Below are 57,255 nucleotides of genomic sequence, written 5' to 3'. Positions count from 1 at the left end.
ATTAAATGCGCCAAATCCCCGCAAATCAAGTATTTGTGGGGATTTTTTTTAGTAAGCCTCTCAAAAAGAGCTTCCTTTGCGGGGAATGTTTTTTTGGTGAGTTCTGTCAAAAATACCCCCTTTTTTACAATTTTGGTGCCCTATTCGGTGGGTCGTTGAATTGAAAGCCATTAAGTTTCGCCCGCAGTGGCCGTGCCAACATCGAAGCTATTTCGCCTTTCTTTGCAGGCGTTTCAGGACAACGCGGCAGCCTGATACGTCGCGCGTCAGCCGGGAAGCCACCTGGTGTGCTGGCTTTTGCCAAGCTCCGTGGGCGGATATCCGAATTTCTTTTTGAAAGCAAATGAAAAATGCGAAATATTTTCGAAGCCAACTTCAAGATAGATATCCGCAGATTTGGCCTGTTTCTGGGAAAGCAGGTAGTGCGCCCGTTCCAGCCTTTTGTTTGTCAGCCATCTTTGAGGCGTTATAGCGAAGGCATTGAAGAAATCCCGCTTGAACGTTGTCAGGGCGCGGCCCGTCAAGTAGCTGAATTTTTCCAAAGGCATGCTAAACATGTAGTTTTTCTCCATGAAACTCACCAGGTCTATTTTACCCGGTTCCTCAAAATTTGCCAAAACACTGTCGATATCCGGATCGATATGTCTGAGGATACTAATAGCCTCTGTAATCTTCAGGGAAGCGATATGTTCCGGGAACTGTTCACCGGCAATGAACCACACCAGCATATGATGTTTAAATGCTATCTCGGATTTACGCATTTTCCCCTCATATGTGGAGAGCTTAATATCTGTGGTTATATATTTTGTTTCAAAATTCATTGGCGGGATTTCAACTGATAAAGTTAGCATTAGCCTTCGAAATATCCGGTAGTGCGAGCCAAATTGACGATTGTCAAAACAGGCTAAAACCTAAATTGAAACCTCCCGATGCTTCAATTGTCTCGCCGGTGACCCAAAGCCATTTATCTGACAAAAGAGATACAATTACATTGGCCAGATCCGTTGCTTGGCCAACTCGACCAAGCGCCGTCCTTTCTGCAATCGGGGTTACAATCTGGGGGGAATCTTTCAAAGCCGTCATTGGCGAAGCGTGTTTTGTAGGTCCGGGGGCGACAGCATTTACCCGGATGCTGCGATTGCGAAACTCGAAGGCCATGTAACGGGTAAGAGTCATAAGACCCGCCTTCGCCGAGGCATAGGCTGCGCTGCCTCCTGAAACCGGAGAAGGTAAGGCTGCTGTGCTGATGGTGTTTACTATGGCCCCGCCATTTTTTAAATCGGAAGTAATTTCTGGGTAATGAAGAACGGCGCCTTCAGGTTTACAGCGATCAGCCTGTCGAAGAGTTCTTCTGAGGTTTCTTCCACAGTAGCCATCTCTGCAAACCCGGCGTTGTTTACCAGGTAATCGAAATTACTGCGTCCCCACTTGCGTTCCAGCTCTTGTTCCACTGAATCCGCAAATGACGCGAAGGATTCACTTTGACCGGCGTCTAACTTCAAGGCGATCGCCTTGCCGCCAATACTTTCAATGGTACCAATTGTTTCATCGGCACTTTCCCGATGCGAGTTATAGGTCAGGATCACGCCGATACCGTTTTTAGCAAGTTCAATGGCTGTGCTTTGGCCGATGCCTGTGCTTCCCCCGATGAGCACTGCAACTTTACCGGGGTCATTTTTAATCGAATCTCTGTCTGTCATCTTTTTAACTGATTTGTTGCAGCAAAGATAGGCCGGCCGCGCTGTACGGGTTTTGTTCAAACGTCCGTTTTTGTTTTGTTTAAACGTCAGGATAGCGTTCAGGCCATCGGGTTTGTAAAAGCAGCACTGGTACTACAAAATTATGAACATAAAATGCCTTCTATTTGGGAATATTTTATGTTCGTAGTGAGGCTCGTAAACTTAGAAGAGATACTTACAAATCTGTTTTTCAAGTCTGCAAGCGAACTAGTCATTTCCTAATAAGTAGTTGGTTGTGATTGCCCGGGAGTATTATTTATTGTCACAAGTGTTGCCCCGCACATTTTCTTTTTTTATCAAACTAAACATATATTTGAAATTAGGCGTTAAAACCACTTAGGGGTACGATATCCGATGAAATAACCGTTTTTAAATTCGTGTTTGCGCGTACTATTATAAGCCCAATCACCTGCTAACCGTAAGGCCATGACAATCAGAGATTTGTTTTACAATCACGAGGGAAACCTTATCCACAAATGGGACCATTATTTCGATATTTATGAAAAGCATTTTGCCAGATACCGTGATAAGGAGGTCAACATGCTGGAAATCGGGATTTCCCACGGTGGTTCGCTGCAACTCTGGAAGAAATTTTTTGGCCCTCAGGTACATATATACGCTATCGACATCAACCCGGAATGTAAAAAACTGGAAGAAGAAAACACGACCATATTCATAGGTTCGCAAAGCGACAAAGTTTTTCTGGAAAAAGTCATGAGCCAACTTCCTGAGTTGGACATTATTCTCGACGACGGCGGGCATACTATGATCCAGCAGTTGGTCTCGTTCGAAACGCTCTTTCTAAAAGTAAGAGAAGGCGGGCTATATGTGGTCGAAGATACACATACCTCTTACTGGACGGAATTTCATGGTGGGCTGAGAAAGCCCGGCACATTTATAGAACACGCCAAGGGGCTGATCGACAAACTATACGAACATCATATTCATGACAAAACCGGCATCACATTTGACGATATCAGCAGGCATATTAATAGCATTGCTTTTTACGATAGTGTGGTTGTTTTTGAAAAAGCAAAACGATCAAATCCGTTTCATAAACAGGTCGGGAACAAAACGATCACGCCTTACGTACCTACTGAATTGAAGAAAGAATCATTCCTGGAAACACTCAAAGCTATGTTTAAAGGAAAAGAAAAACATAGCTTTGAGATCAACGATGGCGGATTTGTTAACAAGGGAAACACACCTGATTAATGCTGATGATCACGTCCGTGTTTCGGTGTCTGTATGCCGTATACCACGAGACGGCGTTTTCCTGTTCGGCCACGTTACGTTTTCTTACCCCCAGGTTTGCCGGTGTATGGCTCTTCACTGCCCGAAGAGGGAAACCGCGATTACAATGCGGTTGAGGCGTGTGCAAAGTATTTACAAAGAAAGCCGCTTGAAAAAGAAGGAGAAGTACGGTTAGTGTTTAAGATGCCGTGCGGCTGATCGAACGGGCATGCTTTTTTAACGTATTGGCAAGCTATTGTTTTAAACAATTTTGAGCACTAGCATATTAATGCCACTTAAACAAACCTGCAGAACAATGAAAGCAGCAACCACATTACTGACTTTTGCAACCGCCGCCATGCTGTGGGGTTGCGGAACTTCAAATTCGACGGATTCCACGGAAGCAGCCGACAGTGCCAATGAAGCTGTGGCCGACAGCGGGCAAGCAACAGGCACCACGGCCGTAGCCGAGGAAGATTCAAAATTTGCTGTTGACGCGGCAAACGGCGGTATGGCCGAAGTGCAGCTCGGAGAGCTTGCCCAAAACAAGGGCACCGATCCGAAGGTGAAAGAATTTGCCAAAATGATGGTGACCGACCATACCAAGGCCAACGATGAACTGAAAGCGCTCGCGGCAAGCAAAAACATTACCTTACCCGCAACACCGGATGAAGACAAGCAAAAGATTTCGACTGATTTGTCGGCGAAAAACGGGAAGGATTTCGATAAAGCCTATATCGATCAAATGGTCGAGGATCATGAAAAGACGGTAAAACTCTTCGAGGACGGGCAGAAAAATGTGAAGGATGCTGAAATAAAGGCATTTATCGATAAAACGTTGCCGGTGCTTAAATCCCACCTTGACCACGTCAAGAACCTGGATAAGACCAAATAACCCAAATGATATTCAGGCTGGCGGCTGCTTAACGGCGGCCGCTTTTTTGCCTATCTGCAAAGCATAGCGACTGGAACACTACCTTCACATCGCTCCGCTGAGGGCCAGCGCCTTTTGAGCGGCATTTCGGATAGCCTGATTTTCGTTCCTAAGGCATTCGTTTAAATAGTCTTGTGAAGCAATGTCCCTGCGTCCTGCAAGCGCGGGGATCAGCCTGCTTATGAAATCGGGGTTCTTCATGTCTTTCAGTCCGGCAAGAAGATCGGGCAAGAATGAATCGGTTCGCAGGAGGGAATTGGGAGCAATAGTGAAGAAATAAGTATCCGGTACCGCACTGCTGCCGAGTAATTTCAGCCAAAGTCTGATCATGCCGGCGTTTTCCGAGGCTTTCAATGCATCCATTGCCTCGCGGTCTGCCGGGTTCGAGATTGCCAGGCCGGCCACGAAATCCCTGTCTTCCGGAGTGGGGCTGGCGGCCAGTGCTTCCAGGGCCGTTTGTCGCACCACCGCGCTATCGAGGAACGGCTTGACCTCCCGCAGCAATTCGCCGCAACCAATGCTTTTGGCCGGTACAAGCGCGTAACCTTTCAAATGCAGGGGCCAATCGCGGATCGCCTTTTTGAGGATACTGTCGCTTTGGGCCGAATAACCGGTATATCCCAGGCTTTGTATTGCATAAATGCGTTCTTTCCAATTGGCGCTGGCTGCGAACCGGTAGGCAGTTTGTCGCAGTGAATCTTTGGGCAACGCGCAAAACAACGGAAAAAGGTAGTTTCCGGCAAGGCTATTATTTTCAACAACCCACGGGAAGATCGCCGATGTATGATCGTAACCCAGGTGCATAAGCCCCATTCCCAGCCAGATCGTACATTCCGATGCCTTTTCTGTTTTTAGCCGCTGTGCAAGCAAGTCCCTGCGACTTACGTCGCCCGTGGCGGCGATCAGCAGATAACCCAGCAGGCGGTTATTCGGGACCGGTGAAGCGAGCAGCGGCGGGACGGACGACTCGTAGACCGGCTTTTCCCGCAACGCAGCCAATGGGAAAGCGGCCATCTTGCGTCCCTGTAAGCTCATGGAAAATTGCATGACCTGGCTGAATGGCAACAGCAATTCACGGTTATTTTTCAAAATCGCATTCACCTGCGCCGTGTCGAACCAGGTCAGGGCGGCCCTGGCAAGCTTATCTTCAAAATTGTTCTGAGCGGAACAAGGCACGGTAACCTGCCATAAAAGCAGGGATAACAGCAGGATCGGGCAAGTTTTCATAGCTTTTGGTTTTAGGCCCAAAGCTGATGACACGGCTCGAAAATTCATTTGACAAAAGTCAAAAACAGTAAGTCGACCGATTTTTATTTTTTGCTCCTGATGCGGCTCAATGTTTCCAGCGTAACGTTCAGGTAGGACGCAAGGTGACTAAGGGGAATCTTCTGCAATGCGAGCGGCTCGTCGCGCAGCAGGTTATTATAGCGTTCCTCTGCAGAGTGAAACACCATCATTTTCATGCGTTGGTCGAGCAGCAGGTAGTTTTCGGTGACCATCAGCCTTCCGAGTCGTTCCAACATCGGGTAATCGGCGAACGACCGTTCGATGATATCATAATGCACGGTATGAATCTTTGCGTCTTCCACGACGTCGATGTAGTACGATGTTTCGGTCCCGGTAAAAAGGCTGTCGATGCAGCTGGCCGGCAGATTCCACGAGTGCCCTGGTCCGCTCGTCCAGCGGGGCCAGGGTGTTAAGGTATTCCAGAAAAAGGCTCAAAACCGAAAACGACTTAGGTTAAAAGGCGAAAGCTCTATTTTGTCCGAAAGATACCGCGTTGATGCCGATAACAGTGTTAACTATTTATAAATACCTCAATCTTTTACGGCGTTTTGGCGAGCCGATGAAGTATTTAGCCTTAAATTTGTCCGGAATCCGGGCGGCGCTCTCCGACGGAAGCCTGAAATTTCCATTTCTGAAAGCGTTCGGCCAGATGTTGCCCGAAGGTTTCAGGACGGGAGCGGGTCTCGAAATACTAAATCACAACTATGCTCAATATCTTAATTCCGACGTTCAACAGATCAGAGTTCCTTCTCAGAAATCTCGAGATACTTTCTGAAATCGTTACAAAAGGGAATTTTACGGACAAAATTAGTCTGGTTATATCCGACAATTGTTCTACGGACAATACCTACGAAGAAGTGGTGAAATTCAAGGCCCGCAGTGTGATCGACATCGACCTTTACCGCCAACAGACTAATATTGGCTTGAAAGACAATGTTCTGTTCGTTCTGGCAAAGAGCACGGCCGACTATGTGATGTTTCTTGGAGACGACGACTACATTAATTTCGACTTCTTGAAGGAATGCATGGATATACTCACCAATAATCCCGACACGACGGCGATCGTCCCCAACTGCATTCCGGTTTCGATTCACGGCGAATTTGTGACCGGTTCCCGGGATGTGATCGGGCCGTCCGTCAAATTTTCCAAAGGATTTGATTCCGTGTTGCAGTATTCCTGGAAGGGCCATCAGATGAGCGGGGTAGTGGCGAAGCGCCGGATCGCCTATGAGCAATACATTAAAAACGGTGTCGACAATATATATCCGTATATCTATTTTGTGTCGATTTGCGGCTTGCAGGGATCTGTGTTCGTTATCAAAAATAACCCGGTTTATGTGACACAACCGGTCCAGAAAAAAGATTGGGGATATGGCCCCGACGGCCTCATCAATGAAATTTTCGACAACTACCGGAAGTTGCCCGTGAGCGCTGTCCAGCGTTTCAAACTGGAATTCAGGATGCTGTATATCCAGAACTGGCGCCTTTTGATGTACAAAAGAGAGGGGTTTAACGCTTTCCTGAAAGCGGCTTTCAGCATTGCTTTTGCAAAAAATGCAAGCCCTTTGTTCACATTAAGTTTCCCGTTTATCCTGCTCCTCATTAAGCTGAGAATCAAAATGGATTTGTAGGGAAAAGCATGGTTGAAAACCCTTACTGCTTTCCGGAGGTCTTCTTCATGTTTTTCAGCTCGTCCATGGAATGGAACAGCCTTATTTAACCGGTATAGGAAAAAGCCGGGGAAGTTGTCGGTTTGTCATTCAAATAATGGTGAACTGCCGCTGAGGGGTTTCAGGTTCTTTCCGTAACGTTGGTGGTACGACCTTTTTAGCAGATTGGCGATCATTTACATTGTCAAACTTCATTCAACAACGGCAACTATGAAAACGAGCACATTCACGACCATACTACTCATTTCGCTGCTGCACTTGGCCTGTACAAAGAACGATAACGCGGGCGAGGAGGCCAGCCAGGGGGCACCTATCGATTCTTCCGTGGTTGGAAAAGACAGTAGTCCGGTAAGCACCAGAAAGGATATCGAAAACAGCGACGAACAAAAACTGACCCTGCCGGGCCGGGATACAACGCGTTCGGACGAGCCGCAGAAATAGCGCAGGTAGTGAAAGACCTGCACAACCGGAAGCTCAAAGCCACACACCCGCTGCCGCGCGCAAGCTGCATTTCTCAGCAGAATTCGACATTGTTTGTCGAATTCTGCTAAATTTTTCTTATTTAGAGATAGATTCGGATAAATTGTCTCGCCTGGTGGTTTTCAATCATTTTCTTGGAATATTTTTATTTAGTATAACATCGCTGACTGCATGGTCGCAATCCACCAGGCTCGATGAGCTCCCGGGGTACGACATCCGCCATTTCACAGATGAAAACGGACTGCCCCAAAACAGCATAAAATCCATCGTCCGGGATTCGAACGGAAATATCTGGATGGCAACCGAAAGGGGCCTCTGCCGGTACGACGGAAACAGGTTCCGCATATTTGACGAATTTGGAAGTTCATTTGCGGCAAAAAATATCAAAGGTTTTTACCTGCATCCCGACGACAAAACCAGTGATCTGCTGGCGTTGACGCATGATGAAAAATGGATCCGGATTTCGTCCGGAAAGGCTATTCCCGACAACTGTTTAAAGACTATTCCTACGGTGGAAGTGCCCGCAGAGCCTGGCAAGCCGGTTTCGGTAGTTGTGGAAAGCCTCCCGTTACTGATCGAGACGTCGGTCAAGAAAGTGCTCGATAGGATGGTCGCCCGGTACCCTGTTCCAGGCAATGCATATTTCTCCTGCAACGGGAAGTCCGTTGAATATTACGCGAACAGCAAACGACAAAGGCGGTTTGTATTCGAGGGCAGAAATCTCCTCCGTTTTTTTCGCATCGGAACTGACCTGTATTACCTGGACGAATCGCTGGAAGCATTCCGCTTTCCGGCCGGCGGCACCGATTCAAAAGCCGGACGCATTCAGGTGAGAGGACCTTGGCCCGAACATCGGACGTGGAAGTTCGAGATATACTGGAACAATTCCTCGGACCAGGTTTTTTTGTCTTGTGAAGACAAACTGTACGCCCTTTCCGCTACCCGGAACGGCGATTTGCTGGCGGATATCATCCTGGAAGGATTTTCCCTGCAGAGAGCCACCATAAAGTCGGTATTCTACGATCAACAGGCTGGCCGCGTTTTTCTCGGTAGCCAGCTCGACGGGCTGTATGTTATTCGAAAGCAGCCCTTCCGGTCGGTGACGACAACCCTGCCTGCCCATCATAACGTATATTATGGGCAGGCACTTGCCGATAGCAACACGGTGATAACCTCCAGGGGAGTCAGGTTTTTCCGCGATCGTAAGACAGGCCGGATTATTTCCCGCTCGCTGGATTTGATGACCAGGTATATCGATTGGGACCAGTACAGTGTGCTGACCGACCGCCAGGGAAGAATCTGGGGAAAAAAGGGAAACGAAATTTTTTGCTTCGACAACTCCGGGTCGCGGCTCATAAGGCGTTTGAAGGTTTCGGGGAATGTTACAGTGCTTTACCAATGGGAAGGCGACACGATATGGTTCGGGACCACCACTGCGGGGCTATTCTATCTCGATCCGACGGTGCCGGATCAGCGTCCCGTGCCCTTTATCACTGGCCGATTCCCCGACATTTCCTGGATAGAGCACCAGGGGGCCGAAAATCTCTGGATTGGCAGCGGGCGAGGGTTATTCAAAGTCCATTTGCCGACGAGAACGGTTTCGCAGGTAAAAAGCCTGGGAAGTATTTATATCCGCAGCCTTTACATACCTCCTGCCGGCGACGAAATATGGATAACCACCTATGCGGACGGGTTCTTTCTTCTGAAACAAGACAGGCTTACCAGGTTTCCGCTCGACAAAAACAAGTACCTGGCCAATGCGCATTGCATGCTGGAAGACCACCGGGGATTTTTTTGGGTTACAACAAATAAGGGATTGTTCCAGATCAGCAGGAAGGACTTGCTCTCCTATGCGAAAAAGCCATTCCCTTTGTATTATCATTACTATTCAAAAGTCTCCGGTTTTAAAACCAATGAGTTCAACGGAGGTTGTCAGCCCTGCGCACTGAGAATGTCCAGCGGCGTGGTTTCGCTGCCATCGATTAAGGGGCTGGTGTGGTTCATCCCCGAGCAGATCAAACCCGAGCAACCGGGGCCGGCTATTTTCATCGACGATATTCTTATTAACAACAAGCCGGTTGGGGTATCGCAGGGTGTCATCTCAATTCCGGCAGGGCAGCCGGAACTGGACGTTCAGGTAAATGCACCTTACTACGGCGATCCATACAACCTGAACCTGTCGTATCGCTTGTTTAAAAACGGAAAACCCGTAACCAACTGGAGGGATTTGGATGCAGGTATGAGGCTGGCAGTTCCTCTGTACGGCGGTGGCAATTACAGGCTCAGTATCCGGAAACTGAGTGGTTTCGATGCAAGGAACTACGGCTACGAGAATATTGACATCCAGGTCAGGGACCACTGGTATCAAACCACTTTTTTTTATGCATTCTCCGCACTGGCGGTAAGCTTATTACTTGTTTTCGGGGTTCGAAAGCGCATACGCCGGATCCAGGTACGGAATGAGATGCTCGAAAAGCAAATAGGGGAGCGGACGAAGGAACTGAAGGCGACGCTGCACAAATTGGAAACATCGCAAAGCGAGTTGCTGCAACAAATCCATTTGCAATCGCGCCTGATGGCGTCGATCGCCCACGATGTACGCACTCCCCTGAATGCCGCGATTGTTGTGACCAACCAGATGAAAGACCTGATCCGCAAGCAGCAGAACGATCGGGCACTGATGTTCAGCGAAAATATCCAGGATGCTATGATCAGGGTCAAGGACACCCTGGAGAGCTTGCTGGCGTATGTCAAAATACAGGTGTATAAGCGCGACGTCAAGAAAGACTACGTGGACCTTCGTCAGTTGGTTGAGAAAAATTTCAATTTGTACGCCGACAGGGGTAAAGTATACCCGAATACTTTTATCAATGAAATCCCGGAGAACACGAAGGTGATCAGCAGCGCGCAGTTGCTGGATGTGATCCTTCAAAACGTGGTGGACAATTCGAACAAATATACTGACGCCGGTACCATCACAGCTTTCGTAAGCCGGGATAACGACAGGCTAAAGCTTGTCATCGCAGACTCGGGCTATGGGGTTCCGGAAAAAATCCTGAACTGGCTGAACGACCCGGAAAGTAAGGCCTCACCGACCGGCAACGCGGGAATAGGACTGCTGATCATCAAGGAACTCGCCCCCTTTGCCGTTGAGAAACTGGAAGTAAGATTACTCGCGCCGGGAACTGCATTCATCCTGCATTTTCCTGACCGTATTAATTAAATGGGTCCCGGCAGATTAATGATATTGCTTTTGCTCTTTTACCTTTTTTGCCAGTTCGAACAGATTGGTAACGCCTAGCTTTGTAAAAATCCTTGTTTTGAACGAGCTGACGGTATTGGCCTGTAAATTGAGTGTAGCGGCGATTTCCTTGATCCACTTTCCTTCCAGCAGCAGGTCCAGGACCTGCTTTTCCCGGTTCGACAGACGCCTGGTTTTTTGTCCCCCCCGGCTGGTTGCTTTTTCCCGCAAGCACCTCCAACAACCGTTCCTGAATGGCAGGACTTACATATCGCTTGCCTTTCAACACCATTGACACCGCTTTCACTGCTTCTCCTTCGTCGGCCGACTTCGCCACGTATCCATCGGCCCCTGCCATAATATAATCCAGTGCAAGAAGCTCTTCATCCGCCGCCGAGCAGATAAGAATACCGACATCATGGCGCTGAGCCCTTATTTCAGTGACCATACCGGTGCCGATACCACCGGGGATATCGATATCGAGAATGATCAATCTGATCGCAGGATCGGCAAAATGTGGCTGGGCATTGTAGTAGTTGTCCGCTTCAATGCAAATAACGTCATTGTATGTATTTTCCAGCATAAATTTCAGGCTGTTGCGCACGAGAAAGTGATCGTCGATAATCAGGATTTTCATGTTGTTGTAGATGTGTCGGATATTGGATGTAAGTATAGAAATAATTCTAGGCGTCATCATTCCAGGCTGACTAAAAATAGCCGCCATGTACAACTCCCGTGCTTACCTGTTTCAGCTGCAATAGCCGGCGGGTTGTAGTTTCGGGATTAGCTCGGGGAGACTTTGAATGCCAAGTTTTTCAAAAATAATCCTTTTATATACGCTCACAGTGTTGGGGCTGATTCCGGCTATCCGCGCGATTTCGGCTCTCGGCTTTCCGGATATCAAAAGGTTGGCTATGATCCTTTCCCTTTGGGTGAGCAGGCCTGTCAGCGAATTACTGGTCAGCTGGAAAAGGAGCAATTGCTCGATATCCTGGCTGACAAATTTTTTTTGTCTTCCCGTTACCAGGACTTCTACGGCCTGGAGAATCTCGGCAGGAGTCGCCGAATTGGAAACAACCGCGCTAGCGCCCAGCCGTATATAAAAATGGGAGTCGGCCAGCTGGTCTCCCAGATCGACCAGGATAGGAAGGTCGGCGCACCGGTCAAGGATATTTTTTACATGCTTTACGATTTTACTGTCTTTGGCCGAAACCGCGTCAAGGATCATCAGATTGAACGGGTGATTTTCGATGGCAATACCCGCGGCCTGCAGGGAAGCAACTTCCATAAAGCTGGCCTGGAAAAATCGGGTGGCGATAGTTGACCGAAGCCCCAACGTAAAAATCGGGTTATCGGAAACGATCAAGATATGCATAGGTAAAAATGGGTGGCAGATGAGGGGAACGTTGAAGTGGGTGAAAAATCCGGGCAGTAATTACTGCCCGGATTCGGATCTGGTATTACCTGATCACGGCCACTTTGTGTGTGCTGATAGTGCCGTCAAACAGGGTCAGGGTAATGGTGTAAGTACCTTGCTGGAGCTTTGACACATCGATTCCCTCGGATGTGATTTTCAGGCTCTGGAAGATTTTTACACCGGCAGCGTTATGTAAAACGACTTGTTTGATCTGCTGATGGTTGCGGATCATGAGCCTGTCGCTTACCGGGTTGGGATAAGCTGTCAGCTGCGAGTGGACATCCATACGTACGCTGCGGATGGCGCTGTACGCGAAGGTTTCATCCGCATCGATCATTTTCAGACGGTAGAGGTTTTCGCCAATCACCGGGCTGGCATGCTCGAATGTATACTCAACCCTTGATTTGCTTTCGCCTTTGGCCGCTACCGTTCCCACCAGGGCCCAGGTTTTGCCGTTGGTGCTGTGCTCGACCTCGAAGCGGTCGGCATTGGTCTCCTCGGTCGTTGCCCAGGCCAGCATCGTTTTGCCTTCCTGAACACGTGCCTGGAAGCTGACCAGTGTCACCGGCAAAGGGTCTGCCCATTCCAGGCTGTAAATGGCAGGCGTTCCCAATACACCGGCTGTATCTACCCATGCATATTCAAACGAAGTGCTGATATCGCCGATGGTCGCCTCGGTAAACTGGACCTGCAATTTAAGCGGGTCGAAGTTTTTGATCTCTACCCCCAACATTACCGGCTGCCCGTCGTACAAGAGCGTGGTATTGGTCGGAAGGACGGTGATTACCACTGTTTTGCCGCTCAGTGATGCGGATGTGGGCTGGTCCTCGGGATCGCTACCGGTCAGCTCGGGCAAATTACCGCTCAAATTAACGATGTCCCCCACTTTTGGCTGGTCGATGATGCGGTGGTAGGGATCGGCCGAAGGTGCGACTTCGATGCCGAAGTTGGCATTGGTCACATCCACATTCAGGACTTGTACGTTGGTGAGAATACCGCTCACAGCGTCATCGCTGCCCGCGCCTGCGCCCAGGTTTTCACCCATGTTCAGCCAGCCTCCCGGAAGCGAAGGCGTGGTTGAGCCAGCCGCTGTCTGGTGCAGCACGATGCTGTAAGTTCCCGGAGCAGTTATGCCAAAATCATAGGAACCGTTCGCATTTACAGCCACAGTTTTAACCGGCGCACCAGTGGAATCCACCAGTGTTACATACAGGCCCGTAGGTATCGGGTCCGGTGAGGTAGTGTTGACGGTGACATCTTTCAATCCATTGGCATCATGGAAGACATTACCCGACAAAGAAACCGGGGCAAAGCAGGCCTCAGGCGCATTGATCGTCACATCGACGGATCTGACCAGCTGGCATTGGCTCGCATTGTCGGTTACAGTCACCGTATAAGTGCGGGGGGAATTGGTGGTCACTGTCGGATTGGCAACAAAGGCGTTAGACAGGCCAGTCGACGGGCTCCATGCGTATGAATAGCTGCCCGAAGAGGTTACATTCAACGGCAAAGTGGCCGAAGCGCCTTCGCAAAGGGCTACATCACCGGCGGTCGCTGCAATGGTGTTGGGGTTTACCACGACCACCACTTCCTTGTAATTGCTACAACCGGTTGTCAGGTTAGTTTGCGTCAGGCGGTAGGTCTGTGTTGAAGTAGCTGCCACAGTAGTGGATGTGCTGTTAGGGCTTGCCACGCCGGTCAGCGGGCTCCATTGCCAGGTCGTATTCGCCGCAGGGGCCCCCACCAGCGACAGTGTCGCCAGGCCCCCTTCGCAAATCGCCGTGTTACCGGTGATGGAGAAGTTGGCAGGGTTGTTGACTACCACAACTACCTGGTCGGTGGTGGTACAGCCGTTCAAGGTTACGCTGACGGTATAAGTCGTTGTTGCGGTGGGGCGCACGGTTGGCTGTGCTACATTGGCCGGGCCTACTATGCCGGCTCCCGACCATGAATAGGTCGCGCCAGCTATCGCCGGGGTACCGATCACGGTCGACTCTCCGGGGCAAAGGGTCGCGTCAGAGCCTGCATCCGCGGTCCGGCGAACTGTCACTTCGTCGGTAAACACGCACCCACTTGGAAGGGTAACAGTGACCGTGTAGGTGGTTTCACTGGTGACGGTGGCTGTGGGGTTAGCGGCAGTGGTGCTACTCAAACCGGTAGCCGGTGCCCAAAGATAGGTCGCCCCTGCCGGCGCGGCCGGGTTGCCTGCGGCTCCGTAGCCGATCGCGATCGGTCCGGCAGGGCAGACGTTCTTGTCGGCCAGTTCAAGGCCGGTCACCTGGTTAACCGTCACGGTCACCTGGTCGCTGGCCGGCGTCGTACATCCCGGATAGCTGACTTTGACGGTATAGGTTGTTGTGGCTATCGGATCAAGTACGGTCGGGTTGGCGACTGTATTGCTGCTCAAACCGGTGGCCGGCGTTACGCCATCGGCCATAAACCATTCGTACTGGGCGAAAGGCTCCGCTTCACGTCCCAGCTGGACCGGCTCTCCCTGACAGGTGGTTACCGCTGGGCCAGCATACTCACCCGCATTAATTGTATTACGAAGCACGACGGTGTCTTTGGCCACGCAGTTCGATAACGGATCGGTGACCGTCAGGATAAAGCTCTGAGGGCTCGCAGCGGCAAACTGGACCTGTGGTTGGGCATCGGTCGGGCCGGTACCATTGGTCCAGGCCGCGTTGGAAGGCTCCCATGAATAGGTCCAGCTTGTACCTTCGGGCGCGGGGCTCCCCAACGTAACGGTGGCCCCGTTACATACGGCACGGTCGTTACCCGCGTCAGCCACAGGGGCCGAAACGTTAACTGTTACCGAAGCCTGATTGGTACAACCGGTGGCAGTTTCCGTAACGGCTACATTAAATTGGGTTGTGCCGGCAACCGTTGCCGTCGGATTGGAGACGGTTGCGCTGCTTAGACCTGCTGCTGGTTGCCACAAATAAGTAAAGCCGGCAACAGGCGCATTGCCAATTTGAATGGCTGTGTTTGGACATGTGTTCTTATCCTGCGTTGGAAAAGCAGGCAATGACCAGCTTGGCGGGTTAATAACGATCGACTCGCTGCAAGTAATGGAGGCATCGTACTTGTTGGTAACCGTTACGGTGATGGTCGCCTGTGAAGTAGAAGTGATATTAACCGAAGCAGCCCGGTAATTGTCCACCAGATTGGCAGGGCTCCACGAGAAATTGTAATTAGCCGCATCTGCAAGGGTAGTCCCAAGTTGCAAGCCAGCAGCGCCGAATACCTTCGGGCACGCCTGTGGAGAGAGTGTCACAATTTCAAAATCACAAGCCTGGCCGGCGCAAGCCTGGACCAGCACATCTGCCGTACATGAAACGCCGTTTAAGGTTACCGTACGGCGGAACCTTGTCACGCCGCTGTTGCTTTTCAGGTAGGCATCCTTACCGGAATTGGCCGTTTGCAATACCGTGCCGCTGCCCGAGACAACGCTCCATGTGTAGGTAGCTCCCGCTGCATTCTCTTCGCCGGAATGCCTGCTCCATGCAGGCCCGCAAATAGTTTCATTTTGATCAGTGATCGCAGAATTAAGGACCGACACTTTTACCTCGTCCGTAAAAGTACAGCCGCTTTTCACAGCCGACACGGTGTAGTTGATTGACCCTCCGTCAACGGTTGCCGTACCCGCATTGAATACGGGGTTTGCCCCCTGTGAAGCGGACAGATACTGGCCCGGCGTCCAGGTGTATGCAAATGTATTGTCGGCAGTGCCGCCCAAAGTGACCGACGTATTTTTGCATACGGTTTTGTCGGTGCCTGCGAATGCCAATGTGCTATTGGGGGCGTTAACCGGCGTAATGGTTACGTCATCTGTGGTCGTACAGGTTGCGCCGCTCTTTTGCCGGACGGTAACGGTCAATCGGTAGACAGTTGCCACGGTCGGATTGGCGATGGGTTGCGCACAAGTGGTACAGCTCAGGGTAGAAATAGCTGCGCCGGAAACCCGTGTCCAGCTGTAAGTAACGGAAGGGCTCGAAACAGGAGGCGCGCCGATCTGCACCCCACCGGCGCCCTGGCACATGGAGCGGTCCGGCCCGGCATTGGCGATGGCCGGTACGATAGTTACCTGGTCGATATCCTTACAGCCGGCTGCGTCGGTGACCTGCAAGGTATAAGTAGTTGCCTGCGTTACTGCCGGGGTTGTAAAGTTGGCCGCGCTGCCTACCACGGCGCCGGATGTACTGCCGGCATACCATTGATAGGTGTAAGAACCTGCTCCCCCTGTGGCCGAGCCGTTCAGGGCAACGGTATTGCTACCGGTGCCGCACACAAACCATTGCGGACCATCCGCGTTGGCGATCGGGGCGGTATTCGCACCGATGTTTACTGACGCCACTTGCGAGGCGCCGACCGAATCCAGTTCACAGAAAAAGTTCTTGGCAAACACCAGACGCCGGTAGTACAGGGTTTCGCTGGAAGAGAGCGGTTGCAAATCCTTGAATACCTCACCGGGCATATCTTCCCAGGGGCCGGTGGAGCTGGTTGCCTTTTGCCACTGGTAGCTGATGGTGGCCGTAAAGCCGGAAGGCGCCGTCACACCGACTGCATTACCTTCGATCACTTGGGGGATACCCAGGCTGCAAGCGTCCTGGGTCATAGGCGTAAGGGTGCTTTCTGAAACCGCAAAGCCGTCCGGAAAGGGCTTCTCGCTGAGCTTGATGACAAAGCCGCTGGTAGCTGTGGTGGTCAGGTTATAGACGCATGCATTCGGGTCAAAATCGCTGGTTTGCTGGAAACTGCCGCTGACAATGATCTCCCCACTATGATCGGCCGTCATCCGGTAATTGCTTTCACTTCCCGCACCGCCCACGGACTTCGCCCAGACAAAGTCGCCCGCGGGCGTCATTCTGGCGATGTATACATCATAGCTACCCCTCGACGCCAGCGTGGTACCGCCCAATGTCATGCTTCCCTGATACATCCCGGACATGTAGACATCATTGTTGGCTGCCAGCGCCATTTCACTTACGCCAGTGCCAACCTTCTTGATCCAGGCACGCGTCCCGTTAGCATTTAGTTTCAAAAGGTTCATCGCAGTGCCGCTTGAATAATCTCCGGCATAGACATCGCCGGCCGCATCGACCAGGACGGCTCGAAACTCGCTAGCATCAGTGGAAACGTTCGACCATGTCAGAACACCGGTGCTGTTTAATTTAGCCACAAAGGCGCCAGCTGCAAAATTGCCAATCCCGGTAGTGCTGCCTGCCGTAATACCCGCAATATAGATGTTCCCTGCCGCGTCTGTGTCTACGCCATATATCCCCTCGGTAGCCGTTCCGGCCGCCCCTAGCCTTCGCACCCATTGAAACGTGCCGGCCGTATTGACTTTTGTCACAAAGCCGTCTTGGGTGCCGGCGACAGCAACAGAAAAAGAGCCAAATGTACCGGTTCCTAAGCGCATATGTCCAGACACTAATAGATCTCCTGCCGGGTCAAACGTAAGACCCCACCCGTTATCGTTGCCCCCTGCACCCATTCTTCGTGCCCAAACGAAATTTCCGCTTGTATTGAGCTTTAATAGGAAAGCGTCTTGATCGGTGGTCTCCCCACCGTTTTCAACCAGATTGCTTACCCCGGCATTGGGATCGAAATCTACCGTGCCGGTGAAGTAGCCGGTTACATACACATTTCCGGCCGCGTCTGCTACCGTTTTGTGACCGCGGTCTGCACCTGCGCCACCGATGCGCTTAGCCCATAGGTAACGACCAAACTGGTCATATTTGGCAACAAAGATATCAGTACTTCCAGCCGAGGTAAGGTTCGCTGTCGCTGCCGCGGGATTGAAATCCACGGTTCCATCAAAAAAGCCCGTTACATAGACGTTTTTAGCCGCGTCTGTGGCAATCCCATAAGTAAAACAAGTCTGCCCGGTCAGCAAACCGTCGGCCCATTGAAGGCCGACCTGCTGGGCCTGCACCCTGAAAGCAGTAATACAAAATAAGGACAGAATTAGCCATATTGCCCGGAGTCGTTTGATGGGCTTGTAGAACTTGCCGGCCGGGTTGCTTGCCGGCGGCATTTCATAGTCCAATTGTAAGTGTTTGTGCATAAGTTAATGTGGTTGGTAAAAAATGTTAGTACTTGAACCGATCAGAGTTGTTCCTCATAGGCAGATGAAGTTTAAATTATTTGACTTTTGGTTACATTTTTTTTGAAACACAAAACCTTCCTCGGGGCAAGCCCCAATGCTTGCCTACGTGATTGAATTCCAGAAGTTTTTGCGTGTAGGGTTCGGCATGGTCGTGCCACCCTGAAACTGAATGTCAGGTCATCCGGACGTCCGGAAACCTGATCACATTACCGGTAATACTCTCGCAGCTATGCAACTATTTCGACCGGAGCAAATCTAAGCATAGGCGAGGAAAAATGTTGACGAATACCGGTTGGCATGGACAGGAGATGTCCATACAAAATTTTAGAAGTTATTCTACACTTAAAGTCATGTAAAAAACAACGGGCAGCAACGGAACGAAGAGTGTTGCCGATTTTATCCGAAAGAGGTGGTAAACGCGAAAGGGTGTATGGAGGCCGCTTTTCCAGGGGGAATGGTGTTGATCAGTAATGTTTCCAGGCCCGCATGTAGCGGCTGATGTCTTTCAGGTCGCTCCTGGAAAGCTCCGATTTACTGAATGCCGGCATCACGCCCAGACCGTGCCTGATCTGGAATCGCTTAACGAACCCTGGCGCGGGATTGGAATTGATCGCCATGCCGAGCCCGCCTTCGCCGCCGGGGTGACATTTTTGGCAATGGGTCATGAAAAGTGCCTCGCCGTTAGCAATTTCGGCACGTGCTGCATTAAAACTGCGCTCTTTCAGCGGCTCCGACCGCCTCGGAGCACACGAACAAATGCTGAGCCATACCATAAGGCAGGCCAGCGTTATTGATTGCTGTTTCATCTTTTTGCTATTTTCCAGACGACTCCCGTTCCCGCTGTTGGTTTGGGGCCGTTTTTGTCAGTTGTAACGATGCCGAAATCGACGATGTAAAGTTGTTCCCCCGAACGGCTGAATTTCACGGATACCGGCCGCTCGAGTCCTCCGCTTCCCAGGTAACTGGCGGGAGCGTTTCGTTTTCCTTTATTCACTACAAAATCGCGAATGACGCCGGTTTGCGGGTTGACTCTTACGACCTTGAAACCCACCGGCGCGACTACTTTCCCAACCCCTGGAGCCATATCGCCGAATTGTGCAACGAACGCTTCCCCTTTTGCGAAGAAGCCCCCTGTGTCGAAATCAAAGCCGTTGGACGACGAATGCACTCCCAAAACGGCTGCCGGTTGGGGCGGCTGATTGGGATGTTTTTTTAGAAGACTCTGCGCAGCAGGCTTGCCCGGGCCCTTGAATTCGATGTCCCCTTCCAGTATCTGATGTCCGGAAAAATCGGGAAAACCATACCACGTGCCCGGTGTGATCTCCCATAGCAAATCCCCGGCTCCCCAAATGGGCCTGCTGCTGCGTTCGTCATAGCCATTGTCGGTTACAAACAGTTTGCCGTCGGCATTGAAGCGCAGGCCATACGGATTGCGCAAGCCCCAGGCAACGAGCTCGGGTGCGCCCCCCTGCAGAGGTATGCGCATGATCGCGCCCGTGCAAGGTACTTTGCCTTTGATAACCTGGCCCGGTCGGGTAGTTGTCCCGAATGCCGAGTACGCGCCGGTGACAACTTTGCGATTTGTCGCGGCGGTGTCTGCCGACTCGAAATTGTGACCCGCCAGTTCGATGTCCTGGCAGGGAATATCGTGAAAATCCGGCTTTCTTTTGAGCCAGCCGAATTTGGCATTATCCGGCCCCACGACGCCGGAATTGGTGGCCGCGCCCTGACCAAAGTAAATGTAGTCGCCTTTAATCGCCGGGCCGTTGGTGTGGTGGTCGCCGAAAGCAGGCAGGTCACTGACAAGCGCCGTGATCTTGCCGTCCATGCCGATACGAAGGATTTTGCCGCCGTTTAACTGGCCGCCTTCCGCAACATAGAAATTGCCGTCATGGTAAACAAGCCCGGTCCAGGGGCCATTTTTATCGCCGGTCGCGATAACGGTCTTGCTGTTATCGCCATCGATACGTATCAGCCTGGGCGCTGTCCAGACCTCCCCGTAACTATAACCGGCTTCGATCACGTACAGCCGTCCCTGGTCGTCGAAGTCACAGGCGGTAGGGAATGTCAGATCTGTAATTACGGGGGTAATGGTGTATCCGCGTGCGATTGCGATGGCGGCGGTGTCGAGCTTCCTTTGGCTGACGGCCGCTATTTGTCCGCCGCCTTTGGAGCGGCGCATTCCGTAACACCCGGCCAGCAGCAGCGCCACCAGGGCGCAAATTGCAACGGAATGCAATCGGGCGGTCGGTTTTGTTCGTTTGTCGAGGTAACTTGTTTTCATCTTCAAGGTGTGAATTCAAGCGTGAATTTGGCGTATGGGTGCGTTAAAAAGCGTGCCAGCGCTTGATGGTCCCCGGATTATCCAAGTCCCCCGGGGTCTGAATCAGACCGACCAGATCAGGTCGTCGAAATGGACTTCGGGATGTAATGCCCGTATCAAGGTAGAGCCTATTCCCATAATGCCCTGGCAAAAGGCCAGGTTGATTTGCAGGTTCCAGGGATGTTCGGCCGCCATGTATCCCGCATAGCCATCGGGATGACCGCCGAACCGCAGGATTTGTGCATACCAAAAATCAGCCGCACGTTCGATAGTGGGGTCATTGCCTATTTGTGTAATGCGGTCGAAGAGCAGCGCAAGACCTGCCGCGCCGTGCACGATGCCGGCGTCTTTGATGAGGTCCGCATTCTCCTGACGGCTTATGGCATAACGCCGCAGATCTTCACGGCCGCTACGCGCCCACGCCGCATTGTTGAAGGCTATTCCCGCGCGTAACAACGTATAGCCTGTTTCGATATCGCCCGTGTTCCTGCGGCAGGTTTCGATGTAACTGACGGCTTTCTGAGCAATTCCCTCCATACGTTCGGCAGGGCACAGACCCATTTCGACGATCCTGGCCAGAAAAAGGAGGACGGCAGCGGTTTCGTCGGGAGAGAAGAGGCCCGCTTTCGGGGACGTGTGGTTCAATCCTGACTTCCAATAGCATCCGTCGGGGGTGTGTATTGCGTAGCGCGCGATGCCCTGTACGAGCTCTTCAACAATGGATTGCGCGAATGACCGGTTATAATAGCCGCGCTGCAGAAAATACAGGCCGTAGCCCAAAGCCCCGTTGGCCAGTCCCCCCCAATTGGCCATTGTACAACTCCGAGCGCATTTTTTTTAGCAATACGGCATCGATGTCGCTGAGAAATACGTTTGGGTCGATGTCCAGCACGCCCGTCCGGCAAAGGTATTGCGAAACGGCGCCCAGGCCGGCGAAGTCGTTCGGATAGGTTTTTTGAAAGTCGCTGTCGATCATGTCGCAAGCGTGGTCGAATGCCCGTCGCGCCTCGTCGAAGTATTTTTTTTGACCCGAGTGCACCGCATACAGGTAAGTGAAAACAGACACGCCCAGATATCCCCGGGCAAAACCGAAACTATTCAGCTGCTGTTTGTGCATGCTCACGACTTCATAGATTTCATCGATTTTGGCGGCTGCGATGACCGCCGAAAGTCCTGCCGATATGCCTGTTGATGATGATGTTATTGATGTCATTGTCCTGTCTCATTTGGTGTTACGCAAATGTGTATCGCGCCCACGGTCCGACCGGAACTTTTTAGACCAATTCTGTTTCTGTTTCGACGAACCCGAGAATCACATTGGCGAAGGGGCGTTCCGACGGAAGGCCGGCTTTGTCGATGAAAGCGGGCTGTTGGCATAAATTGTTTGTCGCCGGTTGATTTGGGTGGCAAGTTTGAACGTCAAAAATGCTAAACCCTTCCGTCTATGTCTATCGTGTCCCAGGGGTTCTTCATGCTTCGTCGTCCCCGGTATTCGCTCGATCTCCTTTACCGGTTTAATGAGCGTGTAAACAACCGGCCGGAGTTGTTCGAGGAAGAACTTATCCGCTTTTTTTCGCAGCCTTCCATGCTGGAAGCCATCTACGTAGCATCGCCGGAGCTATACGCCTCATTCATCGGCCTGCTCGAGGGAAGGGTGAGGACGAGTGTAGCCGGCCTGCTTAAGACTTTGTATAAATACTTCGTAAGAATGACTTCCCGAAGCACGCCGTACGGCCTTTTTGCAGGCTGTGCGATGGGCGAGATAAGCGATACGACGAACATCCGGTTCGACGAAACGGCGCCGCCCGAAACCCATGTGAGGCTCGACATGAATTACGTAGCCGAAGTGGCGGAAGCGATCTCCCGGCAAACCGAGGTCCGTTCCCGGCTGAAATTTTATCCAAACACAAGCCTCTATCGGATTGGCGACACCTACCGCTATGTCGAATGTTCATTGAACAATCAAAAAAGGGCGTATGTGCTGGCCTCCGTGGAACGCAGCGCATACCTGGATCGGGTACTCCTGGCTGCGAGGGACGGATGTTTAGTCGGCGAATTGATAGATAGCGTCACATCGGCGGACATCGGTCGTGAAGAAGCGACATGGTACATCGATGCCCTGATTAACGCCCAGATCCTGGTTTCCGAGCTGGCGGCGACGGTTACAGGGCAGGAATTTTTTTTCACTATAACCGAAAAGCTGCGCGGGATCGGGGAGGCCGAGAAAGATTTATTCCAATTGGAAAAAATTACGGAGCTATTGCGCTCGGCCGAACCTGGTATTGGCAAATACAAGGCGGTGGAGTCGCTGGTGACGAAGCATTTCGCGATAGCCGGCAGTAAGGACCTGATCCAGACGGACCTTTTCTTCCGTCCCCGGTCATGCACGATCAGCGGGCGTGTAATCGAAACGCTGACAAAAGAATATAAAAATCTTGCCTTCCTGGGATTACGGAACCCTCAGCCGGAAATGGAATTATTCAAAAAGCGGTTCGCCGACCGTTACGGGCAACGTGAGATGCCGCTGCTGGAAGTGCTGGACTGCGAAACCGGGATCGGCTATGGGGATGTCATGGCCGGTAAGGCGGATAACCTTCCGCTATTGGAAGACCTCCGGTTCCCGGGGATCGCAAAGCCGGGCCTTGCCGATACTTCGCCTCTGGCCGTATTTCGGGAGAAACTCTTCCGGCAGGCGGTCACCGACGGTGAAAACCGCATTTCACTCACCGACTGTATGCTGAAAGACCTGCAAAAGCAGATGAATGCTACGGCAGAGGACCCCGATAGCTTTTATCTGTTCGGTAATCTTATCGCCGGTTCGGAGCAGGATATGGACCGCGGGAATTTCAAGTTTGCATTCAAAGCGATGGGAGGGCCTTCCGGCTTGAAACTTCTCGGGCGTTTCTGCCATGGCCACGAACAACTTGCGGAACGGGTAAAAATGGCCGTAGCAGAAGAAGAGCGATCGGTGAGCGACGTCGTCTTCGCAGAAATCGCACACCTGCCCCAAGCGAGGGCTGGTAACGTGCTCATGCGACCGCACCTGCGGGATTTCGAGATCCCTTATCTGGCCGGCTCGTCGATGCCACGGGAAAATCAGATCACGCCCGACGACCTCATGGTTTCGGTGTCGGCCTCGGGGGGAGATCATATTATGGTCTAAACGATTAAATAAGAGGATTATCCCGCGGCTTACCAATGCACATAACTTCTCGGATGGCCTGCCGGTGTATCGGTTCCTCTGCGAACTGACATACCAGCACGATTACCGCTATCTCGGCTGGGATTGGGGCCATCTCTCGTCAAGTGCATTTCTGCCGCGCGTCGAATACAAGCATTGGGTCCTTAGCCGGGCAATGTGGAATATCGAGCGGGAAACGGTTACCGGCCGTATGGGGAAAGATGCCCTGAGCGCCGCAGAATGGAGAATATTGAGAAAAGCTTACGGTATTCCCCGTTTCGTACAGCTGCGCCATGGCGACAGCGAACTGCTCATCGACGGAAACTCCGATTTTGCGGTGGAGGTGCTCTGCAATGCGATCAGGAAATACGGGAAGGTAACATTGGCGGAGTTTCCGGAACATGACGAAAACGGCCTCCTGGGCGAGCCGGGCGCGCGGTATGTACATGAGATAATACTGCCGTTGATAAAGCGAAATGACCCACTGCCCGAGCAGCCGTCCCCGAGGCAATTCCGGGCAATGGGCCCCGCTGCCGTCAAGCGCGACTTCATCGTCGGAAGCGAATGGTTGTATGTTAAAATTTATACAGGCACCCGTACCGCGGATCGTCTTCTGGCTTCGGTCATTAAGCCATTCGCCGACCGCCTTGTGGCAAACGGTACCATCGAAAAATGGTTTTTTGTCCGTTTTGCGGACCCTGACCATCATATCCGCCTGCGTTTTCGTCAGGGAAACAATCCTTCGTTCTGGCAAACCGTACTGACGCAGCTTCATCCGCTCATGGAGCCTTTGCTTTGTAACGGGACGGTCCACAAAGTGCAACTCGATACCTATAAGCGGGAATTGGAGCGTTACGGACGGCATGCATTCGAGGAGGTGGAATCTATTTTTTTCGCGGATAGTTGCGCTGTTTCAGGTTTGCTGGGGATGTTGTCGGGCGACGAAGGCGAGCATTACCGGTGGCTGATCGGTTTGCGGGGCACCGATATGCTGCTGGACGACATGGGATTTACGCCGGAACACAAAAAGCGGCTGGTAGGGCGCTTGCAGGAGCAATTTTTCCGTGAATTCGGCGGCGATACCAACCTGAATGTGCAGTTGAACACTAAGTACCGTCTGCATCGGGAAGAAATAGCACGTTTTCTCGACCCGCGGCAGGATGCTTCCAACCGGATCGAAGGAGCGATCCGGTTGTTTGAAGGACGGTCTGCGCGTGTCATCGCGTCTATGGCAGTCCTGTTTCCCCTTGCCGAAACGGATGTCGGGAATTTCGCCGGCAGCCTGGTACACATGTTCCTGAACCGCCTGTTCGTTTCGCAGCAGCGTGAGCATGAGCTTGTTGTTTACCATTATTTGAAGAAATACTACGAGTCGAAGCTCGCGAGAAAGGAAAATGTGCCGCGGAAGGCATTTTGCGGAACGGATCATTAATATTTTAATGGATAATCCTCATATTTGCCGGGTAAATGTAACCACATTGGGTTACCATTGATATTTGGAGAGCGGTTTTGCCCCGCACAGACATAGCGGTCATCGATCACAATCCGGATCAGTTCGAATATGACAGGAAAAATCAGTTGCCTCATCGTGGACGATGAGGAGCCGGCTCATGAAGTCCTTAAATTTCTGATAGCAAAGGTTAGTTGGTTGACGTACGCGGGAAGTTGCTACAATGCGCTGGAAGCACTGGAGATGATACCGGAAGTAAAACCGGATATTATTTTCCTCGATGTAAACATGCCCGAACTCTCCGGCCTCGACCTGCTTAATATTGTCGATGCGTCGGGCTCCCATGTGATCATGACCACGGCTTATCCCGAGTATGCAGTGGATGGCTTTACATTTGATGTTACCTCGTTTTTGTTAAAGCCAATCGGATTCGACCGCTTCCTGAAGGCCGTCACAAAAGTCAGAAAGCTGATCGGCAACGCTGCGGAAAAGGGGAGGCTGGAACCGGAGGCGCCGGATCTGCCGCAGGGCGATCAGCCCGGTCCGGTTCAAATCCCTGAACAAAGGGCCGATGCCGGTCAGGAGGAATATATGTGGATCCGTGCCGACAGGAAAATGTATTGTGTCTGGTTTAAGGACATTTACTTTATCGAAGGATTGAAGGATTATGTAAAAGTATACTATACCAACGGTGTACTGGTGACGCTTGCCTCTATGGCCGCTATGATGAACCGCCTGCCTTCCCCGACTTTCGTGAGGACGCACCGGTCTTACATCGTTAACCGCAATATGATAAAAATGATTGAAGGCAATATGGTGACGATGCTGAACGGCCTGAAAGTGTCGATAGCCGTTTCGCCGGCCCGCGACGAAGTGATCCGGCAGCTGACAGAAAGGTAAAGGCTTGTGAATGAATGATATTGCAAAGAAAAGCTCCCTCATCGAAAGACTTCTGTTTCCCCGCACCCGGGGGGCTGAGGATTACTTATCACGTTTGCTTCTGGGTATTGTTTGTCCTGCTGCATTACGCGTACGCATTGCCCACGCTCGCGCGAAAGGCTTCGGATGCCAGCGTTACCATTGCCAGTTTCCTTTATTTTTTGAAGGTCATCCCTGAATATTACCTCTGCGTAGCGCTCTATTACATCCTCCGTACTTATATCCGTGGTTTTCTCCTTTTCTTCGTTCTTTTCATCTCCGCGCTCGTTATAAATCACCTGTTTTCTGTGCTGTTGTTTACCTGGGTTGATTATGCTTATGGGCTGGAAAATATGACCGAAAGGTTCAGGTTGTTTGCGAAACTCTACCTCACGCCATTTAATTTCCGGGATCCTGGTGCATGGCTGGTATTCAGTAACGACATTTCGGAGGTGCAGTTTTTTATACTGCCCGCTTCTCTGAAAACGGCGAAGTATGCAGCCAATGAGCATGTTATGCGGCAAAAGATCGAGAACGATGCGCTTAATATGGAGCTGAAAGCGTTGAAATCGCAGATCAATCCGCACTTTGTTTTCAATGTATTGAATGCCGCCTACGCCAGGATTTTGCCTATTTCCGAAGAAGCGGCCGGATATTTGCACAAGGTCTCCGAAATCCTGCGACTGTCCCTTTATGAGATGAACGACGAGTTCGTCAGGCTCGAAACGGAACTTGCCTATATGAAGCTGTATGTGGAGCTCGAATCTATCCGGAGCAACAGGCGGTGCAAGATCAACATAGAGCAACACGGAGAAGTGTCGGACGAGCACCGTGTACCTACCATGTCATTGATCACGCTGGTCGAAAATGCGTTCAAGCACGGTGTGCACGCTACCCGGCAGGATTCGTTTGTAGACATTCAGATAATCGCCTCGGGTGGTTTTCTCGAGTTCGACATTATTAACAGCAAACCCACCCAGCCGTTACGCGGCAAATCCGCAAGCGGCGGAATCGGGTTGGCGAACCTGGAAAGAAGGTTGGGAATTTATTATCCCGGCCGGTACGAATTCGAAAAGTCGGAAACGGACAATGAATTCAGGGTTTTGGTTAAAATGCCGCTGGAACAATCCTGATACGATGCTATCCGTACTTTCGTCGAGTTCCGGCTTGCATTGGTATAAAAAGTTGAAACGGAATGTGTTTGCCGGCTTACTTCGTGGGCATTAATCACCCATAAACAGTAATTAACCAATGAGAAAGCAAGCACCAACCGGGACAAAACTTGAACTGATCAGATTCACGGTAGCGCGTCTTAATGACTTCTCGAGGAGCGGCAAAAGAAACTTTACCGATTCGGATACGACGGTCAGTACTATCGCATGTAGAACCATCATGATGTAGCGTGAGAGCATGATTCATCGCTTTTAACACAGACCTGCCTGACCGCAGTAAAGGCATTGGACAGAATAGAGGCCACATTGCGAAGGCGTGCAGAGGAATGAATCAGTTTTAAAGGAAGGCGCGCCGGATACTTCCCGGCGCAATTTGTTCAGATCGTAGTGACTCGAGTAGATGTATATTTGCAGGAATAAACGGCAACCATACATTTACCATTCCGGCCACGATGGTGCAGCATACCGATTTTCCATTACACGAACTTCCGATTTCGCGCTTCATGGCGGCGGAGAGCGGGCTGGCTTTCGGGGAGCATGCGCCCAGCCACCGGATCAGTTTTTTTGCGATCGTATGGTTTTCGGAAAGTGGCGGCACGCATTTCATCGATTTCGAGTCATTCCCGATAGTGGCTAATGAAGTCTTTCTTCTGTCCCCCAACCAGGTCCATTCCATTCCCGCAGCTACGTTACCGCCGGCAAGAACCATTGTGTTCGCGCGCGATGTTTTCGACCGCATCGACGAGCCGTATTTGCGGCAGATGTTCCTTCCCTTCGAAAATACGGCCTTCGCGATTCCAGCCGACATGGTGGCACCTTTGACGCACCTGTTCGATCTTATTCTCATGGAATATGGCGGTGAGGCGGACATTTCGTTGCTTCTAAAATACACGACAGCGCTGCTTACGCACCTGTACCGGTTTGGCCGGCACAACCACCGGATAGCCGGGGCAGGGGACCACCGGCTCGTGAAATTGTTCCAACTGATGCAGACGCATTACCGGCATGAAAAATCGGCGACGTTCTATGCCCGGCAGATCGGGCTCACCCCCAAGCGGGTCAACGAGCTCCTGCGCGAAAAAATGGGGACTACCTTAAGCCGGCTCCTTTACCGGCTGATACTCATCGAGGCGAAGCGCGAATTGTACCACGGGAGGCACTCTGTGAAGGAAATTGCTTACCGGCTGGGATTTAGCGACCAGTCGTATTTTGCCCGTTTCTTCAAGAAACAGACCGGGTTAACACCCGACGAGTTCCGCGCCGGAGCTGGCCTGAAGATGTGAGTCGGTAACAGGAGATGTTCAAATTGTCCTGATCTTCGGACAGATCGTGCGGACCTTTCCGCTCCATATTCCGGATATTTGCAGGATCGAGTTGCGTACGCAAAAACAGGATCGCATTCTGTTTTTTGATTTGCAAATAGTGGCTTTGCGGCCTTCTGTTTCGAATAGTGTTTTCGTGTGTTTGGCAAAAGTGGCTGCTTTTATGGCAGCCACTTTTTGTCTATATAGTTTTAAACATACAAAGCTGCCATGCGGCGGCACTCCTCGGCGCAGCGGCGGCAGATCGTCGCGCAGCGTACGCAATGGTCCATTTCCGGGAAACGTTCACATTCTTCCGCACACGCGTCGCATACCTCCGCGCACGACTGGCACAGGGCGGCTGCATGCGGGCCGCCCATGCTCATAAGCCGCACGGCTGCGGTACATACTACCGCGCATTCGCGATCGAGGGCGATACAGAGCGACATCAACTTAATGTCGTCCTCTTTCAGGCATTCCGTCGCGCAATGTTCGCATTCGGCAGCGCACAGGAAACACGCTTCTATGCAGCTGCGATAAGTTTGAGTGATCATAGGAAACAGGTTTAATGGTGACTGCCTCTCCTGGGAGAATAGCCCTTCGCCCTCAAAAACCATTCCTACACCGCAGTGCCGTTCGCTTTGCTATTTTCTTCATTGAAAAAGAGGAACAGATCGGTACCGACGGGCTTGTACCCCAGGATGCGGATCATATTCGCCAGTTGCCCCCGATGATAAGTGCCGTGGTTGACCATATGGCTGACCGTCTGCCAGTAGGGCATTTCGAGCGCCGCACCGGCTCTGGTAATAAAATGCAGCGGTTGCAGCATGGTTTCCTCAGCTTTCGACTCGAATACGCGTAAAATCTCTTCCTGAATGCCGAGCCAAATCTCCGAAACCGATTCGGCGGAGCCGGTATCCCAGGTGTCGGGCGGGAGCACCAGCGGCTTTCCCTGCCAGCGGTTGAGCCAGAGCCAGTCGGCTTCGAGTAAATGCACGAGGGTCAGCCTGACGGACGGAAAACTGCCCCCGATCTCCCCGGTGAATTCTTCCCGGGTAAGATCTTTGATTTGCTCGGTCAGGCGGCGGTTTGCCCAGATATTATAGGAAAGTAGCGATCCGATTTGAAAGTTCATTAGTCGTTTGATCTGTTGATGTCCGAAATTATCGTCTAATCTTTCCCAATGCAAGGCCGTGCGACGAAGCCGGGTTTAATTTTGCCACCGTTAGCGTAAATGCTGGGCGGCAATTCGGGGTAACCGATGTAAATTAGCCCTGGAATCGACAATCTTAAATGAAACAAATCCTTGATAACCCCGTTTGGCATGCACTCAACGCACACAACAGCGCTTTGGGCCAGGTGAGCGGCATTGTGGCTTATTTTCGGCCGGGAATAGCCCCTTTCGCCGCTGTGGAAGGCCCTGTCCCAGACGGTCTGCGGATGCTGCACGAAATTGTGCCATTCGGCAACAATGTGATATTCGTACGCAATGAAAATGTGGAAATACCACGTCCATGGCAACTGCTGGCGGCGATCCCGGGGTACCAGATGCTGTACATGGGGCCCGACTTCCCTCGAACGGAAGGCCCTGTAACCATCCCCCTCACCACCGAACACATTCCTGAAATGATCGCATTGACAAGCCTTACCAACCCGGGCCCTTTTGCGACAGAAACCATTCGTTTCGGTCACTACGAGGGTATTTTTGACAACGCCCGCCTCGTAGCGATGGCCGGTCAGCGGATGCATCCCTATGGCTTCGCCGAGGCCAGCGCCGTTTGCACCCATCCCGATCATCTGGGCAAAGGCTATGCGCGCCATTTGCTGTTACGCCAGGTCAATCGTATTCAGCAGGCGGGCGAGGTACCGTTCCTGCACGTCAGAGCAGACAATGCGCGGGCGATCGGCGTATACGAAACGCTGGGTTTCCGGATCCGTACGGATATGTATTTTTATGTGTTGAAGAAAGGATCGGACCAGTGACCTGTACAAAGGCAGGGACTAATCCGTGAGCTTTTCAGCAAACCAACTCTGAGCTTTTTAACAAAGTCCGGCGATGGGGGACAAGGTACCTTTGCATTGTACTTAAAACACAAAGACAATGGCAAAAGTATGGTTTATCACAGGCAGCTCCCGCGGATTGGGACGCAGCCTTACGGAAGCAGTTTTGAAAAGCGGGGATAAAGTCGCAGCTACTGCCCGCAATATTAGCCAGCTCGACGACCTCGTGGCGCAATATGGCGATCAAATCAAACCCATCGGCCTCGATGTGATCGATTATGAACGTATTTACCACGCAGTGGCCGAAGCCATAACGTATTTCGGGCGTATCGATGTGCTGGTCAACAATGCGGGGTTCGGCATTATCGGGGCTGCGGAAGCATTCACCGGGGAGCAGGTCCGCAGCCAGCTCGAAACCAACCTTTACGCACCTATCGAGGTTACGCGTGCCGTGTTGCCCTACATGAGAAAGCAGCGCAGCGGCCGTATTTTGCAGATCAGCTCGATAGGAGGCCGGGTAGGGAATGCAGGACTGACGATGTACCAGGCAGCCAAGTTTGGCCTGAGCGGCTTTACCGAGGCATTGTCCAAGGAAGTGGCTCCGCTCGGTATTTTCGTGACCAGCGTGGAACCCGGCGGTTTCCGTACCGACTGGGCGGGCGCTTCCATGACCTATGCACGCGAAATTGAAGGTTATGACATGGTCAATCAGCGTACCGATTACTTTAAATCGGGCCAATTTGTGCCGGTAGGCGATCCCGAAAAAAGCAGCGGATGCCATGGTGGCATTGGCCGCACATCCGGCCCCGCCGGTCCATCTCGTGCTGGGTAGCGAGGCCATCGCCCTGCTCAAAAACGCCGACGAGGCGCGGAAGGCCGAAATGGAGGCGTGGCTGGACGTAAGCCTTTCGACCGACCACGACGAAGCTGAAGATTTTCTGGAAACCTCGATGGGCAAGTGGTATACAGGGGTTAAAAAAGATGCCTAATTGTTAAATTTGCTTATGATCGATTCCAAATCCGACAGGCATTTATCTTCCATCGCGTATTCGTGCTATTTCACCCGGAACCGCGAAGGGGAGCAGTTCGCACCCGAGCACGTTTTCAGCTACCAGATATCCGGCACGCTCACCGTCAACAACGGCGAAAAGGAATATATGTTCGGGGAAGGCGATTACCGGTTTATCCGGAGGAACCAGTTGATCAAGTTCGTGAAACAACCACCGGCCAACGGGGTTTTCAAATCTGTCTCGGTATATCTGAACCAGGCCGCCTTACGCACTTTCGCCATGGAACACGGGTATTACTCCGATCACGGCAAGAGCCAGGCGGTCGAACCGGTCATAGCCCTGAGGGGAGGCAGTCTGATGAAAGGTTTCATGGATTCACTGAGGCCGTACAGCGAGGACGACCAGCTGATCGACGAGGAATTGCAGGCGTTGAAGGTACGTGAGGCCATTATGATCCTGCTCCGTTCGGCGCCTGCCTTGAAGGACGTACTGTTCGACTTCAGCGAACCCGGCAAGATCGATCTGGAAGCATTTATGAACAAAAACTTTCATTTCAATGTGCAGCTGAGCCGTTTCGCCTATCTGACAGGCCGCAGCCTGGCGACATTCAAACGCGATTTCGAACATATTTTTCATACTTCGCCCAGCCGCTGGTTGCAACAGCGAAGGTTGCAGGAAGCGCATTATCTGATTAAGGAAAAGGGCAGGACAGCTTCCGATGTGTACCTCGAAATCGGTTTTGAAGACCTGTCGCATTTTTCTTTCGCATTCAAGAAAATGTACGGCGTGCCCCCGTCGCGGTTGGCAGGTTAATCGAAATAAAGCTAAAAAGCCCCGCAGACGATCGCTTTGCGGGGCTTTGCGGTTAAAACCGGTCAGTAAAAATCCCGACTTAAAACCTTATGATAAAATCGGGAATGTAACTGCTAATACATCAATGATTTATCGATTTTGCCGGGCGGCCGCGCTGATTTGCCTTGTCGTTCAGTCGTTTGCACAAAGCCCCGACTTCACGCAAGTACCGGGTACGGTGATTGCCCACAGTCCGGCGGCCTCGGGCCTGTACATCGGCTCTCCGAGTATCGCGATCCTGCCGAATGGCGATTACGTCGCATCGCACGACTTTTTCGGGCCGAAATCGAACGAGCATGTGCGCGCCATCTCGCGTGTGTACCGCTCGCGTGACCGCGGAAAAAGCTGGCAGCAGATTTCGGAAATCAACGGACAGTTCTGGTCAAAGCTGTTCGTATATCAGGGTAAGCTCTATATGCTTGGTACCGACCGGCATCACGGTAACATGATCATCCGGAACTCCGCCGACTACGGTCGGAACTGGACCGAACCGACCGACGACTCGCATGGCCTGCTGAAAGCGGGCGAGTACCATTGCGCGCCAATGCCGTTGATCGAGCACCGCGGCCGGTTGTGGCGCGCAATCGAAGACGCCGCCGGGCCGCCGAAGCAATGGGGCAAGCGTTATAGCGCTTTCGTAGCGTCCATTCCACTGGGCGCCGATCCGATGATTGCTTCCAATTGGCTTAGTACCAATGTGATGCGTTTCGATTCGACTTACCTGGACGGTCACTTTACCGGCTGGCTTGAAGGTAATGCCGTGGTAATGCCCGACGGATCGGTAGCTGACGTTTTGCGCGTCGACGACAGGACGACCCTGGAAGAAAAAGCCGCCATTGTCAGGATCAGCGAAGATGGGAAAACGGCCAGTTTTGATCCGGATAAGGATTTTATCAGTTTCCCCGGCGGTAGCAAAAAATTCACCATTCGTTTTGATCCTAAAACAAAACTGTACTGGACGTTGACGAACCTGATCCCCGGGGAAGTGAAGAAAGCGAATGCGGGTAAATCACCTGCGGGTATTCGAAATACGCTCGCGCTATACAGTTCCAAAGACCTTATCACCTGGGATTTTCGCGAAATCCTCCTGCGACATCCCGATGTGGTTCGTCACGGTTTCCAATATGTCGACTGGCTATTTGACGGCAGGGACATCGTTTTCGTGTGCCGGACCGCATTCGACGATGGCCTGGGCGGTGCGAGGAACAATCACGATGCGAACTTCCTGACGTTTCACCGCATCAGGAAATATGCAAAGCGGTGACATCAGGAGAGCGGTTCCGGTCGTGGCGGAGCACCGGCGGGGCGTGAGTGATCTTCGGGTAAAGGGATAAACTCCTGGTCGTCCGCCGGGGGCAGCTGAATGCGTCCCTGTTTCCAATCCTCCTTTGCCTGTTCAATGCGCTCCTTGCGCGACGAGACGAAGTTCCACCAGATAAACCGTTCGCCTAGCGATTCGCCGCCCAGCAGCATCAGCGTCGTATTTTCCAGCGCTTTTACGACGGGTTCCGCATTTTTGTTAAAAACCAGCATTTGGCCGGGCTGGTAAAAACGGCCACCCGTCTCGACGGCTCCCTTTACAATATAAACGGCCCGTTCCGAATAACCCTCCGGGACAGTGAACGCCGCGCCGGTTTCCAGCACCACGTGCAGGTAAAAAAGCGGTGAAAGTGTTTGTACGCCGTTCGACAATCCAAAGGCTTCCCCGGCGATCAGGCGCATCCACACACCCTTGTCGGTAAACACGGGCAGCTCGCTCCGGGTATAGTTCCTGAATGTCGGGGCTGCTTCCTCGTCTTTTTCGGGCAATGCAACCCAGGTCTGAATCATTTCGAGTCCACCCGCGAGTGCGGCAGGGTCTTCGAATCGTTCCGAATGTGCAATTCCGCTCCCGGCAGTCATCCAGTTCACTTCCCCGGGTTTGATAATCTGTTCCACCCCTGTACTGTCGCGGTGCGTAACCTGGCCGTCAAACAGGTAACTCACGGTAGAGAGACCGATATGAGGGTGAGGAAGCACGTCCATTGACGACGGGTTCGAGGGGACCGCGCCCAACGGCCCCGCGTGGTCCATAAAAATAAACGGCCCGACCATTCGTCTGAGGCGGAACGGCAATATCCGTTTCACCATCACCGATTCACTGATAGCCGCTTTCCGGGCTTCGATCACAATATCCAGCATGGAGATTTTTTTGGTTAAATATAAGGGAATGCCGGGTAAGTATGGGAAAGCCCCGGCATTCGCGGAGGTTAAATATCAGGCCAATACAATTTCTCTCCCGACGCCGATCTCCCGAAGGAAATGCGCATCGTGCGAAACGACGATGATCGTGCCCCGGTACTCGTTAATTGCGGCGGTAAGTATCCCGATGTTCTGGATGTCGAGGTTATTGGTCGGCTCGTCGAGGACGATCATGTCCGGGGCTTGTGTGGCAATGGCCAGTGAACAGAGCATCAGCCGCATTTTTTCGCCGCCGCTGAGATCTACACAAGGTTTGTCCCAGTATTCCCTCGTAAACAAAAACCGGTTAAGGCGGGTTTTGATGTCGTGCTCCTGCAATGCCCCCGAGTTGAATTTCCAGGCCTGTTCATAAACGGTTAAGGTGTTGTCGATGAGTGAATAATCCTGGTCGATGTAAACGGATTTGAAATCGGCGCGCACAATGGTACCGGTTGCCGGCTGCAACTCGCCCAGGATCATGCGGAGCAGCGTGGTTTTTCCCGAACCGTTGGCACCTTTGATGGCTATGCGCTCGCCGCTGGTGATCTGAAAACCGGTCTCCAAGTCCCAAAGCGCCCGATCGGTATAAGTGTAGTTAATATGCTCCGCCGTAACGAGAATTTTGCCCCTGTGCAGGGACGAATTGTCGAAATCGACCTTCATTTTATCCGCGGCCGGTAATTCGCTGCGTAAATCGCTTAGTTCCCGGGCGATGCCGTCTACTTTTTCGGCGTGGATCCCCTTCATTCGGGCTGTACTTCGCTCGGCATTGTTCCGGAATGCATTCTGAACGATTGTCGGCAGGCCCGCTTTCTCTTGCTTCCTTTTGCCGCGCGCATCCAGCTTTTGCTGGCGTTCCATCGATTCCCTTTCTACTTCCCTGGCTTTCCGAAGCGCCTTCTCCCTGGCTTTTACGTCCTGATTCAGCGCTTCGTTTTCGATGGCCTTCTGTTCTACATAAAAATCATAATTCCCGCCGTAAGTAGTGACGCCCCGTTTTCCGAGTTCACAAACCGTATCGAGCAGGTTCAACAAAGTCCGGTCGTGGCTGACCACGACGAGCGTATGGTTCGTGGACCGGATATAATCATACAAAATAGACCGGCTGTCCACATCGAGGTGATTGCTGGGCTCGTCGAGGAGTACAATTTCAGGTTCATGGATGATGATTCCGGCGAGAAAAACCTTGGTCTTCTGCCCTCCGCTCAACGTAGCCATAGGTTGCGCGAGCGTTACGCCGTTCAGTTGCCAATGAGCGAAAGCTTCCTGGCACCGTTCTTCGATACCCCAGTCGTCGTCCAGCAGTTCGAGGTTTATGTCGGTAAGGTGCCCTTCGAGAATTTCTTTCAGCGCCAGCAATTTATCATGTACACCCAGCGCTTCGGCTACGGTGAGGTGATTGAACTGTCCCAGAAGCTGGGGAACGTAATAAGGTTTCGAATCGGCACCGGCGGCACCCGCAGCCGGTTTAAGGCGACCTGCCAGGATGCCCAACAATGTCGATTTTCCGGCACCGTTGTTCCCTATGAGCGCAATTTTGTCGTGTCTGTTAACAGTAAGGTTAATATCGGTAAAAAGCACATCCCGGTTCGGGTGTGCATAGGTAACACCTTGAAGAAAAAGCATAGTACATTTCTTTTGAGAATGAATAATAGCGGCCGCCACAACGGCCGCATGCATTTATTTTCCTGAAAGAAATGGACTCCTACACCTGGTGTTTACGGTTGGTGAACAATGTGGCAAAGATAAAAAAGAAATCTCGAAAATACGACAGGTTAACTAACGGTTACCTGTTGTGCGGCCATTTTAATCGAACAACGTGGTTTGCCGATAGGGTGCTTCCAGATCCAGTAGCAATGCTTTGTTTTCAAGCCCGCCGCCAAAGCCAACCAGCTTCCCGTTGGCCCCCACGACCCTATGGCAAGGCGCTATGATCGGAATAGGGTTTTTGTTGGCAGCGCCGCCTACGGCCCGTACCGAATCGGGATTGCCTATCTGGCGCGCGATATCGCCGTATGTCCGCGTTTCGCCAAAGGGAATGGTCAGCAACGCTTCCCAGACCTGCTTTTGAAATTCGCTGCCGACGAAGTCCAGCGGAAGCGAAAAGGTTTTGCGCTTTTTGGTGAAGTATTCGTTCAGTTGTCTTTCCGTTTCGAGCAGCAATGGGTGATCGGGGTTTTCTTCACCCCGGTCGATGCCGGATTTTTCGGGATCGCCACGGTCCCAGAGCACGGCCCGTAATCCGTTTTCGCTGGCAATCAGCGTCAGAAGGCCCGTCGGCGACGGTATCCGCTTGAAGAAGGTACTCATTCTGGTGGCAGTTTGTTACCATGCAACAAAAAGTCGGAGGTAACCGGTTCGTTTGAAACCACTGGTAATTGAAACGATTTGAAGCTCCGTGCCCGTCAGATCGAGAAGATTGGTTTTGGCTAAACGGTCGCCGGGAGAATGTGAGCAGATAAGCGATGCTTCCCAGGCCCGCCGGTAAAAATGGCAAAAATGCAATTGGCGCCCGACAGGAGTCAGGCGCCGGCCGGCGTCTAACGGCCAATCCGATCAAGCCAATGTCGCGTTCAGTACGATTTCAAAATTGAAGGCCTGGCTCACCGGACAGGTTTTTTCGGCTTCTTTGGCGATGATCCGGAAATCTTCTTCCGAAATACCCGGTACCCTGGCTTGCAGGGTCAATTCGGATTTGGTGATTTTGCCATTATCCAGCGTAACAACCGATTGCGTTTCCAACGATTCCACCTTGTAGCCCGCCTGTGTAAGATCCAGGTCGAGTTTCATCGTGAAGCAGCCCGCGTGTGCGGCCGCAAGGAGTTCCTCGGGATTGGTGCCGATGCCGTCGGCGAAGCGGCTATTGAAGGAGTATTGCGTTTTATTAAGAACGGTGCTGCCCGTTGTGATATGGCCGGCGCCTGTTTTGATATCACCATTCCATACGGCTGTTGCTTTGCGTTTCATGATTTTTTTGATTTAAGTGGTTGAAATAAACTGTACTATTTGGTACAAAATTGGATAAAAAAATTACGTGAGGATATTCAGGTTCAAACGGACCAGTTCGGCCAGTTTGTGTTGATCGGTTTCCATTCTGCGTGTCACATTCAGGCCATTCCAGAGATTTACCAGGTAAGTCCCGAGCGTTTCAGCGGATTCCGCGGTTTGCAGCAGTCCAAGGCCCTTGCCCCGTTGAACGGCTCCGGTAAATATCTCTTCCAGCAAATGCAGGTATTTGGATGCGATCAGTTTCAACCCGGAGTCGTGCGCCGAAACCTGTATCAGTGCGTTGCCGAAATAGCAACCTTTGTCGCCAACCGGCGATTCATTGCCGGCAAGCGACATGAAAAAATCACGGAGGAACTGCACGGGGTTATCACAGGTAGCAAGCGTGTCGCGGAGCGATTTGAAATTCAGTTCAACGACCCGTTCCATCGACTTTCTGAACAACTCCTCCTTTCCGCCTTTGAATGCGAAGTAAAAACTACCTTTTCCGATTCCCATCGCATGGAGCAGGTCGTCGGCAGTCGCGTTGGCATATCCTTTCTCCCAAAAGACTTCCACCGCCTTGTCCAGGATCGCCGTTTCGTCATATATTTTAGGTCTGCCTGCCATTGTTTTATTGTTTGGTGCTACAAAGGTATAATACTTTACTAATTAGTACAAAATAAAAGATGATTTTTTTGAAAGGGGGAAGGGGAGGAAAGGAGAAAGGAAAGGGTGTCGCGGGAAAGATTTGGTATCTTTGGTATCGGGCGTTAGTTTTGCCTGACATTTTGTTTAACAATAAAATCTGGCATTCCATTTCGTGAAAGTTTCCGGCAGGCAATGGATCACCCTCGGCTTTACGCTGCTGATGCTAATCAAGGCATGGGTTGTCCCTTTGATGTACCTGGATTACGAATTGCGAAAGGAATACATTATCGCGAACCTCTGCGTGAACCGCGACAATCCGATCGTCGTCTGTGAAGGCAGATGTTACCTGGCCCAAAAAGTGGTCGATGCCAAGAAGCAGGAAGAGCGGCAGGCAGAACAAACCTGTATGGCGAACCTGTTGTTTCAGGTTATGGACACAGGCCGACCATTCGTTTTTCAGTCGCCCGAGCGATTTGAAATGCCGTTGAAGGTAACGTTTGCATTCCGGTCGCACTTTATTCCCCGTGCCGCTGCGGCGGATATCTTTCATCCCCCGCTGACTTGAGCGGCTATTATCGCACATTGCCTTCGCATTACGCGAGGCACGATCTCTTTCGAACGCCGCTGCGCCTGCAGGTGCGTTCGCATCAATCATTTTATTAATTCCAAACTTGTCACATTCATGCGAGTCCCTGTATTTATGCTGGGTCTGACGGCGGTTTTACTGACCGCCTGCGAAGACCGCAAACTGCCTTACCTCGGCGAACCGGAAACTGTTGTGAGAACGGTGGATGGGAAAACAACCGAGGAAACCCGTTATCCCTCCATTCCCGCTTTTTCATTTACCAATCAGGACAATCAGACGGTCACCGAGCACGATTTCAAAGACAAAATATATGTCGCCGACTTCTTTTTTACGACCTGCCCGACGATTTGTCCGGTAATGAAAAAGAATATGCTCAAAGTTTACGACGAAGTGAAAAACAACCCGACCGTACGCATTCTCTCGCATACGATCGACCCGGAACATGATACACCGGCAGTACTTAAAACGTACTCGACCGACCTGGGCGTCAGCAATGCCACCTGGCAGTTCGTGACGGGCGACCGGGAGAAAATTTATGAAATAGGGCAGCGGCATTACCTCGTCACCGCAGCCGAGGACGCTAAATCGCCGGGCGGATTTTTACACAGTGGCCATTTTGTGCTGCTCGATAAGGACCGCCATATTCGCGGCATGTACGACGGTACCACCGACGAGGGGACCTACGAGCTCATCCGCGACATCAGGACGCTGCTGAAAGAGTACGAAAATTAAAGAATCAGCCCTTGCAGGAACAAGAAGGCTGTTTTTCACGTAGCTTTAAATGCAGTAAAACTTCTTTAATCACTAAACTTAAACCGTTATGTCGAAGAAAATTCTGTTGCTGGCAGGGGATTACGTAGAAGATTACGAAGCCATGGTGCCCTACCAGGCTTTGCTTTCCGTCGGATTCGAAGTGGATACACTCGCACCCGACCGCAAGAAAGGCGACACCGTGCCGACCGCCGTTCATGATTTCGTAGGCGACCAGACGTACAAGGAAACACAGGGCCACCGCTTTGCGATCACCGTCGATTTCGAAGGCGTTAACCCGGCCGACTACGACGGACTTTACATCGCAGGCGGCCGCGCGCCCGAATATACGCGTCTCAATAAACGCGTGCTGGAAATTACCCGGCATTTTTTTGAGGCGAATAAGCCGGTAGCGGCTATTTGCCATGGCATTCAGATCCTTACTGCGGCAAAAGTGTTGCAGGGCCGTACACTCACGGCCTATGTGGCGGTGGGGCCGGATATCGAGCTCGCCGGCGGAACATGGAAGAACATCCCGGCCGACCAGGCAATCGTGGATGGCAACCTCGTAACTTCGCCCGCATGGCCGGGGCACCCGGCAATCCTGAGAGAATTTTACAAGCTGCTGGGTGTTCAGATCGGCGGTATTTAAGGGAAGGTTTTAATAAAAAAGGGCCAAACGCGCGTTTGGCCCTTTTTTATGCGGTATTCTAGAATTTGAAGGAAATCCCCGCGTTCACAGAATAATCTGCAAATGCCGCATCGCCGCGTACAAAGGTTCCGGTTTTGTCGGAATTCTCTTTGTCGGTTACGCTTTGAGTCCGGTTTCTGACGAATGCAACCGGTACGGTAGCAAAAAAGCTGAATTTTTTGCCCGAATAGGTGATGCCGGGCTCGATGCTCCACACATAACCGGGGCGACGGAAGTCGCCGCTGCCGCCGATCAGGTCGTGCACCGGAATGCCTTCGAGACGCGCGCCGGCGGCTATCGCCCAGCCTTTCGCAAACGGGTGAAGCGAGTAGCTGAAACCGCCGCGGGCCATATATTGGTCGGGAACGCTCATGATCGCCTCGTTGGCCAAACGCGGCGAAAGTGTCTCGCGGTAGGTGCGGACGCCGTTCTGCTCGCGGGGGTTGATGAGATAGAAGAAGTTGCCGTAAACGCCGAAGTTGTGGAACAGGTTGTAAAAAGTATTCAACTCGACCGTGACACCCGTGCCGCCGTCGCCAAGCTGAATGGATTGGTCCACGGTCCGCAGTTCCTTGCTACCATTCGGGCCTACGTTGTACCAGTAATCCTGGTAATCGTAGTCGCCGGTGGGCAGCTTGATTCCCAGCCCGAGCTGAATATTCCCGCGGTAACTCTTTTTTGGATCGAATAGCCAGTGGTAGGCGGCAATGCGCAGGTCGCCGATGCCGAAGGAATGCATGCTGTGGCGCTCGTTGAACTTGTTGCTGCCGTTGACCAAACCGTGCTCGTACAGCGACGATCGCGCATTGGAAATAATGGGAAGGTCGACCATCAGCGACCACCGGTCGTTAAGGACGCGCATGATATTGATGTCGAGCGAGGCGGTGTGATTGATTACTTCCGTGTGCTGTTCGAGACGTTCCTTGTTCTCATGCGGACCGGAAAAGTGCCGGAACGATTTAAAGTACCGGACACTCGTGCTAAGCACCCATTGCTGGTGATCGTTGCTGTCGGCATGCGCGATCATGCAGGCATTGCCGGTTCCGCGGATGGCCACGCAACCCTGTGCGAACGCACCCTGAGCGGTGCAAAGTGTTAAAAACAATGCGATTGAGATAGATAATGCTTTTTTCATTACTGATTTGGTGAATGGTCCTGATGGGTTGAAATACATGCATTCGCCTGCCGGGCCGCCTGTACGGGAGCCGGAATGTGCGGGCTGCAAAAAACTAGGAAATCAGTAGTGCGTCGGGAGGAGGCGCCGGGGTATTGTGCCGGCAATCTGAAACGGGGGCGTTATATCGGTCTGTTGCTGATGGTGTTGTTTCAATCCATTCGAGTACAAAAAAGATATGCTTCCGTGAGGAAACCATGAATTCCTTCACAAAGGATTTGAGCAGCCTGGCATGGCCTGCCGGCGATGGTCTTTCGACTTCATTCTGAATATGGTCAACAAGTTCCATATACCGGTCACGCGCATTCTGGTCATGTTCGCAGTACACGTACAGCGTGTCGTTCATCAATTGCCGGGTCCGTATCTGGTAGTATTCGCCCTCGTGCTCGATTTTACCTTCGGAAGGCTCGGGGTGCGACCAGTTTGCCTGATAAGGAAGCGACACCGGTACTTTCACCACGATGTCGCGCGAGTGGGCGCTGCGCTCGATATGCTCCTGCCCGGCGGCCGTCGGGACGTACTTTTCTTCCAACAGATAGACTACCGAATAGCCCATCATGTTATAAAGCAGCAGCCCGAAAAGCAGAAGTGATAAAAGTCGGCCCAAATTCGTCCCTCAACGGTTTTTTACAATGCAAAGGTAAAATAAAGTCAAAAAAATGAAAATATCGTACAATGAAAGTTGTACGACGGGCATGGCTGTTAACGATATTGAGGTTTTGGGAAAAACGGCTTACCTTTGCCAGGCAATTCCCAAAAATATGTCCGATAACCGCCTTCTTTTCTGCATTTCGCCTCCTCCGGTAGCCTGATGGCTTAATGACCGGAACCGATCCTGGTATTCCCGCCGACGCGGGAGTCAATTCTCTATTTGTCTATTACCATTGTTCATGAGGGTCGTTAAGCCTTTCCCGCGCGACGGGTTCGCTTAACCGGCTTGCGCCTGCATTTCGTGGTGCGCCGGACGTCCATTTAATTACCTTTTTGAACAATCATTACAATGAAAAAAGCTTTCATCAAGCTGCATATAGCCATTATTCTCGCCGGTTTTACCGGCATTTTCGGGAAACTGATCACTGTAAACGAAGGCCTGCTGTCGTGGTACCGCATATGGTTGGCGGGAATATTGATGCTCATGATCCTGGCGGTGACCGGAAAACTGGAGCGCATAGCGTTCCGCGACTTCCGGCGCATTTCTCTGACCGGGCTGCTCCTGGGATTGCACTGGATGCTGTTCTACGGTAGTATTAAGTACTCCAATATTTCGGTAGGGGTCGTTTGCTTTTCATTGACAGGCTTCTTTACCGCCATATTGTCGCCGCTTATCAACAAGAAACCCTTCGTGTTATCCGAGCTGTTTTTAAGTACGCTTACGCTGGCTGGCATCGTGTTGATTTTCAGCATCGATGCACGATACCGCGCGGGTATCGGCCTGGGGATCATTTCGTCGGCGATCGCGTCGTTTTACATGATCACCAACGAGCGGCTGGCGAAATCCTTTCGGAGCGAGACGATTACCGTGTATTCGATGCTGGGCGGAGCTTTGGCGCTTACACCGCTGATGCCCGTCTATTTCTATTTCTTCCCTGTCGCGACGATGATGCCCTCGTGGTCCGATTGGGGATATTTACTTCTGCTGGCATTCTTTTGCACGGTAGTCCTGTACATGCTGCAAACGCAGGCGCTGAACCGCATTTCGGCATTCACGGTTAACCTTAGCCTGAACCTTGAACCGGTGTACACGATCATTCTCGCCATTCTGATTTATCGTGAAAACAGGGAGCTCCAATGGTCGTTTTATGTGGGTCTGGCGCTGATCGTACTGTCGGTGTTACTGCAAATGTTGCGCGTCGTTCGTGCGCACCGGAATGCGGAAGAGCCGCTACTGGCCGATTGATAATGAAACGGGGCGTCATAAGCAACGACGCCCCGTTTTTCGATAGGCTGGCCGAACGTCAACTTTGCAGCTGCCTTAAAATGCCATCAATTACGTTCCGCATTTGGCCCGACGTATCTTCGAAAGCGGCAAAGCCCCTGTATTGCAATGCGTCGGCAATATCCTTTTGCAAATCCAGCGATTTTTGCTGCCGGCTCAGCGCGATGCCTTTTGCCAGTAAATAGCCGGCCAGATATTCCTGCTCCGATTGCCCCGGCGTGGGGATAAGCAATGCTTTTTTTCAAAAAACACCAGATCCATAAGCGTGGAGTAGCCGCTTCGACAGATTACCAGTCGGGCGGCGGCAAGCGCAACGGCCAGATCGTCGGCATTCGCGTGCGTGGCGTAGGTCACATGCGCAGGCAAATGCCCCGGTACGCGACCCGCCGGGTTGCCGGCTATCAGATGGAAATGGTATTCGTCAATGTTTGTAATTTGTGCGAGCAGCTGCTTTTCGAGCAGGCTACGCGCGGGCTCCGGCCCGGAAAGCAGAATGAGTATCTGTTCCGGTTGCCCGGGCGCCGGGGAGGCAGGACCGCGCAACTGTGACAAAAGGCCCAGGTAAGTTGCATTGGACGGGATGCGGGAAGGATGTGACAGCATTCCCGCCAATCCGCCGTTCGCTTCGGCGTCTACGATCCAGCATGCGTCGAATTTTTCGAGTATGCGGTAGTGCATTCTTTGCAGCATGGCATCTGCCCGGTCCCCGAAACCGGTTATGACCTGCAACTGGTGGGTCATTATTACGGATTTTAGCGCATTGATTTTGAGCCCATATCGATTGTCCGAAATCACGAGATCGAAATGGCGCGCAGCCTGTATGTTCCTGAGCCATTGCCGCTCCCGCCGGATCGCCAGGAGGATTTTGGGTATCTGGGCCAGAATTTTCAGGACAAACGTGCCGCCGCGCCGGCTGTATGTAATATTGTAGCCCGGCAGGGGTATTTGCGGTATATCGGGGAAGTTGTTTTTCAACAGCAATGCCGTTGCACCCGAGGCCGCAATGGTAACCTCACAACCGTTTTCTATAAGGTATCTGACGACCGGAATGCAGCGGGTGGCATGCCCCAGTCCCCAGTCCAATGGCGCTATCAGGATGCGTAAAGGCAGAGTGGATCGATTTTGGTACACGGCAAAAATAGCGAGTCGGCGGCTATTTCGGAGCAACGAATGACGATAAGCGACCGGTAAACCCGCCAGGCTGAATATTTATATGCATCGCCGGGAGGGCTTTTTTTACTATCTTCGCAATTGGCCGCGTGACTGAACCGCACGGCGGAACTTGTTATGAATATCCGGAAACATCAAAATAACGGGACTTCCATAGCCGAGGTCTTGTCCGACCAGCTTCTGGTCCGGACGCCCGACGACGGGCTTCAATTGCTCGCGGATCTGTATTACCAGGATTACGATTGCGTTATCCTGCATGAGCAAAATATTACCCCCGCTTTCTTCGAGCTCAAAACGGGTATAGCAGGCGAAATCCTGCAAAAATTTGCTACTTACAAAATGCGGCTGGCCATTGTCGGCGACTTTGCACACTATGAGAGCAAAAGCCTGCGCGACTTTATCTTTGAAAGCAACAAGGGAAAGCAGATCAACTTCCTGCCTACGGTCGAAGAAGCGGTGGTGAAACTGGCCGGCTGATGCAGGATGGAAATAGATGAAATCCTCGACCGTTTCTACCCCTTGCCGCCCGATTCGAAGGAAGCCCTGAAAGCCCATATCTCCGGTGTGAGCTATCCTAAAAACCATACGCTCCTGCGTGCGGGCCGGGTTGAAAAAACATTGTATTTTATCAGAAGCGGAATTGTGCGGGCCTATTCCGATTCAGGCAGCGGCGATGTTACATTCTGGTTTGGAAAGGAAGGCGACGTGGTGATTTCGATGAAAAGCTATGTGGCTGGAAAAGAAGGGTACGAGCACGTCGAAACGCTTGAAAGCTGCGAATTGTATCAAATGAGGACTTCCCGCCTGGAAGCGCTCTTTGCCAGGGACATCCATATCGCGAACTGGGGGCGCAAGCTGATCGGGGAGGAGCTCATCAAAACCGAGGAAAGGCTCATTGCCATGCAGTTCAAAACGGCCCAGGAGAGATACCTCGACCTGATGGCCACGACGCCGGATCTCCTCCAACGTGTACAATTATGCCATATCGCTTCCTACCTCGGCATTACACAGGTTAGCCTGAGCAGGATTCGTGCGGAAATCAGGTAATGCATTTCGTTTTTTATCATTTGTAAAATTTTTTACGGATCCGGTGCAAGACCTTTGTTCAAAAAAGAAAAGTTATGAACTGGGTTATTCTGATTGTCGCTGGCTTGTTTGAAGTCGGGTTCGCTTCCTGCCTGGGAAAGGTCCGCGAGACTTCCGGGAGCGAAATGTATTTATGGTTCACAGGATTTATCGTATCCATGACGATAAGCATGGTTTTACTGATGAAAGCCACGCAAACTTTGCCGATCGGCACAGCTTACGCCGTATGGACGGGGATTGGCGCCGTGGGGACGGTACTGGTGGGAATATTTGTATTTAAAGATCCGGTGAGTTTCTGGCGGATATTCTTTATTACCACGCTAATCCTTTCCATCGCGGGGCTCAAAATGGTTTCCAGCCATTAATCTGTCGGGAGGCATGTTATTTGTAACCGTTGCGCCGAAGGGTTATAGCCCCGTAGTAGCCTTGCACCACCGTAACTGTGACACCTGTGGAATTTGCTCCCCCATATAACGAAAAACCGCCCGGGCCGGCTACCGAAGCATTCTCATTGTAGACGATCACCGCAATGCCGCCAAAACGCTCGCCCTGTTGCTCGATACCGGGTGTATCGTACGACCGTCAGGGAGGCGGGCTTCGACAGGTATCCGGTAAAGCCGGTGGATATGGCGGAACTGAAGGGGGGTCTGAAAACCGCTTTGAGAAGGCGGCGTACCGCCGGACAACTTTCGCCATTGGTATGGATTTTAAGCCGGAAAGGAATCGCTTTGAAACAAAATCCGGTCCATATGGAAGACTTCACCAATGTATTGATACACGCTGCCCGCGTGGGTAACCTGGATGTAATTCGCGAACTCCTCAGCCGGGGCGTGGATGTAAATGCAAGGGACGAAAGAGGTTACACGCCCTTGCTGATAGCCTGCTATAACAATCGCCTCCAAGCGGCGGAACTGCTGCTGGAATCGGGTGCGGATGTGAATGCGGGAGATTATGGTGGAAATACGGCGCTGATGGGCGCTGCTTTTAAAGGGTTACCTGAGATCGCGGCGCTGTTGATCCGCTACGGCGCGGACCTGAACAGCCAGCATGGCAACGGCGGCACGGCGCTGATGTTCGCGACCATGTTCGGTCGTAACGAGGTTGTGAAACTGTTGCTTGAAAGCGGTGCCGACACGGATATCCTGGATGTGCGGGGCCAATCGGCATTCGATCTCGCTATGCAGCAGGGCAACCGCGAGGCGATCACATTACTGGCCTGACCGCTCCGTGATCCGATGTTTGACGCCGGGTCTGTGGCCCGGCGTCAAACGCTTCCTTATCTAAATCTAAGCCGGGATTTTCCGGGGTTTTTCGCGCTCCCAGAATCTGTGTTGTGCAATAGCCGAGATAAACTGCCGAGCCAGCGTTTCCGGATTGTCGCTGATGACGACCCCGTCGAGCATAACCGACTCGTCAGAGAATTCGGCAGGGATCTTGCGGGCAAAATAGGTTGCCTCGATAACCTGCATTGCGCCTGCGTCCGCAGCAATCGCCTTGCAATGCTTGAACGCTTCGTTGAGGAAATGCACGGCATCGGCGTCGGCTTCCACACTGGCTACGCTGTTGACGCCACCGGGAACATAAACCGCATCGTAGAAGACCGATGCGGCCGTCAGGAAACTGTGGTTTACATGAATTTCCTCATCCAAATCCGAAAGAATGTAATTCAGACGGGGCGCTATTACCTCCACAATAGCACCCTCCGCTTCCAACGCGGTTTTTACGGTATTCAGTGCCACGCCGTCGACACCATCGGCCGCCAGAAATGCGATTTTCCGGGTCTTGATCGTATCCTTCGGGCCGTTGGCCATGCTTAACGCCGCGGATGCCGTAAGCGAGCCTTCGACCATGACCGGATCGTAATCGGCCGGGTCGGCGTCGGCCGGAATGCTCCGGTTGACGGGCAGTTCGGGGTCCTCGGGAACCGAGAGCCGTAGCGCAAATGCCACTTCGCTGGCCAGCCCCTTGTCGATCATCGAAAGAATGCCGAGCATTCTGCGACGCACCTCCACCGATTGCACTTTGCCTAATTCAAAGCTGAATGCGTCGATAATGTGGTTCTTCTCGGGGTCCGACTGGCTGTTATAAAACAACCTGGCCTGACTGAAATGATCCAGGAAGCTCTTGCTGCGTGCCCTTATCTTCCGGGCGTCGATGCGTTCGGGATAAGTGGTGTAACCGCCTTCGGAGGCTTTGGCCTGTAACGGATAATTATCGCCCAGGGAGTTAGGGCCGTAGCTGACCTTTCCCCGGTTGATAGTCTGCCGCATAAAGCCGTCGCGCTGGTTGTTGTGCACAGGAACAATAGGCCGGTTAATGGGTATTTCCTGGAAATTAGGGCCACCAAGTCGGATCAGCTGGGTGTCAGTGTAGGAGAACAGCCGCCCCTGAAGCAGCGGGTCGTTGGTGAAATCGATACCCGGTACGACATGGCCGATATGGAATGCCGCCTGTTCCGTTTCCGCGAAGAAGTTTTCGGGATTGCGGTTGAGCGTCAGTTTGCCTACCCGTAATACAGGCACCAGTTCTTCGGGAATAATTTTGGTCGGGTCCAGCAAATCAAATTCAAATTTGAATTCGTCGGCCTCGGGCACGATTTGCAAGCCCAGTTCCCATTCAGGGAAGTTGCCGCTTTCGATGGCGTCCCAAAGATCGCGGCGGTGAAAGTCGGGGTCTTTGCCCGAAATGTTCTGTGCCTCGTCCCAGGCAACCGAATGCACGCCCAACAGCGGTTTCCAGTGGAATTTGACGAAATGGCTTACGCCCTCCGCATTCACCAGCCTGAAAGTATGGACGCCGAAGCCTTCCATCATCCGGTAACTGCGGGGAATGGCGCGGTCGCTCATGAGCCACATGATCATATGCGCGGATTCGGGCATGACGGATATAAAATCCCAGAAAGTGTCGTGCGCCGATGCCGCCTGGGGGATTTCGTTGTCAGGTTCCGGCTTTACGGCATGGACCAGGTCCGGAAACTTGATCGCGTCCTGAATAAAGAACACGGGCATATTGTTTCCGACGAGGTCGAAATTGCCTTCCTGCGTATAAAATTTCACGGCAAATCCCCGGACATCGCGGGCAAGGTCGGTGGAACCCCTGGAACCGGCGACGGTCGAAAACCGGACGAAAACCGGGGTTTCGATCGAGGTATCGTTGAGAAATTGTGCTTTGGTATACTGTGGAAGCGGTTCGTAGAGCTTGAAAACCCCGTGGGCGCCCGAGCCGCGCGCATGTACCACGCGCTCGGGAATACGCTCGTGGTCGAAATGGGTAATTTTTTCGCGGAGAATAAAGTCTTCCAGCAGGGAAGCGCCCCGCTCACCTGCTTTCAGGGAATTCTGGTCGTCGTTGATGCGGACGCCCGTGTTGGTATTCATTATCTTGCCCGCCGAATCTTCCATATGGGGGGCCAGGCTTTTGATTTTTTCATTTTCGGGCTGGTCGACAGCCGGGTTTTGCTGTGCTTTTCTTTTCGCCATAATTGTGGATGGTTAGTTAAGCCTCCTGGGAAGCCTGGTAAACGATATCATTTTCAGCGATGGACGTCAGCAGCTGATCTGATTCCTGTTCTTCGGCGAGGGTTTGTTCGAGTATGCCGGCCGGTTCTTCCAGCCCCAGGGTGGTTGCCAGTTGTATCAGGCCCGAATATGCCGCGATCTCGTAATGTTCGACTTTTTGCGACGAAAGGATAATGCCCACGTCGCGGGTGGCGGTGCCGGCGTCGGTACTTTCGATCACTCCTTCGCCCTCCTTGGTAAGGCCTTCCATAGCATCGCATTTCTTCGCAATGTTTTTTTGTCCGAGCAGCCCGAAGATTTGTTCAAGCCGCGATACGTGTTCCACGGTTTGGGCAAGATGCTGTTCAATGGCGCTGACGAGTTTTTTCGAATTAGCCGCCTGGCTCATTTTCGGTAACGTCTTTACCAGATGGTTTTCTGCCCAATAAATATCGCGCAGGCAATCCAGAAAGAGCTCAAAAAGTGCCGGTTCCGCTACGGCGGTGGTTTTGGTCTTAAATTTTGGCTCCGAGTTTGTCTCCTTTTTCATAGTTGCTTGGTTTAAAAACTGAACACTCCCTGCAAAACATGTTCCAGTTTAGGCAACGATGTGGAACGTATTTTTGACGGTTATTCCGATCGGAATGTGCGTGGCGTCGGGGCCCGTATAACCGAAAATCGAAAGCGATGAGTTTGAACGGGCCGGAAGGGGGGTACATCGGCCGGTCGTTCGCAAGGGATTGCTGGGTAATCTGCGCTGGCATGATTTTGTACGCTCGGACGGCTTGTTTTTAAGCACCGTTTTCAACCAAAATTCAACGATCATATCTTATGAAAGTGTTTTCCCTGTTAGCAGCTTGCGCCGTACTATCGGCCGTGCTGGCGTTTTCCGACCGTTTTACTCATGAAAAGCCACTTTTCGCGCCCGATCAACAGTTTGTAACGGAAGCAGCCGAAGGCGGCATGCTGGAAGTAAAACTCGGTGAGCTTGCCTCGCAAAAAGGTGTTTCACAGGAAGTGAAAACCTTTGGTAAAACCATGGTAACCGATCACACAAAAGTGAACGAGGAACTGAAAGCACTGGCACAAAAAAAGCAGATCAGCGTACCTGCCACATTGAGCGCCCGGAAGCAGCAGAAATATGATAGCCTGGCGGCCGTCAGCGGCGAGCAATTCGACATGCTCTATATGAATATGATGATCGCTTCGCATGAACAGACCATCGGACTTTTTCAGACCGAATCGAATAAAGGCGAGGACCCGGAGTTGAAAAAATGGGCCGATTCAAAAATCCCGGCCCTGAAACACCACCTTGAAATGGCAAAGAAACTCTTTAAAGCCTCGCCCGGTGCCACCCGGCATTAGTTACCGGGCAAAAGTGCATGCCCGGCATTTTTGTACAGACAATGAGACACATGAACCGAAGCAACGATATCGTTTTCGCCGACCGGAAAGATGCGGGGGAGCAACTGGGACGTTTCCTGACGGGACGCTATAAAAACGCCGATCCGCTCGTACTGGGCGTGCCCAGGGGAGGTCTGGAGGTGGCTTACTATGTCGCCAAATGTCTTGAAACCGACCTGGCTATGGTGATTTCGAGAAAATTACCGGTACCCGGTCACCCCGAAGTCGGCTTCGGGGCTATCGCCGAGGACTTGTCGGTATATGTGTCGTCGCGGTATAAAAACGCGCTCGAACCGGAGAAGATCGGCGGGATCATAGACGAGCAGACCGACGAAGTCAACCGGCGGATCCGGCTTTATAAAAGCGGGAAGCCGTTGCCCGATATGCAGGGAAGGACGGTCATCATTGTCGACGACGGTATTGCTACCGGGGTGACGCTGGTGCCTGTGCTGCGCCTGTGCCGCAAGAGAGGCGCCCGAAAAGTGGTAATCGCGGTGCCTGTTTCAGGTAATAACTACGATGGGCACCTGAACCAGGCCGACGCATTGGAAATACTTGTCATGCCTGAATGGTTTTACGCGGTGGGGCAGGTGTATGCCTCGTTCCGCGATCTCACGGACGAAGAATTGCAGGCGATCGTCCGGAAAGGCTCCTATCTGCGATCCGGCTGGGAGTTTGTCAGGAGCTTGCAAGGCCAGGAACATATTTCTGATCCATGAATGAAAAGTGGTGGACCAATGCGGTTATATATGCTGTCGATGTAGAAAGGTTTTTCGACAGTAACGGCGATGGGATCGGGGATTTTAAAGGCCTTGCGCAAAAATTGCCTTACCTGAGCGAATTGGGTGTTACGGCATTATGGCTGCTGCCTTTTTACGACTCGACCGAGGGGGACAACGGGTACGATGTTACCGATTACCTGCACATCGGCGCCAAATATGGTACCCTGGACGATTTCCTCGCATTTTTGCATGAGGCCGGTGCAATGGGTATCCGGATTATTATGGACCTGGTCGTCGACCACACATCCAACCGGCATCCCTGGTTCGAGGCGGCGCGATATGCGCCGGAATCACGTTTTCGTAATTACTATTACTGGACCCGGCACCCGCCTGTGCCAACTGCGGGCAATGAAACGCTGTTCCCCGGTGAAGAATCCAGCGTGTGGACCTTCGAACCCATTGCCGGTGCCTACTATCACCACCGGTTTTATCATTTCGAGCCGAGCCTCAATATCCATAATGCAGACGTCCGGGACGAGATCAAACGCATTCTCGATTTCTGGCTGGCCTTCGGCGTGTCCGGTTTCCGGCTGGATGCCGCCGGGCGTATGACCGAATATCCCGGGCACGACGACATGGACCCCGGAGATGTGCATTTGCCTTTGCGGGACATTTTCCGGCACGTCAAGTCGCTGGACGAAAGCGTCATGCTGGTAGGAGAGGTAGACACCGAGCCGGAGGAAGTAACCCACTTCATGGACGGCTCCCAAATGGATATGTGTTTCAATTTCTTCCTGAATAACTACTTATACCTCGCCCTGGCAACCGGTAAAGCGGAACCGATCATGCGCAGCTACCGGCTACTGCATGGGAAATTGCAAAGCTCCCAGTCGGTGAACTTCCTGCGAAATCTCGATGAGCTGGACCTCACACAATTAACCGATGAAGAACGGCAGGCGGTTTACAAATCGTTCGCACCCGAGGAGGGGATGATCATTTATAATCGTGGCATACGGCGCAGGCTCGCACCGATGCTGGGCGGTGATATACGGCGTTTGAAAATGGCGTACAGCCTTCTGTTCTCGCTTCCGGGCACACCCAAGATCGTTTACGGGGATGAAATCGGTATGGGCGAAGACCTGACGCTCGAAGGCCGCAACAGCGTACGCTGCCCTATGCAATGGACTGCCGGCAGAAATGCAGGGTTTTCCTCGTCCCCAAAGCGCGGATTAGTAGGTAAGCTTATCCGAAGGGGAGATTTCTCCTACAAAAATATCAATGTCGAAAACCAGCGGGCGTCGCCGGATTCCCTCTGGACGTTTATCAGGAAACTCGTCGCGCTCCGGCGCAATGCGGCTGTTATCGGTACCAGCGATTTCCGACCGGTACCGGTCGATGCACCGGAAGTACTGGCGCATTCTTACGAAAACCAGCAGGAACAATGGTTTTGCGTCCATAACCTGAGCGGCAAGGCGGTGCAATGTATCGTCCGGTTAGAAGGAGCCCCGGACAGGAAACTGGACGACTTGCTGACAGGGCGCGCATATCCGGTCAAATCAGGAAAACTGAAATTGAAAATGCCGGCATACGGCTATCTGTGGCTCTCCTGCTCCTACCAGATGCTTTCCTGAGCGCTAGCCCCTCATCAGTGCCGGCAATACCCTCTCCCCGAAAACATCGATAAATTGTTCCTGCATAAGGTTCACATTGTGCAAATACAGGTGGTCGGCACCCTGTTCGAGGTCAGCGGCGAGCCATTCGATGTGCTGGTCGATACTGTCGGAAATGCGTACGGCCGCGTACATATCCGTTTCGCTTACCATGGAGCCCGCGGCGTCGAGCCCGTCCGGCGAGCGAATATCCGAAAGCAGTTTCGACGGAAATACGTTGTTTCGCCATTGCTGGTGCGCGCTTTGGAGAGCAAGCCGCAGGTCCGGGTCGTAGGACAGCTGCACTTTTACGTAAACCGGCTTGCCTTCGCCGCCGCCTTCGCGAAACGCGCCGATCATTCTTTTGAGTTCCTCCGGGGGACGGGAAGTGGTAATCATGCCGTCGGCCCAACCACCGAGCCAGCGCGCGGTAACTTCGGTCAATGCGGCCCCGATGACCGTCGGCATGTAGCCCGGCAGCGTATAAAGGCGCGCTTCGAATATGTCGATCAGCCCCTTCCGGGTGATCGTTTCGCCACGCCACAATGCACGCATGATATCCACGCTTTCGTGCAGGCGCTGATTGCGGATTTCCTTGGGGGGCCAGTCGGGGGACGTGATATGTTCGTTGAGGAATTGCCCGCTGCCGGTGGCAATCCAGAACCGGCCGGGGAACATTTCACACAGTGTAGCCACGGCCTGGGCGATGATCGCCGGATGGTAACGCTGGCCGGGGGCATTTACGATCCCGAAATTCAGATTGGTCGCCTGCATGGCGGCTCCCAGCCAGCTCCATGCAAAGCCGCTCTCACCCTGGGCGTCGCTCCAGGGGTAAAAATGGTCGGAGCTGAGTACTTCGGTGAACCCTGCGCGTCCGGCGCGTTGTACAAGCGCGAGGAGCTCCCCTGGTTTGAATTGTTCGTGTGATGCGTGGTAACCGATACGCTTGGTCATTGGGCTGGTATTGAATGGGAAATGTCTGTTCTGGCTAGCCGGTTGTAATCGATCCAGTAGCGGCACATGGTCTCGAGCAGCACGTGCAGTTCTTCAAAATCGACGGGTTTGACAAAAAAGGAATTGGCGCCGGCCTGGTAGCATTTGTTGATCTCTTCCTGTCCGGCACTACCGCTCAGAATCACAATGGGAATAGATTTCCACTCGGTTTCGGTATTGGAAGGGGTCCGCCGGATCAGTTTCAGAAGTTCCAGCCCACCGATAGCGGGCAGGTTTAGGTCCATGATGATCAGGCCAGGCCGCCTCCCCTTGAACTGCTCGGCCGATTGCAGGATCATGTATTGATAAAGTTCCTGCCCTCCCTGAAAAGACCGCAGGTGATATTCTGGAAGAAATTTACTGAATATCGTACGGACGAGCCGCCTGAAATCACCGGAATCTTCAACGAGGTAAATTTCTTTTTTGCTCATGAAATGTGTCGGGTAAAAATGTTGTACCCATAAATGCAAATCCCGTTCCAGCCTCGTTCACTGGGGAAAGAGCATGCAGAGCTTCCGGTGACCGGCAGCTCCGGAGGTCTCGCTTCGAATCTCGCCCCCGAGCAGCTGCACCGTTCCCGAACGACCATCAGGCCTATCTGAGCGGCGACTTCCAATGTACCCCTCACATCATGGCTAACGGCTTGAATTAATGCGAAATAGGGCAGGTGTATTTCCGCTGATTCATCGGTATTCGGGAATAGAAACGGTATTCCACCAGAAATGATGGAGGTTCCTGAAATCGTACTTCCAATCGGAAGCGTTGTTTCCTTTGGTCATATATGCGTTGGCATTATGCTGATAGCTCTCGCGCATATCCTCGAATTTGTCGGAGCAGGAGAAGACGACGACCGGCACCGACCGGCTGTCTTTCGCTACAAGAAGTTGATGGATATTGATCAGCAGGTCAAGGCCGTCCTGACGCGTCGGAAGGTAAAGATCCATCAGTATCAGGTGTGGCGCCGGCCTGATATCGTTCCACATTGGCCCTAGCCGCTCAGTGACATCGGCGGCGTCCGAGAATTCGACGACGCGCACCGCGGGCATGGTTTCACGCAACGCATGCCTGATAAAAAAACGATGATCCTCGTTGTCCTCGATCACGATTATGCTGCCTTCTTTCCCCGGATTGCCCGGAAGCGGCTGGTCGGCATGTCCCACATCCAGGAAACAGGCGTCCACCGCTTTGGCAAGCCTCACGAAATCGGATTCGTACACCGGTTTTTCTACAAATGCATTGACGCCCCGGCCGTAGGCTTCGCGAATCAGGTCGCGATGGGATGCGGACGACAACATTACTACCGGAATGTGACGGCACGTTTTGCTGGCTTTCAGCAGGCTGAGGGTTTCCAGGCCGTTCATCCGGGGCATGTTCATATCCATGATGATTACCGCCGGATCGTCGGGCAATTCCTGGTTGCCGATAAGCCGGATAAGCTGGTCGCCGGCATCGAATTCAACAATGTGGGTATGGTTGGTTACTTGTTCAAGTGCTAGTCTGATCAGCATGCGATCATCTTCATCATCATCTGCCAGATATATCGTCTTCATAGCCTAGGGTTGTGTACGGGGTGGTACGGTAATTCGAATGCAAATAAACCATGCCAAAGTTGTTGAATGGCACAATTTTTACCATTCCGTTCGAAAAAATTAAACGAACGGGAATGAAAACGGAAAATAACCAATCGAAATCTTTCTTTGAAGTTACGGAGGGTGTCTGGGGAGTAAAGGACGTGATGGTCAATGTGTATCTGATCGCCAATCCGGACAAATCGTGGGTGCTCGTCGATGCAGGATTAAAAAGTGCTTTTCCCAAAATTAAAACAGCAGCGGCAGCGATTTTCGGGGAAGGTGTACCGCCCGTTGCCGTGATATTGTCGCATGGCCATTTCGATCATGTGGGCTCCCTGCAAGCGGTAATCCGTGAATGGCAGGTGCCGGTTTATTCCCACTTTCTGGAAACACCCTATCTGACGGGCAGGTCCGACTACCCGCCAGCCGATCCGGGTGCCGGGGGCGGATTGCTGTCGTTGGTATCCGGATTGTATCCCAATGATCCCATCGACCTCGTCGACGCCATCCATTCGTTGCCGCTGGATGGCCAGATCCCTTTCCTTCCGGAATGGAAATACATTCACACTCCCGGCCACGCACCGGGGCACATCAGCCTCTGGCGCGAAAAGGACAGGGTCCTTATTGCCGGCGACGCATTTGTTACAACCAGGCAAGAGTCGGTTTTCAGTGTCATGACCCAGCGGAAAGTGATTTCGGGGCCGCCGAGGTATTTTACCTGCGACTGGTATCAGGCCGAGAAATCGGTGAATGCATTGGCGGATCTTTCTCCCGAAATCGTCGCCACGGGTCATGGCAAACCTATGGCGGGCCGTGAAATGCGGCAACAGCTGATGGACCTGGCGCTCAATTTTCCGGACCGGGCGGTTCCCCGCAATGGCCGTTATGTGGCCGAACCCGCCGTAACGAACCGCGACGGCGTGGTATCGTTGCCACAAAGCCGCACACGTCCGGGAGCGGTGCTGGCACTGGTAGGCAGCGCCGCCGTGATCGCATTGGGATGTGTGTATTTTTCGCGGCAACGATCGCGCAAGGAGTTCCTCTCACTCCCCAACTTTTGAGCGCGGCTTGGGCCGAATCTGGTCGTATTTTTTAGTTAAGTGTCTGGCTACTAGCGCTAATTTTCGCAGAGTTGCACAGGCGGGCTGTCGGTTCCTCCGGTACTTGCCGCCAGTGCTTGCATTGGAACAGTTTTTACGTAAGGGCGCACATTCCAACGATATGGTAAGTAATCTAGGGCTAACGTAGCGCTACAAAAATTCAGGACTATGAGTGATGCAAGGAACATTGTAAGGTGTGTTGCCAGAATCTGGCGGATGTATAAGAGGCAGGAGTCGCTGTTCCGGTCGGCGATGGGGCTCGATACAACCAGCAGATTGAGACGCATTTGCAGCAACGGCTATATGATGTCGCTGTTGTTTAAAAAGGATGTAGGAAGTATGTACGAGTCGGTAAAAAGCAACCTCGACGACGGTGAGCTGTCCAGCATTACGCGGAGCGCCGACGACTTCGATGCGGATTCGGTGAGCCAATATGAACTGCTTTCAGAAATCGCGTCGCAGCAGCAGGTGATCCTCGAAGAGTACCGGGCACTTTTGCCTCACCTGGACCAGGACAGCGATGCCGCGCGTGCGTGTGCCGAGCATATCGATAAACTTTCGGTGCTGGAAAGTTCGCTTGTAAAGGAAGTCGGCAGTCTTCCTGACAACCGGCAGGAGGATTTCTCGTTTGTTGCCTGAGCTTGTCAACCCCCGAAACTTATGGATACACTCTGCCGCCCTTAAACAATCCGGAAGGTATTTGTCAACCACCATCATGGCCGGTGAATTACACGATCGAAAACAGCGCG

General features: G+C 52.3%; 55 protein-coding genes and 2 pseudogenes. 30 read left to right on the top strand and 27 right to left on the bottom strand.

Translation table 11 applies throughout. The annotated features are described in order from the left end of the window. Window positions 1–266: 266 nt before the first annotated feature. Together ABV298_RS05265 and ABV298_RS05260 are read right to left on the bottom strand one after the other, a co-directional pair. The gene (locus ABV298_RS05265) at window positions 267–821 is read right to left on the bottom strand and encodes an AraC family transcriptional regulator (RefSeq protein WP_353721122.1); all 555 of its coding nucleotides are present in this window, start codon (window positions 819–821) and stop codon (window positions 267–269) included. Between the two features lie 73 nt (window positions 822–894). Beyond that, window positions 895–1,700 (bottom strand): annotated as a pseudogene (locus ABV298_RS05260) (SDR family oxidoreductase). A 465-nt stretch (window positions 1,701–2,165) separates the two neighbouring features. On the opposite strand from ABV298_RS05260, the gene ABV298_RS05255 reads away from it, so the two are divergent. Together ABV298_RS05255 and ABV298_RS05250 are read left to right on the top strand one after the other, a co-directional pair. Beyond that, complete coding sequence (locus tag ABV298_RS05255; RefSeq protein WP_353721121.1) at window positions 2,166–2,954, top strand: class I SAM-dependent methyltransferase; 789 nt, start codon at window positions 2,166–2,168, stop codon at window positions 2,952–2,954. A gap of 334 nt (window positions 2,955–3,288) precedes the next feature. Further along, window positions 3,289–3,867, top strand: coding sequence for a DUF4142 domain-containing protein (locus tag ABV298_RS05250; RefSeq protein WP_353721120.1), 579 nt, complete (start codon window positions 3,289–3,291; stop codon window positions 3,865–3,867). 84 nt (window positions 3,868–3,951) lie between these two features. On the opposite strand, the gene ABV298_RS05245 is transcribed toward ABV298_RS05250, so the two are convergent. Continuing rightward, window positions 3,952–5,133 carry a hypothetical protein gene (locus tag ABV298_RS05245; protein WP_353721119.1) on the bottom strand — a complete coding sequence of 394 codons (1,182 nt, stop codon included), beginning with the start codon at window positions 5,131–5,133 and terminating at the stop codon, window positions 3,952–3,954. Window positions 5,134–5,216: 83 nt separating this feature from the next. Further along, entirely contained in the window at window positions 5,217–5,495 is a 279-nt protein-coding gene (locus tag ABV298_RS05240) for a hypothetical protein (RefSeq protein WP_353721118.1), read from the bottom strand. A gap of 402 nt (window positions 5,496–5,897) precedes the next feature. On the opposite strand from ABV298_RS05240, the gene ABV298_RS05235 reads away from it, so the two are divergent. The 3 genes from ABV298_RS05235 (at window position 5,898) to ABV298_RS05225 (ending at window position 10,566) form a co-directional block, all read left to right on the top strand. Then, on the top strand, window positions 5,898–6,824 hold the full coding sequence (locus ABV298_RS05235) for a glycosyltransferase family A protein (RefSeq protein WP_353721117.1): 927 nt from the start codon (window positions 5,898–5,900) through the stop codon (window positions 6,822–6,824). A 249-nt stretch (window positions 6,825–7,073) separates the two neighbouring features. After that, window positions 7,074–7,304: a hypothetical protein gene (locus ABV298_RS05230; RefSeq protein ID WP_353721116.1), complete on the top strand. Its 231-nt coding sequence runs from the start codon at window positions 7,074–7,076 to the stop codon at window positions 7,302–7,304. Window positions 7,305–7,458: 154 nt separating this feature from the next. Next, complete coding sequence (locus tag ABV298_RS05225; protein ID WP_353721115.1) at window positions 7,459–10,566, top strand: two-component regulator propeller domain-containing protein; 3,108 nt, start codon at window positions 7,459–7,461, stop codon at window positions 10,564–10,566. A gap of 15 nt (window positions 10,567–10,581) precedes the next feature. On the opposite strand, the gene ABV298_RS05220 is transcribed toward ABV298_RS05225, so the two are convergent. From ABV298_RS05220 to ABV298_RS05185, 8 genes and pseudogenes are all read right to left on the bottom strand, one after another. Further along, window positions 10,582–10,815 carry a helix-turn-helix transcriptional regulator gene (locus ABV298_RS05220; RefSeq protein WP_353723145.1) on the bottom strand — a complete coding sequence of 78 codons (234 nt, stop codon included), beginning with the start codon at window positions 10,813–10,815 and terminating at the stop codon, window positions 10,582–10,584. A gap of 76 nt (window positions 10,816–10,891) precedes the next feature. After that, window positions 10,892–11,221, bottom strand: a pseudogene (locus ABV298_RS05215) (response regulator); the annotation flags it as partial. A 111-nt stretch (window positions 11,222–11,332) separates the two neighbouring features. Beyond that, on the bottom strand, window positions 11,333–11,959 hold the full coding sequence (locus ABV298_RS05210; RefSeq protein WP_353721114.1) for a response regulator transcription factor: 627 nt from the start codon (window positions 11,957–11,959) through the stop codon (window positions 11,333–11,335). A gap of 85 nt (window positions 11,960–12,044) precedes the next feature. Further along, window positions 12,045–18,071: a T9SS type A sorting domain-containing protein gene (locus ABV298_RS05205; protein ID WP_353721113.1), complete on the bottom strand. Its 6,027-nt coding sequence runs from the start codon at window positions 18,069–18,071 to the stop codon at window positions 12,045–12,047. A gap of 506 nt (window positions 18,072–18,577) precedes the next feature. After that, a complete protein-coding gene (locus ABV298_RS05200; protein ID WP_353721112.1) occupies window positions 18,578–18,919 on the bottom strand; it encodes a cytochrome c in 342 nt (113 codons plus the stop codon). Then, entirely contained in the window at window positions 18,916–20,352 is a 1,437-nt protein-coding gene (locus tag ABV298_RS05195; protein WP_353721111.1) for a glucose dehydrogenase, read from the bottom strand. Before ABV298_RS05195 ends, ABV298_RS05200 begins: the two co-directional genes overlap by 4 nt. Before the next feature lie 147 nt (window positions 20,353–20,499). After that, a complete protein-coding gene (locus ABV298_RS05190; RefSeq protein WP_353721110.1) occupies window positions 20,500–21,249 on the bottom strand; it encodes a hypothetical protein in 750 nt (249 codons plus the stop codon). Further along, window positions 21,176–21,649, bottom strand: coding sequence for a hypothetical protein (locus ABV298_RS05185; RefSeq protein ID WP_353721109.1), 474 nt, complete (start codon window positions 21,647–21,649; stop codon window positions 21,176–21,178). Before ABV298_RS05185 ends, ABV298_RS05190 begins: the two co-directional genes overlap by 74 nt. Window positions 21,650–21,880: 231 nt before the next feature. Between ABV298_RS05185 and ABV298_RS05180 the strand changes: the two genes are divergently transcribed. The 5 genes from ABV298_RS05180 (at window position 21,881) to ABV298_RS05160 (ending at window position 28,440) form a co-directional block, all read left to right on the top strand. After that, complete coding sequence (locus tag ABV298_RS05180; RefSeq protein WP_353721108.1) at window positions 21,881–23,599, top strand: lantibiotic dehydratase family protein; 1,719 nt, start codon at window positions 21,881–21,883, stop codon at window positions 23,597–23,599. Next, a complete protein-coding gene (locus tag ABV298_RS05175) occupies window positions 23,487–25,049 on the top strand; it encodes a thiopeptide-type bacteriocin biosynthesis protein (RefSeq protein ID WP_353723144.1) in 1,563 nt (520 codons plus the stop codon). Before ABV298_RS05180 ends, ABV298_RS05175 begins: the two co-directional genes overlap by 113 nt. 129 nt (window positions 25,050–25,178) lie before the next feature. Continuing rightward, window positions 25,179–25,967 carry a LytTR family transcriptional regulator DNA-binding domain-containing protein gene (locus ABV298_RS05170; protein ID WP_353721107.1) on the top strand — a complete coding sequence of 263 codons (789 nt, stop codon included), beginning with the start codon at window positions 25,179–25,181 and terminating at the stop codon, window positions 25,965–25,967. Between the two features lie 14 nt (window positions 25,968–25,981). Further along, window positions 25,982–27,118: a histidine kinase gene (locus tag ABV298_RS05165; protein ID WP_353721106.1), complete on the top strand. Its 1,137-nt coding sequence runs from the start codon at window positions 25,982–25,984 to the stop codon at window positions 27,116–27,118. A 491-nt stretch (window positions 27,119–27,609) separates the two neighbouring features. Then, window positions 27,610–28,440 (top strand): helix-turn-helix domain-containing protein, encoded by an 831-nt coding sequence (locus ABV298_RS05160; RefSeq protein ID WP_353721105.1) that lies wholly within the window; start codon window positions 27,610–27,612, stop codon window positions 28,438–28,440. Between the two features lie 230 nt (window positions 28,441–28,670). Here the strand turns inward: ABV298_RS05160 and ABV298_RS05155 are convergent, their stop codons facing one another. After that, window positions 28,671–28,751, bottom strand: a complete 81-nt coding sequence (locus ABV298_RS05155; protein ID WP_353723143.1) for a four-helix bundle copper-binding protein — start codon at window positions 28,749–28,751, stop codon at window positions 28,671–28,673. Here ABV298_RS05155 and ABV298_RS05150 point away from each other — a divergent pair. Continuing rightward, complete coding sequence (locus tag ABV298_RS05150; RefSeq protein WP_353723288.1) at window positions 28,743–29,027, top strand: hypothetical protein; 285 nt, start codon at window positions 28,743–28,745, stop codon at window positions 29,025–29,027. The genes ABV298_RS05155 and ABV298_RS05150 overlap by 9 nt on opposite strands. A gap of 50 nt (window positions 29,028–29,077) precedes the next feature. Here ABV298_RS05150 and ABV298_RS05145 read toward each other — a convergent pair whose 3' ends face one another. Continuing rightward, entirely contained in the window at window positions 29,078–29,593 is a 516-nt protein-coding gene (locus tag ABV298_RS05145) for a DinB family protein (RefSeq protein WP_353721104.1), read from the bottom strand. 158 nt (window positions 29,594–29,751) lie between these two features. Here ABV298_RS05145 and ABV298_RS05140 point away from each other — a divergent pair, with 158 nt between their 5' ends. The 5 genes from ABV298_RS05140 (at window position 29,752) to ABV298_RS05120 (ending at window position 33,585) form a co-directional block, all read left to right on the top strand. Then, window positions 29,752–30,441, top strand: a complete 690-nt coding sequence (locus tag ABV298_RS05140; RefSeq protein WP_353721103.1) for a GNAT family N-acetyltransferase — start codon at window positions 29,752–29,754, stop codon at window positions 30,439–30,441. Window positions 30,442–30,559: 118 nt separating this feature from the next. After that, on the top strand, window positions 30,560–31,291 hold the full coding sequence (locus ABV298_RS05135) for an SDR family NAD(P)-dependent oxidoreductase (protein ID WP_353721102.1): 732 nt from the start codon (window positions 30,560–30,562) through the stop codon (window positions 31,289–31,291). Then, window positions 31,239–31,448, top strand: a complete 210-nt coding sequence (locus ABV298_RS05130; protein WP_353721101.1) for a hypothetical protein — start codon at window positions 31,239–31,241, stop codon at window positions 31,446–31,448. Before ABV298_RS05135 ends, ABV298_RS05130 begins: the two co-directional genes overlap by 53 nt. 15 nt (window positions 31,449–31,463) lie before the next feature. Next, window positions 31,464–32,282, top strand: a complete 819-nt coding sequence (locus ABV298_RS05125) for an AraC family transcriptional regulator (RefSeq protein ID WP_353721100.1) — start codon at window positions 31,464–31,466, stop codon at window positions 32,280–32,282. A 124-nt stretch (window positions 32,283–32,406) separates the two neighbouring features. Next, window positions 32,407–33,585: a sialidase family protein gene (locus ABV298_RS05120; protein ID WP_353721099.1), complete on the top strand. Its 1,179-nt coding sequence runs from the start codon at window positions 32,407–32,409 to the stop codon at window positions 33,583–33,585. 2 nt (window positions 33,586–33,587) lie between these two features. On the opposite strand, the gene ABV298_RS05115 is transcribed toward ABV298_RS05120, so the two are convergent. From ABV298_RS05115 to ABV298_RS05095, 5 genes are all read right to left on the bottom strand, one after another. Then, window positions 33,588–34,502, bottom strand: coding sequence for a pirin family protein (locus tag ABV298_RS05115; protein ID WP_353721098.1), 915 nt, complete (start codon window positions 34,500–34,502; stop codon window positions 33,588–33,590). A 75-nt stretch (window positions 34,503–34,577) separates the two neighbouring features. Further along, on the bottom strand, window positions 34,578–36,167 hold the full coding sequence (gene abc-f / locus ABV298_RS05110; protein ID WP_353721097.1) for a ribosomal protection-like ABC-F family protein: 1,590 nt from the start codon (window positions 36,165–36,167) through the stop codon (window positions 34,578–34,580). A gap of 180 nt (window positions 36,168–36,347) precedes the next feature. Beyond that, on the bottom strand, window positions 36,348–36,851 hold the full coding sequence (locus tag ABV298_RS05105; protein ID WP_353721096.1) for a methylated-DNA--[protein]-cysteine S-methyltransferase: 504 nt from the start codon (window positions 36,849–36,851) through the stop codon (window positions 36,348–36,350). A gap of 246 nt (window positions 36,852–37,097) precedes the next feature. Further along, on the bottom strand, window positions 37,098–37,508 hold the full coding sequence (locus tag ABV298_RS05100; protein WP_353721095.1) for an OsmC family protein: 411 nt from the start codon (window positions 37,506–37,508) through the stop codon (window positions 37,098–37,100). Window positions 37,509–37,571: 63 nt separating this feature from the next. Further along, on the bottom strand, window positions 37,572–38,156 hold the full coding sequence (locus tag ABV298_RS05095; RefSeq protein ID WP_353721094.1) for a TetR/AcrR family transcriptional regulator: 585 nt from the start codon (window positions 38,154–38,156) through the stop codon (window positions 37,572–37,574). Between the two features lie 193 nt (window positions 38,157–38,349). Here ABV298_RS05095 and ABV298_RS05090 point away from each other — a divergent pair, with 193 nt between their 5' ends. The 3 genes from ABV298_RS05090 (at window position 38,350) to ABV298_RS05080 (ending at window position 40,165) form a co-directional block, all read left to right on the top strand. After that, window positions 38,350–38,742, top strand: a complete 393-nt coding sequence (locus ABV298_RS05090; protein WP_353721093.1) for a hypothetical protein — start codon at window positions 38,350–38,352, stop codon at window positions 38,740–38,742. Between the two features lie 117 nt (window positions 38,743–38,859). Then, window positions 38,860–39,495 (top strand): SCO family protein, encoded by a 636-nt coding sequence (locus ABV298_RS05085; protein ID WP_353721092.1) that lies wholly within the window; start codon window positions 38,860–38,862, stop codon window positions 39,493–39,495. 88 nt (window positions 39,496–39,583) lie between these two features. After that, complete coding sequence (locus ABV298_RS05080; protein WP_353721091.1) at window positions 39,584–40,165, top strand: DJ-1/PfpI family protein; 582 nt, start codon at window positions 39,584–39,586, stop codon at window positions 40,163–40,165. Window positions 40,166–40,223: 58 nt separating this feature from the next. On the opposite strand, the gene ABV298_RS05075 is transcribed toward ABV298_RS05080, so the two are convergent. Further along, a complete protein-coding gene (locus tag ABV298_RS05075; RefSeq protein ID WP_353721090.1) occupies window positions 40,224–41,339 on the bottom strand; it encodes a hypothetical protein in 1,116 nt (371 codons plus the stop codon). Between the two features lie 94 nt (window positions 41,340–41,433). After that, window positions 41,434–41,985 carry a hypothetical protein gene (locus ABV298_RS05070; RefSeq protein ID WP_353721089.1) on the bottom strand — a complete coding sequence of 184 codons (552 nt, stop codon included), beginning with the start codon at window positions 41,983–41,985 and terminating at the stop codon, window positions 41,434–41,436. Between the two features lie 393 nt (window positions 41,986–42,378). On the opposite strand from ABV298_RS05070, the gene ABV298_RS05065 reads away from it, so the two are divergent. Further along, window positions 42,379–43,275, top strand: coding sequence for a DMT family transporter (locus tag ABV298_RS05065; RefSeq protein WP_353721088.1), 897 nt, complete (start codon window positions 42,379–42,381; stop codon window positions 43,273–43,275). A 195-nt stretch (window positions 43,276–43,470) separates the two neighbouring features. Here ABV298_RS05065 and ABV298_RS05060 read toward each other — a convergent pair whose 3' ends face one another. Further along, window positions 43,471–44,397, bottom strand: a complete 927-nt coding sequence (locus tag ABV298_RS05060; RefSeq protein ID WP_353721087.1) for a glycosyl transferase — start codon at window positions 44,395–44,397, stop codon at window positions 43,471–43,473. A gap of 204 nt (window positions 44,398–44,601) precedes the next feature. Between ABV298_RS05060 and ABV298_RS05055 the strand changes: the two genes are divergently transcribed. The 4 genes from ABV298_RS05055 to ABV298_RS05040 all read left to right on the top strand — a co-directional run bounded on the left by ABV298_RS05055 (window position 44,602) and on the right by ABV298_RS05040 (window position 46,790). Further along, window positions 44,602–44,961, top strand: coding sequence for a DUF4180 domain-containing protein (locus ABV298_RS05055; protein WP_353721086.1), 360 nt, complete (start codon window positions 44,602–44,604; stop codon window positions 44,959–44,961). A gap of 6 nt (window positions 44,962–44,967) precedes the next feature. Continuing rightward, window positions 44,968–45,531: a Crp/Fnr family transcriptional regulator gene (locus ABV298_RS05050; protein ID WP_353721085.1), complete on the top strand. Its 564-nt coding sequence runs from the start codon at window positions 44,968–44,970 to the stop codon at window positions 45,529–45,531. 74 nt (window positions 45,532–45,605) lie between these two features. Continuing rightward, window positions 45,606–45,935, top strand: coding sequence for a multidrug efflux SMR transporter (locus ABV298_RS05045; protein ID WP_353721084.1), 330 nt, complete (start codon window positions 45,606–45,608; stop codon window positions 45,933–45,935). A gap of 261 nt (window positions 45,936–46,196) precedes the next feature. Then, the gene (locus ABV298_RS05040) at window positions 46,197–46,790 is read left to right on the top strand and encodes an ankyrin repeat domain-containing protein (RefSeq protein ID WP_353721083.1); all 594 of its coding nucleotides are present in this window, start codon (window positions 46,197–46,199) and stop codon (window positions 46,788–46,790) included. 66 nt (window positions 46,791–46,856) lie between these two features. Here the strand turns inward: ABV298_RS05040 and ABV298_RS05035 are convergent, their stop codons facing one another. Both ABV298_RS05035 and ABV298_RS05030 read right to left on the bottom strand, forming a co-directional pair. Then, window positions 46,857–49,049 (bottom strand): catalase, encoded by a 2,193-nt coding sequence (locus ABV298_RS05035; RefSeq protein WP_353721082.1) that lies wholly within the window; start codon window positions 49,047–49,049, stop codon window positions 46,857–46,859. A 16-nt stretch (window positions 49,050–49,065) separates the two neighbouring features. Then, complete coding sequence (locus tag ABV298_RS05030; RefSeq protein ID WP_353721081.1) at window positions 49,066–49,617, bottom strand: ferritin-like domain-containing protein; 552 nt, start codon at window positions 49,615–49,617, stop codon at window positions 49,066–49,068. A gap of 281 nt (window positions 49,618–49,898) precedes the next feature. On the opposite strand from ABV298_RS05030, the gene ABV298_RS05025 reads away from it, so the two are divergent. From ABV298_RS05025 to ABV298_RS05015, 3 genes are read left to right on the top strand one after another with little or no spacing between them, the layout of a single operon-like run. Continuing rightward, on the top strand, window positions 49,899–50,432 hold the full coding sequence (locus ABV298_RS05025; protein ID WP_353721080.1) for a DUF4142 domain-containing protein: 534 nt from the start codon (window positions 49,899–49,901) through the stop codon (window positions 50,430–50,432). 50 nt (window positions 50,433–50,482) lie between these two features. Next, window positions 50,483–51,190 carry a phosphoribosyltransferase family protein gene (locus ABV298_RS05020; protein WP_353721079.1) on the top strand — a complete coding sequence of 236 codons (708 nt, stop codon included), beginning with the start codon at window positions 50,483–50,485 and terminating at the stop codon, window positions 51,188–51,190. Further along, the gene (locus ABV298_RS05015; RefSeq protein WP_353721078.1) at window positions 51,187–52,824 is read left to right on the top strand and encodes an alpha-amylase family protein; all 1,638 of its coding nucleotides are present in this window, start codon (window positions 51,187–51,189) and stop codon (window positions 52,822–52,824) included. Before ABV298_RS05020 ends, ABV298_RS05015 begins: the two co-directional genes overlap by 4 nt. 3 nt (window positions 52,825–52,827) lie before the next feature. Here ABV298_RS05015 and ABV298_RS05010 read toward each other — a convergent pair whose 3' ends face one another. Together ABV298_RS05010 and ABV298_RS05005 are read right to left on the bottom strand one after the other, a co-directional pair. Continuing rightward, on the bottom strand, window positions 52,828–53,796 hold the full coding sequence (locus tag ABV298_RS05010; protein WP_353721077.1) for a TIGR03885 family FMN-dependent LLM class oxidoreductase: 969 nt from the start codon (window positions 53,794–53,796) through the stop codon (window positions 52,828–52,830). Then, entirely contained in the window at window positions 53,793–54,266 is a 474-nt protein-coding gene (locus ABV298_RS05005) for a response regulator (RefSeq protein ID WP_353721076.1), read from the bottom strand. Before ABV298_RS05005 ends, ABV298_RS05010 begins: the two co-directional genes overlap by 4 nt. A 33-nt stretch (window positions 54,267–54,299) precedes the next feature. On the opposite strand from ABV298_RS05005, the gene ABV298_RS05000 reads away from it, so the two are divergent. Next, window positions 54,300–54,437, top strand: coding sequence for a hypothetical protein (locus ABV298_RS05000; protein WP_353721075.1), 138 nt, complete (start codon window positions 54,300–54,302; stop codon window positions 54,435–54,437). A gap of 81 nt (window positions 54,438–54,518) precedes the next feature. Here ABV298_RS05000 and ABV298_RS04995 read toward each other — a convergent pair whose 3' ends face one another. Continuing rightward, on the bottom strand, window positions 54,519–55,385 hold the full coding sequence (locus tag ABV298_RS04995; protein WP_353721074.1) for a response regulator: 867 nt from the start codon (window positions 55,383–55,385) through the stop codon (window positions 54,519–54,521). Window positions 55,386–55,498: 113 nt separating this feature from the next. Here ABV298_RS04995 and ABV298_RS04990 point away from each other — a divergent pair, with 113 nt between their 5' ends. Continuing rightward, window positions 55,499–56,467 carry an MBL fold metallo-hydrolase gene (locus tag ABV298_RS04990; protein ID WP_353721073.1) on the top strand — a complete coding sequence of 323 codons (969 nt, stop codon included), beginning with the start codon at window positions 55,499–55,501 and terminating at the stop codon, window positions 56,465–56,467. Window positions 56,468–56,674: 207 nt separating this feature from the next. Next, a complete protein-coding gene (locus ABV298_RS04985) occupies window positions 56,675–57,145 on the top strand; it encodes a hypothetical protein (protein ID WP_353721072.1) in 471 nt (156 codons plus the stop codon). Window positions 57,146–57,255 lie beyond the last annotated feature (110 nt).

It is taken from the genome of Dyadobacter sp. 676 (genome assembly GCF_040448675.1).
Classification (GTDB): Bacteria; Bacteroidota; Bacteroidia; order Cytophagales; family Spirosomataceae; genus Dyadobacter.
This window is presented reverse-complemented; position numbering and strand designations above follow the sequence as displayed.

Coding starts and splice junctions, on each gene's coding strand:
- ABV298_RS05030 (WP_353721081.1), bottom strand. CDS start 49,617: ATGAAAAAGGAGACAAACTCGGAGCCAAAATTTAAGACCAAAACCACC.
- ABV298_RS05065 (WP_353721088.1), top strand. CDS start 42,379: ATGAAAAAAGCTTTCATCAAGCTGCATATAGCCATTATTCTCGCCGGT.
- ABV298_RS05015 (WP_353721078.1), top strand. CDS start 51,187: ATGAATGAAAAGTGGTGGACCAATGCGGTTATATATGCTGTCGATGTA.
- ABV298_RS05265 (WP_353721122.1), bottom strand. CDS start 821: ATGAATTTTGAAACAAAATATATAACCACAGATATTAAGCTCTCCACA.
- ABV298_RS05145 (WP_353721104.1), bottom strand. CDS start 29,593: ATGAACTTTCAAATCGGATCGCTACTTTCCTATAATATCTGGGCAAAC.
- ABV298_RS05245 (WP_353721119.1), bottom strand. CDS start 5,133: ATGAAAACTTGCCCGATCCTGCTGTTATCCCTGCTTTTATGGCAGGTT.
- ABV298_RS05250 (WP_353721120.1), top strand. CDS start 3,289: ATGAAAGCAGCAACCACATTACTGACTTTTGCAACCGCCGCCATGCTG.
- ABV298_RS05135 (WP_353721102.1), top strand. CDS start 30,560: ATGGCAAAAGTATGGTTTATCACAGGCAGCTCCCGCGGATTGGGACGC.
- ABV298_RS05075 (WP_353721090.1), bottom strand. CDS start 41,339: ATGAAAAAAGCATTATCTATCTCAATCGCATTGTTTTTAACACTTTGC.
- ABV298_RS05230 (WP_353721116.1), top strand. CDS start 7,074: ATGAAAACGAGCACATTCACGACCATACTACTCATTTCGCTGCTGCAC.
- ABV298_RS05050 (WP_353721085.1), top strand. CDS start 44,968: ATGGAAATAGATGAAATCCTCGACCGTTTCTACCCCTTGCCGCCCGAT.
- ABV298_RS05210 (WP_353721114.1), bottom strand. CDS start 11,959: ATGCATATCTTGATCGTTTCCGATAACCCGATTTTTACGTTGGGGCTT.
- ABV298_RS05120 (WP_353721099.1), top strand. CDS start 32,407: ATGATTTATCGATTTTGCCGGGCGGCCGCGCTGATTTGCCTTGTCGTT.
- ABV298_RS04985 (WP_353721072.1), top strand. CDS start 56,675: ATGAGTGATGCAAGGAACATTGTAAGGTGTGTTGCCAGAATCTGGCGG.
- abc-f (WP_353721097.1), bottom strand. CDS start 36,167: ATGCTTTTTCTTCAAGGTGTTACCTATGCACACCCGAACCGGGATGTG.
- ABV298_RS05025 (WP_353721080.1), top strand. CDS start 49,899: ATGAAAGTGTTTTCCCTGTTAGCAGCTTGCGCCGTACTATCGGCCGTG.
- ABV298_RS05045 (WP_353721084.1), top strand. CDS start 45,606: ATGAACTGGGTTATTCTGATTGTCGCTGGCTTGTTTGAAGTCGGGTTC.
- ABV298_RS05255 (WP_353721121.1), top strand. CDS start 2,166: ATGACAATCAGAGATTTGTTTTACAATCACGAGGGAAACCTTATCCAC.
- ABV298_RS05200 (WP_353721112.1), bottom strand. CDS start 18,919: ATGAAACAGCAATCAATAACGCTGGCCTGCCTTATGGTATGGCTCAGC.
- ABV298_RS05205 (WP_353721113.1), bottom strand. CDS start 18,071: ATGCACAAACACTTACAATTGGACTATGAAATGCCGCCGGCAAGCAAC.
- ABV298_RS05005 (WP_353721076.1), bottom strand. CDS start 54,266: ATGAGCAAAAAAGAAATTTACCTCGTTGAAGATTCCGGTGATTTCAGG.
- ABV298_RS05100 (WP_353721095.1), bottom strand. CDS start 37,508: ATGAAACGCAAAGCAACAGCCGTATGGAATGGTGATATCAAAACAGGC.
- ABV298_RS05040 (WP_353721083.1), top strand. CDS start 46,197: ATGGCGGAACTGAAGGGGGGTCTGAAAACCGCTTTGAGAAGGCGGCGT.
- ABV298_RS05130 (WP_353721101.1), top strand. CDS start 31,239: ATGGTGGCATTGGCCGCACATCCGGCCCCGCCGGTCCATCTCGTGCTG.
- ABV298_RS05055 (WP_353721086.1), top strand. CDS start 44,602: ATGAATATCCGGAAACATCAAAATAACGGGACTTCCATAGCCGAGGTC.
- ABV298_RS04990 (WP_353721073.1), top strand. CDS start 55,499: ATGAAAACGGAAAATAACCAATCGAAATCTTTCTTTGAAGTTACGGAG.
- ABV298_RS05160 (WP_353721105.1), top strand. CDS start 27,610: ATGGTGCAGCATACCGATTTTCCATTACACGAACTTCCGATTTCGCGC.
- ABV298_RS05170 (WP_353721107.1), top strand. CDS start 25,179: ATGACAGGAAAAATCAGTTGCCTCATCGTGGACGATGAGGAGCCGGCT.
- ABV298_RS05155 (WP_353723143.1), bottom strand. CDS start 28,751: ATGGACCATTGCGTACGCTGCGCGACGATCTGCCGCCGCTGCGCCGAG.
- ABV298_RS05095 (WP_353721094.1), bottom strand. CDS start 38,156: ATGGCAGGCAGACCTAAAATATATGACGAAACGGCGATCCTGGACAAG.
- ABV298_RS05105 (WP_353721096.1), bottom strand. CDS start 36,851: ATGAGTACCTTCTTCAAGCGGATACCGTCGCCGACGGGCCTTCTGACG.
- ABV298_RS04995 (WP_353721074.1), bottom strand. CDS start 55,385: ATGAAGACGATATATCTGGCAGATGATGATGAAGATGATCGCATGCTG.
- ABV298_RS05190 (WP_353721110.1), bottom strand. CDS start 21,249: ATGGCCAATTGGGGGGGACTGGCCAACGGGGCTTTGGGCTACGGCCTG.
- ABV298_RS05150 (WP_353723288.1), top strand. CDS start 28,743: ATGGTCCATTTCCGGGAAACGTTCACATTCTTCCGCACACGCGTCGCA.
- ABV298_RS05115 (WP_353721098.1), bottom strand. CDS start 34,502: ATGCTGGATATTGTGATCGAAGCCCGGAAAGCGGCTATCAGTGAATCG.
- ABV298_RS05125 (WP_353721100.1), top strand. CDS start 31,464: ATGATCGATTCCAAATCCGACAGGCATTTATCTTCCATCGCGTATTCG.
- ABV298_RS05000 (WP_353721075.1), top strand. CDS start 54,300: ATGCAAATCCCGTTCCAGCCTCGTTCACTGGGGAAAGAGCATGCAGAG.
- ABV298_RS05080 (WP_353721091.1), top strand. CDS start 39,584: ATGTCGAAGAAAATTCTGTTGCTGGCAGGGGATTACGTAGAAGATTAC.
- ABV298_RS05140 (WP_353721103.1), top strand. CDS start 29,752: ATGAAACAAATCCTTGATAACCCCGTTTGGCATGCACTCAACGCACAC.
- ABV298_RS05010 (WP_353721077.1), bottom strand. CDS start 53,796: ATGACCAAGCGTATCGGTTACCACGCATCACACGAACAATTCAAACCA.
- ABV298_RS05185 (WP_353721109.1), bottom strand. CDS start 21,649: ATGACATCAATAACATCATCATCAACAGGCATATCGGCAGGACTTTCG.
- ABV298_RS05020 (WP_353721079.1), top strand. CDS start 50,483: ATGAACCGAAGCAACGATATCGTTTTCGCCGACCGGAAAGATGCGGGG.
- ABV298_RS05235 (WP_353721117.1), top strand. CDS start 5,898: ATGCTCAATATCTTAATTCCGACGTTCAACAGATCAGAGTTCCTTCTC.
- ABV298_RS05085 (WP_353721092.1), top strand. CDS start 38,860: ATGCGAGTCCCTGTATTTATGCTGGGTCTGACGGCGGTTTTACTGACC.
- ABV298_RS05035 (WP_353721082.1), bottom strand. CDS start 49,049: ATGGCGAAAAGAAAAGCACAGCAAAACCCGGCTGTCGACCAGCCCGAA.
- ABV298_RS05180 (WP_353721108.1), top strand. CDS start 21,881: ATGTCTATCGTGTCCCAGGGGTTCTTCATGCTTCGTCGTCCCCGGTAT.
- ABV298_RS05165 (WP_353721106.1), top strand. CDS start 25,982: ATGATATTGCAAAGAAAAGCTCCCTCATCGAAAGACTTCTGTTTCCCC.